The 57,671-nt window shown below is 67.6% G+C and carries 49 protein-coding genes (1 of these 49 running past the window's edge); 27 read left to right on the top strand and 22 right to left on the bottom strand.

The annotated features are described in order from the left end of the window. Positions 1–1,096: the 5' portion of a metalloprotease PmbA gene (gene pmbA, locus HV783_RS12965; protein WP_054514721.1), read on the bottom strand. Its footprint begins 272 nt before the window's first position; only the first 1,096 of its 1,368 coding nucleotides appear in the window; the start codon lies at positions 1,094–1,096; the stop codon falls past the left edge of the window. A 58-nt stretch (positions 1,097–1,154) separates the two neighbouring features. Here pmbA and yjgA point away from each other — a divergent pair, with 58 nt between their 5' ends. The 6 genes from yjgA (at position 1,155) to HV783_RS12935 (ending at position 6,074) form a co-directional block, all read left to right on the top strand. Then, positions 1,155–1,703 carry a ribosome biogenesis factor YjgA gene (yjgA, locus tag HV783_RS12960; protein ID WP_020925259.1) on the top strand — a complete coding sequence of 183 codons (549 nt, stop codon included), beginning with the start codon at positions 1,155–1,157 and terminating at the stop codon, positions 1,701–1,703. A gap of 15 nt (positions 1,704–1,718) precedes the next feature. Then, positions 1,719–2,396 (top strand): alpha/beta hydrolase, encoded by a 678-nt coding sequence (locus HV783_RS12955; RefSeq protein WP_175189270.1) that lies wholly within the window; start codon positions 1,719–1,721, stop codon positions 2,394–2,396. Between the two features lie 316 nt (positions 2,397–2,712). Continuing rightward, on the top strand, positions 2,713–3,720 hold the full coding sequence (locus HV783_RS12950) for an ABC transporter substrate-binding protein (protein WP_175189269.1): 1,008 nt from the start codon (positions 2,713–2,715) through the stop codon (positions 3,718–3,720). Further along, complete coding sequence (locus tag HV783_RS12945) at positions 3,720–4,532, top strand: ABC transporter ATP-binding protein (protein WP_006388630.1); 813 nt, start codon at positions 3,720–3,722, stop codon at positions 4,530–4,532. Before HV783_RS12950 ends, HV783_RS12945 begins: the two co-directional genes overlap by 1 nt. A 3-nt stretch (positions 4,533–4,535) precedes the next feature. After that, complete coding sequence (locus HV783_RS12940; protein ID WP_064526257.1) at positions 4,536–5,372, top strand: ABC transporter permease; 837 nt, start codon at positions 4,536–4,538, stop codon at positions 5,370–5,372. A gap of 9 nt (positions 5,373–5,381) precedes the next feature. After that, on the top strand, positions 5,382–6,074 hold the full coding sequence (locus tag HV783_RS12935; protein ID WP_049071161.1) for a cysteine hydrolase family protein: 693 nt from the start codon (positions 5,382–5,384) through the stop codon (positions 6,072–6,074). Between the two features lie 47 nt (positions 6,075–6,121). Here the strand turns inward: HV783_RS12935 and HV783_RS12930 are convergent, their stop codons facing one another. Then, on the bottom strand, positions 6,122–8,563 hold the full coding sequence (locus HV783_RS12930; protein WP_175189268.1) for a bifunctional acetate--CoA ligase family protein/GNAT family N-acetyltransferase: 2,442 nt from the start codon (positions 8,561–8,563) through the stop codon (positions 6,122–6,124). A 120-nt stretch (positions 8,564–8,683) separates the two neighbouring features. Between HV783_RS12930 and gltX the strand changes: the two genes are divergently transcribed. Beyond that, the gene (gene gltX, locus HV783_RS12925) at positions 8,684–10,090 is read left to right on the top strand and encodes a glutamate--tRNA ligase (protein WP_054503429.1); all 1,407 of its coding nucleotides are present in this window, start codon (positions 8,684–8,686) and stop codon (positions 10,088–10,090) included. 103 nt (positions 10,091–10,193) lie between these two features. Here gltX and HV783_RS12920 read toward each other — a convergent pair whose 3' ends face one another. From HV783_RS12920 to HV783_RS12910, 3 genes are all read right to left on the bottom strand, one after another. Then, positions 10,194–11,387, bottom strand: coding sequence for an MFS transporter (locus HV783_RS12920; protein ID WP_175189267.1), 1,194 nt, complete (start codon positions 11,385–11,387; stop codon positions 10,194–10,196). Between the two features lie 123 nt (positions 11,388–11,510). Beyond that, a complete protein-coding gene (locus HV783_RS12915; RefSeq protein WP_049071152.1) occupies positions 11,511–12,017 on the bottom strand; it encodes a hypothetical protein in 507 nt (168 codons plus the stop codon). Positions 12,018–12,206: 189 nt separating this feature from the next. Further along, a complete protein-coding gene (locus tag HV783_RS12910) occupies positions 12,207–13,106 on the bottom strand; it encodes a LysR family transcriptional regulator (RefSeq protein WP_175189266.1) in 900 nt (299 codons plus the stop codon). 83 nt (positions 13,107–13,189) lie between these two features. Here HV783_RS12910 and HV783_RS12905 point away from each other — a divergent pair, with 83 nt between their 5' ends. Continuing rightward, the gene (locus tag HV783_RS12905) at positions 13,190–14,032 is read left to right on the top strand and encodes an alpha/beta hydrolase (protein ID WP_254603894.1); all 843 of its coding nucleotides are present in this window, start codon (positions 13,190–13,192) and stop codon (positions 14,030–14,032) included. Between the two features lie 151 nt (positions 14,033–14,183). Continuing rightward, entirely contained in the window at positions 14,184–15,164 is a 981-nt protein-coding gene (locus HV783_RS12900) for a Bug family tripartite tricarboxylate transporter substrate binding protein (protein WP_175189265.1), read from the top strand. A gap of 561 nt (positions 15,165–15,725) precedes the next feature. Here the strand turns inward: HV783_RS12900 and HV783_RS12895 are convergent. Next, on the bottom strand, positions 15,726–16,175 hold the full coding sequence (locus HV783_RS12895) for an Lrp/AsnC family transcriptional regulator (RefSeq protein WP_006388620.1): 450 nt from the start codon (positions 16,173–16,175) through the stop codon (positions 15,726–15,728). Positions 16,176–16,313: 138 nt separating this feature from the next. On the opposite strand from HV783_RS12895, the gene HV783_RS12890 reads away from it, so the two are divergent. The 5 genes from HV783_RS12890 (at position 16,314) to HV783_RS12870 (ending at position 25,981) form a co-directional block, all read left to right on the top strand. After that, the gene (locus tag HV783_RS12890; protein ID WP_144657088.1) at positions 16,314–19,820 is read left to right on the top strand and encodes an indolepyruvate ferredoxin oxidoreductase family protein; all 3,507 of its coding nucleotides are present in this window, start codon (positions 16,314–16,316) and stop codon (positions 19,818–19,820) included. A 304-nt stretch (positions 19,821–20,124) separates the two neighbouring features. Then, positions 20,125–23,055, top strand: coding sequence for a ribonucleoside-diphosphate reductase subunit alpha (locus tag HV783_RS12885; protein WP_054503425.1), 2,931 nt, complete (start codon positions 20,125–20,127; stop codon positions 23,053–23,055). 20 nt (positions 23,056–23,075) lie between these two features. Then, entirely contained in the window at positions 23,076–24,275 is a 1,200-nt protein-coding gene (locus HV783_RS12880) for a ribonucleotide-diphosphate reductase subunit beta (protein WP_054416260.1), read from the top strand. Positions 24,276–24,620: 345 nt separating this feature from the next. Next, positions 24,621–25,253 (top strand): histone H1-like DNA-binding protein, encoded by a 633-nt coding sequence (locus HV783_RS12875; RefSeq protein WP_175189264.1) that lies wholly within the window; start codon positions 24,621–24,623, stop codon positions 25,251–25,253. 167 nt (positions 25,254–25,420) lie between these two features. Beyond that, the gene (locus tag HV783_RS12870; RefSeq protein ID WP_054503424.1) at positions 25,421–25,981 is read left to right on the top strand and encodes a YggT family protein; all 561 of its coding nucleotides are present in this window, start codon (positions 25,421–25,423) and stop codon (positions 25,979–25,981) included. Between the two features lie 60 nt (positions 25,982–26,041). Here the strand turns inward: HV783_RS12870 and HV783_RS12865 are convergent, their stop codons facing one another. The 13 genes from HV783_RS12865 to HV783_RS12805 form a co-directional block, all read right to left on the bottom strand. Then, a complete protein-coding gene (locus tag HV783_RS12865; RefSeq protein WP_175189263.1) occupies positions 26,042–27,490 on the bottom strand; it encodes a D-alanine--poly(phosphoribitol) ligase in 1,449 nt (482 codons plus the stop codon). A 16-nt stretch (positions 27,491–27,506) separates the two neighbouring features. Further along, positions 27,507–28,634 carry an MBOAT family O-acyltransferase gene (locus HV783_RS12860; protein ID WP_054503422.1) on the bottom strand — a complete coding sequence of 376 codons (1,128 nt, stop codon included), beginning with the start codon at positions 28,632–28,634 and terminating at the stop codon, positions 27,507–27,509. Between the two features lie 7 nt (positions 28,635–28,641). Beyond that, a complete protein-coding gene (locus HV783_RS12855; RefSeq protein WP_162876685.1) occupies positions 28,642–28,848 on the bottom strand; it encodes a hypothetical protein in 207 nt (68 codons plus the stop codon). After that, positions 28,845–30,023, bottom strand: coding sequence for a D-alanyl-lipoteichoic acid biosynthesis protein DltD (locus HV783_RS12850; RefSeq protein WP_054503420.1), 1,179 nt, complete (start codon positions 30,021–30,023; stop codon positions 28,845–28,847). Before HV783_RS12850 ends, HV783_RS12855 begins: the two co-directional genes overlap by 4 nt. Then, positions 30,004–30,240, bottom strand: a complete 237-nt coding sequence (locus HV783_RS12845; protein ID WP_006392761.1) for an acyl carrier protein — start codon at positions 30,238–30,240, stop codon at positions 30,004–30,006. Before HV783_RS12845 ends, HV783_RS12850 begins: the two co-directional genes overlap by 20 nt. Before the next feature lie 399 nt (positions 30,241–30,639). After that, positions 30,640–31,143, bottom strand: coding sequence for an outer membrane lipoprotein (locus HV783_RS12840; protein WP_054503419.1), 504 nt, complete (start codon positions 31,141–31,143; stop codon positions 30,640–30,642). A 219-nt stretch (positions 31,144–31,362) separates the two neighbouring features. Further along, a complete protein-coding gene (locus HV783_RS12835; protein ID WP_054503418.1) occupies positions 31,363–32,304 on the bottom strand; it encodes a carbohydrate kinase family protein in 942 nt (313 codons plus the stop codon). A 12-nt stretch (positions 32,305–32,316) separates the two neighbouring features. Then, complete coding sequence (locus HV783_RS12830) at positions 32,317–33,726, bottom strand: DUF3426 domain-containing protein (protein ID WP_175189262.1); 1,410 nt, start codon at positions 33,724–33,726, stop codon at positions 32,317–32,319. A gap of 23 nt (positions 33,727–33,749) precedes the next feature. After that, on the bottom strand, positions 33,750–34,676 hold the full coding sequence (gene prmA, locus HV783_RS12825) for a 50S ribosomal protein L11 methyltransferase (protein WP_049071128.1): 927 nt from the start codon (positions 34,674–34,676) through the stop codon (positions 33,750–33,752). A 100-nt stretch (positions 34,677–34,776) separates the two neighbouring features. Next, positions 34,777–36,123, bottom strand: a complete 1,347-nt coding sequence (gene accC, locus HV783_RS12820) for an acetyl-CoA carboxylase biotin carboxylase subunit (RefSeq protein WP_054503416.1) — start codon at positions 36,121–36,123, stop codon at positions 34,777–34,779. 9 nt (positions 36,124–36,132) lie between these two features. Continuing rightward, positions 36,133–36,591 carry an acetyl-CoA carboxylase biotin carboxyl carrier protein gene (gene accB, locus HV783_RS12815; RefSeq protein ID WP_054503415.1) on the bottom strand — a complete coding sequence of 153 codons (459 nt, stop codon included), beginning with the start codon at positions 36,589–36,591 and terminating at the stop codon, positions 36,133–36,135. A gap of 88 nt (positions 36,592–36,679) precedes the next feature. Then, positions 36,680–37,114, bottom strand: a complete 435-nt coding sequence (aroQ, locus tag HV783_RS12810; RefSeq protein ID WP_064523178.1) for a type II 3-dehydroquinate dehydratase — start codon at positions 37,112–37,114, stop codon at positions 36,680–36,682. A gap of 89 nt (positions 37,115–37,203) precedes the next feature. Further along, on the bottom strand, positions 37,204–37,740 hold the full coding sequence (locus tag HV783_RS12805; RefSeq protein ID WP_175189286.1) for a TlpA family protein disulfide reductase: 537 nt from the start codon (positions 37,738–37,740) through the stop codon (positions 37,204–37,206). A gap of 98 nt (positions 37,741–37,838) precedes the next feature. On the opposite strand from HV783_RS12805, the gene mpl reads away from it, so the two are divergent. The 13 genes from mpl to HV783_RS12740 all read left to right on the top strand — a co-directional run bounded on the left by mpl (position 37,839) and on the right by HV783_RS12740 (position 54,900). Further along, positions 37,839–39,209: a UDP-N-acetylmuramate:L-alanyl-gamma-D-glutamyl-meso-diaminopimelate ligase gene (gene mpl / locus HV783_RS12800; RefSeq protein WP_054503413.1), complete on the top strand. Its 1,371-nt coding sequence runs from the start codon at positions 37,839–37,841 to the stop codon at positions 39,207–39,209. A gap of 47 nt (positions 39,210–39,256) precedes the next feature. Further along, the gene (locus HV783_RS12795) at positions 39,257–39,859 is read left to right on the top strand and encodes a YqiA/YcfP family alpha/beta fold hydrolase (RefSeq protein WP_054503412.1); all 603 of its coding nucleotides are present in this window, start codon (positions 39,257–39,259) and stop codon (positions 39,857–39,859) included. A gap of 66 nt (positions 39,860–39,925) precedes the next feature. Continuing rightward, positions 39,926–41,833 carry a ribonuclease catalytic domain-containing protein gene (locus tag HV783_RS12790; protein WP_175168029.1) on the top strand — a complete coding sequence of 636 codons (1,908 nt, stop codon included), beginning with the start codon at positions 39,926–39,928 and terminating at the stop codon, positions 41,831–41,833. A gap of 1,039 nt (positions 41,834–42,872) precedes the next feature. Continuing rightward, a complete protein-coding gene (locus HV783_RS12785) occupies positions 42,873–43,544 on the top strand; it encodes a response regulator transcription factor (protein WP_054503410.1) in 672 nt (223 codons plus the stop codon). Beyond that, positions 43,531–46,017 carry a sensor histidine kinase gene (locus HV783_RS12780; RefSeq protein ID WP_175189261.1) on the top strand — a complete coding sequence of 829 codons (2,487 nt, stop codon included), beginning with the start codon at positions 43,531–43,533 and terminating at the stop codon, positions 46,015–46,017. Before HV783_RS12785 ends, HV783_RS12780 begins: the two co-directional genes overlap by 14 nt. A 140-nt stretch (positions 46,018–46,157) precedes the next feature. Then, complete coding sequence (locus tag HV783_RS12775) at positions 46,158–47,255, top strand: ABC transporter substrate-binding protein (RefSeq protein WP_054503409.1); 1,098 nt, start codon at positions 46,158–46,160, stop codon at positions 47,253–47,255. 149 nt (positions 47,256–47,404) lie between these two features. After that, a complete protein-coding gene (locus HV783_RS12770) occupies positions 47,405–49,183 on the top strand; it encodes an ABC transporter permease (protein WP_049071111.1) in 1,779 nt (592 codons plus the stop codon). Beyond that, entirely contained in the window at positions 49,176–50,264 is a 1,089-nt protein-coding gene (locus HV783_RS12765) for an ABC transporter ATP-binding protein (protein WP_049071108.1), read from the top strand. Before HV783_RS12770 ends, HV783_RS12765 begins: the two co-directional genes overlap by 8 nt. Before the next feature lie 38 nt (positions 50,265–50,302). Further along, positions 50,303–51,202, top strand: a complete 900-nt coding sequence (locus HV783_RS12760) for a TonB family protein (RefSeq protein WP_081273639.1) — start codon at positions 50,303–50,305, stop codon at positions 51,200–51,202. Beyond that, positions 51,199–52,062 (top strand): shikimate dehydrogenase, encoded by an 864-nt coding sequence (aroE, locus tag HV783_RS12755; RefSeq protein ID WP_054503408.1) that lies wholly within the window; start codon positions 51,199–51,201, stop codon positions 52,060–52,062. The genes HV783_RS12760 and aroE overlap by 4 nt, the downstream gene beginning before the upstream one ends. Before the next feature lie 4 nt (positions 52,063–52,066). Beyond that, positions 52,067–52,801, top strand: coding sequence for a monofunctional biosynthetic peptidoglycan transglycosylase (mtgA, locus tag HV783_RS12750; protein WP_054478367.1), 735 nt, complete (start codon positions 52,067–52,069; stop codon positions 52,799–52,801). A 90-nt stretch (positions 52,802–52,891) separates the two neighbouring features. Then, entirely contained in the window at positions 52,892–54,070 is a 1,179-nt protein-coding gene (lptG, locus tag HV783_RS12745; RefSeq protein ID WP_175189260.1) for an LPS export ABC transporter permease LptG, read from the top strand. Continuing rightward, a complete protein-coding gene (locus HV783_RS12740; RefSeq protein ID WP_054503406.1) occupies positions 54,067–54,900 on the top strand; it encodes a symmetrical bis(5'-nucleosyl)-tetraphosphatase in 834 nt (277 codons plus the stop codon). The genes lptG and HV783_RS12740 overlap by 4 nt, the downstream gene beginning before the upstream one ends. 84 nt (positions 54,901–54,984) lie before the next feature. On the opposite strand, the gene HV783_RS12735 is transcribed toward HV783_RS12740, so the two are convergent. The 3 genes from HV783_RS12735 to HV783_RS12725 form a co-directional block, all read right to left on the bottom strand. Beyond that, positions 54,985–55,725 carry a lysophospholipid acyltransferase family protein gene (locus HV783_RS12735; RefSeq protein WP_054503405.1) on the bottom strand — a complete coding sequence of 247 codons (741 nt, stop codon included), beginning with the start codon at positions 55,723–55,725 and terminating at the stop codon, positions 54,985–54,987. Next, positions 55,722–57,026, bottom strand: coding sequence for a dihydroorotase (locus HV783_RS12730; RefSeq protein ID WP_175189259.1), 1,305 nt, complete (start codon positions 57,024–57,026; stop codon positions 55,722–55,724). The genes HV783_RS12735 and HV783_RS12730 overlap by 4 nt, the downstream gene beginning before the upstream one ends. Then, positions 57,023–57,671, bottom strand: a 649-nt coding sequence (locus HV783_RS12725) for an aspartate carbamoyltransferase (protein ID WP_175189258.1), incomplete at its 5' end; no start/stop codon positions are given. The genes HV783_RS12725 and HV783_RS12730, both read right to left, overlap by 4 nt.

The raw sequence follows: 57,671 nt of genomic DNA, 5'->3' as shown, positions 1-57,671 counted from the left end.
CGAAGTCGTCGCCCCGGCGCGTCAGCGTGGAACTGAATACCAGGTTGTGCGAACCGCCCGCGTTGCCGGTGGTCTGCATGCCGAGCTTGCGCGCGGTGTAGGAGGACAGGAAGTAGCCTTCCAGCACGCCGGCCGACACCACGTTGCGCTTGCGGGTGCGCACGCCTTCGTCGTCAAACGGCGAGCTGCCCATGGCGCCGCGGATGTGCGGGTCTTCGGTCAGGTTGATGTGTTCCGGGAAGATCGGCTTGCCCAGGGCGTCGAGCAGGAAGCTGGCCTTGCGGTACAGCGCGCCGCCATTGGCGGCCTGTGTCAGGGCGCCGACCAGGCCGAGCGCCAGCGGCGCCTCGAACAGGACCGGGAACTTGCCGGTGCGGATGCGGCGCGCCGACAGGCGCGACAGCGTGCGCTCGGCGGCATAGCGGCCGACGGCCTCGGGCGTGGCCAGCTTGGCGGGGTCGCGCTCGGAGGTGTACCAGTAGTCGCGCTGCATGCCGTTGCCGCGCCCGGCGATGGGCGCCACCGACAGGCTGTGGCGCGAATACGGATAGCCGCCCAGGAAGCCACGGGTGTTGCCCATGACGAACTGGCCTTCGTAAGTGCCGACCGTGGCGCCGTCGGTATTGGTGATGCGGGCATCGACCTCGCGCGCGGCGCGCTCGGCGCGCAGGGCCAGTTCGGCGGCTTCCTCGGTGGAGACCGTCCAGGCGCGATGCAGGTCGAGGTCGGGGAATTCGGTGGCCAACTGGTCGGCGTCGGGCAGGCCGGCGGCCGGATCGGCGGCGGTGTGGCGGGCGATGTGCCAGGCGGCTTCGACCGTCTGGCGCAGCGCGGCTTCGGAAAAGTCGGAGGTCGAGGCGGAGCCGCGGCTCTGGCCGGCGTAGACCGTCAGGTCGAGCGAGCGGTCACGGGTCTGTTCGACGGTCTCGATGTCGTTCTTGCGCACCGACACCGACAGGCCCAGGCTTTCGGAGACTTCGGCCGCGGCATCCGAGGCGCCGATCTGTCGCGCGTAGGCCAGGGTTTGCTCGACGAGTTCGGAAAAACGCGCGTGATTGGCCGCCAGCGGCAAGGAGGAGGAGGAGGATTTGACCATTGCTGTCCAATTTGCAGAGACGGTTATCATAGCCAAGTCTGTCATTGCGCAGTTTTCCATGAATTCCCACATCGAAGAAGAATCCTCCGACGGCTACGACGAGAACGGCTACGATCGTCCCAGCAAGTCCCAGGTCAAGCGTGAAATGCACGCGCTGCTGGACCTGGGCAAGCAACTGATCGAACTGTCCCCCGAACGCCTCAAGCAGTTGCCCCTGGCCGAACGCCTCTACGAAGCGATCCGCGAGGCGCAGCGCACCACCAGCCGCGAAGGCCGGCGCCGCCAGACCCACTTCGTGGGCAAGCTGATGCGCGACGCCCCCGCCGACGAGATCCGCGCCCAGCTCGATGTCTGGGAAAACGGCTCGCGCGAGGAAACCGCGGCCATGCACCGCCTGGAAACCCTGCGCGACCGGCTGCTCGACGACGACGACGCCCTGACCAAGCTGCTGAACGACAATCCGCAGGCGGATGTGCAGCAGCTACGCGCGGTGATCCGCGCCGCCCGCAAGGAGAAGGCAGCCAACGCCGTGCTGCTGCAAGGCCAGGAGCCGCAGAAGAAGCACTATCGCGCCCTGTTCCAGGCCCTCAAGACCCTCACCCACTGATTGCGCCCGCCGTCCATGAACGCCCCCACCGACCTGCTCGATTGCATCGAGATCGAAACCGCCTCCAATCCCACGCACGCCGTGATCTGGCTGCACGGCCTGGGCGCCGACGGCAACGACTTCGCGCCCATCGTGCCGGAGCTGGACCTGCCGGTCGGCCTGGGCGTGCGCTTCGTCTTCCCCAATGCGCCGGTGCAGCGCGTCACCATCAACAACGGCATGGCGATGCGCTCCTGGTACGACATCCTGGTGATGGACCTGGTGCGGGTGGAAGACGCCAAGGGCATCCGCGCCTCGGAAGCCGCGATCCACAAGCTGATCGCGCGCGAGAACGCCCGCGGCATCCCGACCTCGAACATCGTGCTGGCGGGCTTCTCGCAGGGCTGCGCCATGACGCTGCACACGGGCCTGCGGCTGCAGGACAAGCTGGCCGGCATGATGGGCCTGTCGGGCTACCTGCCGCTGCTGGACAGCGCCGAGGCCGAGCGCGCCCCGGCCAACCAGCGCACCCCGATCTTCCTGGCCCACGGCTTGTATGACCCGGTGGTATCGCTGCCGCGCGCGGAGGCCTCGCGGGCCGAGCTGGAGCGCCTGGGCTACGACGTGCGCTGGCACACCTACCCCATGCCGCACTCGGTCTGCGCCGAGGAAGTGGCGGACATCTCGCGCTTTCTGAACCAGGTGCTGGTGTAACGCGGGCGGCGCGCGCCGCGCCGCCGCCTTCCCCCGGGGCCCGGATTCGCCGGGCCGTTCGCACGGGGATTCCCTGCTTTGTATACCAAGTGGTATTCCAGCCCTGAATTTTCCGGGGTGCGACTTCGCTCGTCCATAGAGAAAAACGCCAATACCAAAACCCTTGTCGCTCGCGATTGTTGAATATAGTATTCAATCCAAGCCGTATTGGCCCGATCGCAATCGCCTCGGGCTTCCCTGTTGTTGCAGTCGATCCATCCCATTGGCCGTGCCGCGCCGGGTTTCGGTGAGGCATATAGACGCAGGAGAAAGTCCCGTGAAGCCCTTGCCATTGCCTCGCCTGGCGGCGGCGGCGCTGCTTGCCGCCGTCCTCGCCCCTTTCGCCAGCCACGGCGAAGCCCTCAATCCCCCGGTAAAGGTACGCTACGAAGAGGTGGTCCGCTCCATCCTCTACGTGCCCAAGTACGTCGCCCTGTCGCAGGGCTATTTCAAGGACGCCGGGCTGGACGTGTCCATGAAGACCTCGCAGGGCACCGACAAGGGCATGACCGCCCTGCTCTCGGGCAGCGCCGACATCGTGCTGATCGGCCCCGAAGCCTCGATCTACGTGCAGAACAGCGAATCGCCGGTCAAGCCGAAGATCTTCGCCGGCCTGACCGCCACCGACGGCTTCTTCCTGCTGGCGCGCAAGCCGGTCGATAAATTCGACTGGAGCATGCTAAAGGGCAAGGAGGTGATCGGCTTCCGGCCCGGGTCGAACCCCATCGTGTTCCTGGAGACCGCGCTGCGCAAGCACGGCCTCGACCCGCAGAAAGACGTCAAGCTGCTCAACAACATCGGCATCCCGGCGCGCGCCGGCGCCTGGATGGCGGGCCAGGGCGAATACGGCATCTTCCTGGAGCCCGAGGCCGGCGAACTGGTGCGCAACGGCAAGGGCTACATCGTGGCCTCGGTCGGCCATGAGGTCGGCCAGGTGGACTACACGGTCTTCACCGCCACCGACAAGTACATCCGCGACAACCCCAAGGTGATACAGGCCTGGACCAACGTGGTGGCGCGCGCCGAGAAATACGTCAAGGACACGCCGGCGGCCACGCTGGCGCCGCAGATCATGACCTACTTCCCCGGCATGGACGCGGCCGCGGTGACCGACGCGATCGAGCGCTACAAGCAGTACCAGATCTGGAAGACCACGCCGCTGGTGACGGCCGAGGCCATGAGCCGGTTGCAGGACATGCTGATCGCCAGCGCGGTGATGAAGGAAGGCGCCCGCGTCAAATATGAAGACGTGGTGGTGGCGGACTTCGCCAGGAAGGTGCCGTGATGAGCGCCGTCGTCCACAACCTCAAGCCGGACCCGGCCACCGCCAAGATCGAACTGCGCGATGTCTGCCTGAGCTATTTCACGCCGGAGGGCGAGACCGAAGCGCTGTCGCAGGTGTCGTTCGCGCTGGCGCCGGGCGAATTCGTCAGCCTGATCGGCCAGAGCGGCTGTGGCAAGAGCACGCTGCTGTCGCTGATCGCCGGCCTGCACGCGCCGACCTCGGGCACCGTGATGATCGACGGCCAGGCGGTCACCGAACCCAATCCGCGCATCGGCTACATGCTGCAGCAGGACTACCTTTTCGAGTGGCGCACCATTCTCGACAACGTCATGCTGGGCGCCGAGATCCAGGGCCGGCGCGATGCGCGCAGCGAAGCCCGGGCCGTGCACCTGCTGGAAAAGTGCGGGCTGGGCGCGTTCCTGTCGCATACGCCGCGCCAGTTGTCGGGCGGCATGCGCCAGCGCGCGGCGCTGGCGCGCACGCTGGTGACCGAGCCCGACGTGATCCTGCTGGACGAACCGTTCTCGGCGCTCGATTCGCAGACCCGGCTGGCGATCTCCGACGAGGTCGTCGACATCCTGCGGCGCGAAGGCAAGACGGTGGTGCTGGTGACCCACGACATCGGCGAGGCCATCGCCATGACCGACCGCGTCATCGTGCTGTCGCGCCGGCCCGGACGGCTCAAGAGCCAGTACCGCATCCATTATGGCGACGGCGCGCGGCCGACGCCGTTCCAGGCCCGTTCCCGGCCGGAATTCAATGCCTACTTCAAGCAGCTCTGGGACGAGCTGGACGTCCATGTGGAGGGTTGAGCCGTGAACGCCCCGATCGCCAACACCGTGCCGCTGCGCGCCGTGCCCGCGCCCAGCCAGAAGTACCTGGACTACCTGCGGCGCGACCGCGCCCGCCGCCGCAACATCCGCATCGCCCAGGCGCTGCTGCTGGTGGTGTTCCTGTGCGCCTGGGAGATCCTGCCGCGCATGCACATCCTGAACCCGCTCCTGACCAGCTATCCGAGCGCGCTGTGGCCGACCTTCCTGGAGCTGTGGCGCCAGGGCAACCTGGCGCACCACATCGCCACCACGCTGTCGGCCACGCTGGTGGGCTTCACGCTCAGCATGGTGATCGGCATCATCGTGGCCGCCGCGCTGTGGTGGTCGGACTTCCTGTACAAGGTGCTCGATCCGTTCCTGGTGGTGGCCAACGCCATGCCCAAGATCGCCTTCGTGCCGATCTTCTACCTGTGGCTGGGGTCGGACTACGCGGTCTACGGCATGGCCGTGGCGATCGCGGTGTTCGTGACCATCATGGTGGTGTATGCGGGCTTTCGCGCCATCGACCTGAACAAGGTCAAGCTGGCCCGCACCTTCGGCGCCAGCCGCTGGCAGGTGCTGACCAAGGTGGTGCTGCCCGGCAGCGTGCCGACCCTGATCGCCGCGGTGAAGATGAACATCGGCCTGGCGCTGGTGGGCGTCATCGTGGGCGAATTCCAGTCGGCCGACTCGGGCCTGGGCTTTCTCATCATGAACGGCAGCCAGGTCTTCAAGCTGAACATCGTCATGACCGCCATCGCCATGCTGGCGCTGATCTCCAGCGTCATGTACCTGGTTGTGTACCGCATCGAAGCCGCCGTGGCGCGGCGCTACGGATAAGGAACCGCCATGCAGATTCCGCAATGGGTGCAGGACCGCGTCATCGCCCGCCAGGGCTGCCTGCATCCCTACGACAGCCTGCCCGGCGCCCGCACCGCGGTGGTGGTGATCGACATGCAGCAGTACTTCACGCTGCCCGGCTACCAGGGCGAATGCGCCGCGGCGCGCGACATCATCGCGCCGGTCAACCGCCTGTGCGACGCGGTGCGCGCGGCCGGCGGCACGGTGGTCTGGGTGCAGACCGCGTCCGACAACGCCGACGCCTTCTGGTCGCACCACCATGGCGTGATGCTGACGCCCGAGCGCAGCGCGCGGCGCCTGGAAACCCTGCGCCGCGATGCGCCGGGTTTCGCGCTGCATCCGGACCTGCGGCCGGCCGACAGCGACCTGCGCGTGACCAAGCGCTTCTACAGCGCCATGGCCACGGGCTCGTCGGAACTGGAGCCGCTGCTGCGCGGACGCGGCGTGGACACGCTGCTGATCGCCGGCACGGTCACCAACGTCTGTTGCGAATCGACGGCGCGCGACGCGATGATGCGCGACTTCCGCACCATCATGGTGGACGACGCGCTGGCCGCGGTGACGCCGGCCGAACACGAAAACGCCCTGCATGGCTGGCTGCTGTTCTTCGGCGACGTGCTGTCGGTGGATGAAGTGGCGACGAGGCTGCGGCCGGCGCAGGCCGCGCGCAAGACGGCCTGAAGCCGGCATGGCTGCGGCCGGGCGCGGGCACGCGCCGGCCGCGGCGCTCAGCGCAGGTTGAGCCAGACCCGCCGCATGGTCGGGTCTTCCGGATCCGGATCGTTGGTGAAGCCCAGGCTGGTCATCAGCGCCAGCATCGGCCGGTTGGTCGACAGCACCAGGCCGTCGATGTATTCCAGCCCCTGCTCGCGCGCCGCGTCGATCAGCGCGGTCATCAACTGGCGGCCCAGGCCGCGCCGCTGCCAGTCGTCGCCGATCACCAGCGCGTATTCCGCGCCGCGCCCGTCGGGGTTGCGCAGGTAGTGCGCAAACCCCACCAGCACTTCGTGCGGATGGCCGCGGTTGGCCGGGTTGGGCACCTGGGTGGCGGCCACCAGCGCCAGCTCGCGGTGGTAGTCCACCTGGGTGTAGCGCGACACCATGCGCGGCGTCAGCTCGCGCATCATCGACACGAAGCGCATGTAGCGCGAGCGTTCCGACAGGCCACGGATGAAATCCTGCAGCGGCTGGCCGTCCTCGGGGCGGATGGGCCGCAGCACCCACGGGATGCCATCGGCGAAACGGCGCACCTGCACCAGGCGCGCCGGGTACGGGTGAATCGCCATGTGCGGATAGCCGGCGGTCTGCGGCGTCTCGCAACCCGGCTTCTCGGCCAGCGTCATGCGCAGGCCTCCCGCGCGCAGATGGGTCTCGCCGGCATACAGCGGATCGATGTCGAGCGTTTCGATGTCCGGCAGCTCCGACACCATCTCCGAGACCAGCACCAGCGCCTGCTGCAAGGCCTCGGCGGCCAGGTGGCCGACGCGCGGCGCCAGCACCCGGCGCCACAGCCGGCTGCGCTCGATCATCTGGCGCGCCAGGAAGCCGTTGAGCGGCGGCAGGTCGATGCCGCGATCCGATTGCGACAGCACCGCGTCCGGGCCGCCGGCGCCGAAGCGGATGACCGGCCCGAACTGCGGATCGCGCCGCACCCGGATGGCCATGGGGCGGGATTCGGGCTCGGCCGCCGCCACGTCCAGCGGCATGTCGCGCAGCGGCACGTAGAACAGGGACAGCAGCGCGCGGACCTCGGACGTATTCAACTCGCGCCGGCAATCGGCCCGCACCCGCGCCAGGATTTCGCGCGCAGCGGCCAGGTCGGGCACGTGGGTGGCCGGCTCGGGCGGCTGGGTCTGCAGCAGCAACTGCTGGTTGTAATGATGCGTGGCCAGCACGCCGAAGGCGTCGGCGGCGGACTCGGGCGTACGGAACGCCGAGGTGCCGGCGTCGTCCAGCATGCGCCGCAACGGCCGCATGCCGGCGTCGCCCATGAAGCAGGTGACCACCGGTTTCTTGGCCTTGGGCGCGATCTGCGCCAGCTCGCGCGCCACCGCCGGCATGTCGGCCAGCGCGTCGGGCGCCAACAGCACCAGCACGCCGTCCACGCCCGCGTCATCCAGCACCACGTCGAGGATGGCGCGGATGCGTTCCGGCGTCAGCGGCACGTAGGTGATGATGGGATTGGCGCTGGCCGCGTCCGGCTCCAGCATCGCCGCCAGCGCGCGCTGCGTGGCCGGCGCCAGGTCGGCCCGCAGCACCGCGGCGTCGGGGCCGATCAGGTCCATGGCCAGTTGGGGCGGTCCGCTGCCGTTGGAGATCAGCGCCACGCGCCGGCCCTTGGGACGGCGCGTGTAGCCCAGCACCTTGACCGCCGAGAACAGTTGCACGAAGTAGCGCACCCGCACCGCGCCGGCGCGCCGCAGCGCGGCGTCGAAGATGGCGTCGGGGCTGTCGGTGTCGGCGCGGCCGGCCTTGAGCACGATGACCGGCTTGACGCTGGCCGCGGCCCGCAGCGTGCTCATGAATTCGCGCGCCGGGCCCACGTCTTCCAGGTACAGCACGATGCTGTCGGTGCGAGGATCGCTGGCCAGGTAGTCCAGCACCTTGGACAGGCCCACCACCGCCTCGTCGCCCAGCGACACGGCGGTGGAAAAACCGATATGCACGTCCTCGGCCCAGTCCATGACGGCGGCCATGATGGAGCGCGACTGCGCCAGCAGCGCCACGCGGCCGGCGCGCGCCAGCACCGGATGCTGGCTCAGGTTCAGGCCGGCATGCGGGCGCTGCGCGCCGAACGAGCGCGGCCCCAGCAATTCGCAGCGGTTTTCCTCGGCCCAGGCGCGGCACAACGCCAGCGTGCCGCGCGGGTACGGGTCGGGCAGCTCGTGCGGCAACAGGATGACCGAGCGCGGGGCCAGCGGGGACAGCCGGCGCAGGGTCTCGGGCAGCACGGCGGGCGAAACGCAAACCAGGGCCAGATCGGGCCGCTCGCCAGCGGCCAGCCCCTGAAGCGTCTCCGGCAGGTCGGGCGCGGCGCCGGGGTCGCAGGCCACCACCGTGGTTTTCGCCTTGAGCGCGGGTGGCAGCGACGTCGCCGCCGGCAGCGGCCGATCGGCGACGATCACCAGCGAACCGGGTTCGAACATCGGGGCAAGAGCGTGTCGCAGCATGGCGGGAACAGGCACTAATCTAAAATAGCGTTCATCGTAACAAGACAACCCCCACGTCCGCTTGATCCAGGCCCGGTCCGCCGCCGCTTCGTGGCGCCGCAGCCGCTATCATTGCCACCTATGACCTCCAACGCCTCCTCCCCCATCCGCACCCGCTTCGCGCCTTCGCCCACCGGCTTCCTGCACCTGGGCGGCGCCCGCACCGCGCTGTTCTCCTGGGCCTTCGCGCGCCACCACAAGGGCACCTTCGTGCTGCGCATCGAAGACACGGACGTCGAACGCTCCACGCCGGAAGCGGTGCAGGCCATCCTGGACAGCATGGACTGGCTCGGCATGCAGCCGGACGAAGGCCCGTTCTACCAGATGCAGCGCATGGACCGCTACCGTGAAGTGGTCGCGCAGATGCTGGCCGCCGGCACCGCCTACCACTGCTACAGCTCGCCCGAGGAAGTCGAGGCCATGCGCGAGGCCGCCCGCGCCCGCGGCGACAAGCCGCGCTACGACGGCACCTGGCGCCCCGAGCCCGGCAAGACCCTGCCGCCGGTGCCCGCAGGCCGCAAGCCGGTGGTGCGCTTCAAGAACCCCCAGGACGGCGCCACCGCCTGGAACGACATGGTCAAGGGCCCCATCAGCTTCGACAACACCGAGCTGGACGACCTGATCATCGCGCGCCCGGACGGCACCCCCACCTACAACTTCTGCGTGGTGGTGGACGACTGGGACATGGGCATCACCCACGTGCTGCGCGGCGATGACCACGTCAACAACACTCCGCGCCAGATCAACATCCTGCGCGCGCTGGGCGCCACCCTGCCCGAATACGGCCACGTGCCCATGATCCTCGGCCCGGACGGCGAAAAGCTGTCCAAGCGCCACGGCGCGGTCAACGTCATGGAGTACGACAACGAGGGCTACCTGCCCGAGGCCATGATCAACTACCTGGCGCGCCTGGGCTGGAGCCACGGCGACGACGAACTCTTCAGCCGCGACCAACTGGTGGAATGGTTCGACACCCGCCACCTGTCCAAGTCGGCCTCGCAGTGGGACCCGAAGAAGCTGAACTGGGTCAACGCCCACTACATCAAGCAGATGGACAACGCCGAACTGGCCGAACGCGTGGCGCCGCGCGTCGCCCATCGCGGCGGCTATCCGGAAAAGATCGACCTGCCGGGCGTGATGGGCCTGCTCAAGGACCGCGCCGAGACCCTGGAACAACTGGCCGACGGCGCCATGCTGTTCTGCGGCGAGTTCAAGCCGGCCGCGCCGGAACTGGTCGAGCAGCACCTGACCGCCGCCGCGCGCGAGGCGCTGGCCGATTTCGCCCAGCGCGCCCAGGGCGCCGACTGGACCCGCGAGGCCATCTCGGCGCTGATCAAGGCCGTGCTGGCCGAGCGCGGCCTGAAGATGCCGCAACTGGCGATCCCGCTGCGCGTGGCCGTCACCGGCCAGACCCAGACGCCCGCGGTGGACGCGGTGCTGGCCCTGCTGGGCAAGGACACCGTGCTCAAGCGCCTGGCCGCCATCTGATCGGACTTCCCTCCGCGAAAAAGCCCCGCCGGCCTGGCCGTTCGGGGCTTTTTTTCGCCTCATGGGCCGGTTGCCGTCCCGGCGCCGCACGGCGGCGGGCATCCTAGACGGCCTGGGGTCGCGCCTTCAAGGCCCAAGAGAAGAATGCGCCCAGCAGCGGCAGCAGCACGGCCGAACCGCCGAACAGCACCGCCGCGCCGGCCTCGTCCACCACCGAGCCGGCCAGCGCCACGCCCGCCGCCTGGCCCATGAACAGGCAGGAGGCGAACCAGGCCACCGCCGTGCCGCGCGCCGACGGCACCATCTGGGTGGCGTTGGTCTGCAAGGTCGCGTGCAGCAGGTAATAGCCGAAGCCCGCCAGCACGCTGGCCAGCAGACTCCACAACCACACCGGCCCCAGCAGGTACGACAGGAAGGCCGCGCCCAGCACCAGCCCGCCCGCCACCGCCAGGCCGCGTTCGCCCAGGCGCTTGAGGATGCGGCCCGCCACCACCGTATAGAGCAGCCCGCCCACCGCGTACACCGCCACCAGCGCGCCGGCCGCCGTCAGCGAGATGTCGAAGCGCTCATGCAGGTAGGACGGCGCGAACGCCAGGGCGCCGAACACCAGCAGGCCCTCGATGAACACCGTGGCCAGCACCACGCGCGCCCATGGCGTGCCCAGCACCAGCCGCGCCTGTGCCACGAAGCCCTGGCGCGGCGCGTTCGGATCGACCACGCCCAGTCCCAGCGCGCGCTGGCGCCGCACTTCCCGATACAGCAGCGTGCCCACCACCAGGTAGCCGCCCACCAGCGCCGCGAAGGCCCAGCGCCAACCGAGGGTATCGGCGAACAGGCCGCCGGCCAACTGCCCGGCCGCCATGCCCAGGATGGTGCCGGTCAGAAAGCGCGCCAGCGTCGCCTGGCGACGCTCATAGGGAACGGTGTCGCCGATCCAGGCCATCGACAGCGGCACGATGCCGGCGCCCGCCGCCCCCGACAGGGCGCGGCAGAACACCAGCACGTCCAGCGTCTCGGCCAGGAAAGCGCCGGCGCTGCCCAGTGCGCAGGCGAACGTCGCCACGCTGACGACGCGGTATTTGCCGTAGCGGTCGCCGACCGGTCCGAAGAACATCTGCAGCACGCCGTAGGCCACCGCGAAGGCGGTGACGGCGCGCGCGGCCTGGCCGGTGCTGGCGCCGAATTCGGCCGCCAGTTGGGGCAGCATGGGATCACAGATACGGAAGGCGCTGGCGCTGACGAAGGCGGCCAGGGCAAGCAGCGCGATGGCGCGCGCTTCGGATGACAGGGCGGGCATGGAGGGCCGGCGGCGCAATGGAGGACGAAGTCCGCACCTTACCGCAGCCGCGCCCGCTTGGCGACGCCGGCGCCCGGATTCCGTCCGCGCAACGGAACGCGGAATCGCCGGCCACCCCAGGGATCAATACGGCAGGCGATAGCCCTGCGGCATGCGGCGCGCGGTCACGATCTGGCCGCCGCTCTTGAGCTCGCGCAGCGTCAGCTTGGCCTGCTCGACCTTCTCGACACGGTAGCGGTTGATGTAAATCGGATCGGCGGCGTCGACGATCTCGCCGTTCGATTGCGTGGTCTGCATCGTGTAGACGCCGTCCACCACGCTCCAGCAACCGGTCTCGCGCAGCGCCGGACGCGTCTTGCGGCCGATCTTCAACTGGGTTTCATAGGCCATGCGGCCATCGGCATACAGCACCGTCAGGGCCTGGAAATCGCCGCTGACGCCTTTCGGCTTGGAATTCGAATACCACGTGCCGACCATGGGATCGCCGCTCTTGGCGGGCACGCATGCCACCGGCTTGGGCGCCGCTTCCGGCTGGGCCTCGGTAATGGAGGCGGGTTTCCTGGCGGCGCAGCCGGCCAGGATCAGGAGGGCGCAGGCCACGCCCGCCGAACGCAAATACACACTGCTCATGAATTCCTCAACACGTCTGTCGACGCGCCGCGCCGCTCAAACCGGCACGCCCCTCGCGCAGCAAACATCACGCACTCTAAAGATGCGCAGGTGAAGAATCAACGACGATCGGCGGCGTGTGCAATTGCGCAACAGTCCTTGCCGGAAACCCCGTGTTTTAAGGGCTCAACGCGCAAAAATGCGTTGGTTTCAAGCGACACTGCGGGCGCCGCGCGCGGCCTTGGCGCGCAGCATTTCCTCCATGCGCGCCGCGGCCGGCGACAGGCTGCGGCCGGCCAACCGCGTGATGCCCAGTTCGCGCTCGATGCGCGGCCGCGCCAGCGGCACGAAAACCAGACCGGGAGAATCCGGCGGCACCCCCAGCCGCGCCAGCACCGTCACGCCCACGCCGCGCTCCAGCATCGCCAGCAGCGACATCATGTTGGACACGAACACCTGACGCTCCATCATGAAGGCGGCCTGCGGATAGTCCGCCAATTGCCGGTGCGCCACCGTGCCCACCAGCGGCAGCCCCGCGATCTCGCGCCAGGTCACGGACTTGCGCCCCGCCAGGGGATGGCCGCGATGGCAGACCAGTCCGAAGGCATCGCGCAGCAGCGGCTCGAACGCCAGCCGCCGGTCGCGCAGCACCGGGCTGCACACCCCCAGCTCGACCCCGCCCGCCAGCACCATGCGCTCAACGCCTTCGGAGTTGTCGTCGAACAGGCGCAGCGCCACCGCCGGGTAGCGCTCGCGGTAGGTCGCCACCAGTTCGGGCAGCCAATGGGTCGCAACCGTCGCCACCGAGGCCATGGTCAGGGTGCCTGCCTCGTTGCTGGCCAGCCCCGCCAGCGTCCCGGCCACGCGGTCGTGGTGCTCGACCAGTTCGCGCGCCAGCGGCAGGCAGTCCTGGCCGAACCGAGTCAGCGCGTTGCCATTGCCGCGCTCGAACAGCGGCTGGCCCAGGCGCTGCTCCATTTCGCGGATCGACAGCGACAGCGCCGGCTGCGAGCGGAACGCGCGCGCGGCGGCGGCGCGGAAGCTGCGCAATTCGGCCACCAGCAGGAAGTGGCGGTAGTGCGCAATGGAAAGTTCGGGCAAGGCGGGCATCGGGACACCTGATTTGATGAACTTATCAAATCATAGGAAAAATAAAGTTTTCTCATCATAGGGCGGCACTTAACATGGCCGCAATGACTACCGCGACTCTCTCCCCCGCCCGCGCCCAGGCCGTCGATCCGCTCGACTTCAGCCTCGCCGACCGGCTGCCCGCCCGCGCTGCCGGCCAGGGCCGGCTGCTGACCGCCGCCGCGCCCAACGGCAGGCCCGGCCTGCTGCTCGTGCCCGGCGCCTATCACGGCGCCTGGTGCTACGCGCACTACCTGGACTATTTCGCCCGAGCCGGCCTGGCCTGCGCAGCCATCGACCTGCGCGGCCACGGCCCCTTGCCGCAGCCGCCCGGCTTCGTCGACACGGGCATCGCCGACCTGGCCGCCGACGTCGTCAGCGCGCTCGACCTGCTGGACGCGCCCATCGTCGTGGTGGGCCACAGCATGGGCGCCCTGCCCGCGCTGCTGGCCGCCAGCCAGCGCGCCGTCGCCGGCGTGGTGCTGATGGCGCCCTCGCCGCCCGCCAACCTGCCCGGCGCGCTGGGCCTGCCGCCGGTGCCCGCCGACGCCGTGCGCGCCGCGCCCGCCGCCAGCGAGATCCGCGCCCGCTTCCTGGCCACCTCGCCGACGCGCGACGTCAGCGCCGTCACCCAACGCCTGAATCCCGAAAGCCCGCGCGTGCTCAACGACCGCTACCTGCTGCGCGTGCCCGTCGATCCCGCCGCCATAACCGCCCCCGGCCTGTGCCTGGAGGCCGGCCTGGATACCCACGACCGCCATCCGCCCGGCCAGGACCGCGCCATCGCGCGACTGTTCGGCTTTTCCCATGCCGTCCTCGCCGGACAGCCCCATTGCATGATGTACGGCGACGCATGGCAGGCCAGCGCGGACGCGATCCTCGGCTGGTATCGCCAACAGTTCGGCTGACCCGCGACGCCCCTGACGCCCGATACATCCTCAACCATCGACATCCGCCTACGACCGCCAGACAGATCCACCCGGCCCGCGTCCAGCGAGCCATGAAGCACACCGCAAGCCATAGAACATGACGGCGCCAGCGCCGCCCCAGGAGACAAGCATGACCCTCACCGCCTTCGCGCCCCGCGCCTTCCTGCGCCCTGCGCTCGCCGCCGCCAGCCTGCTGCTGGCCGCCACCACGCACGCCGCCGGCTGGCCCGAGAAACCCATCACGCTGATCGTGCCATCCGCCGCCGGCGGCGCCGCCGACCTCACCGCCCGCACCTTCGCCCAGTTCCTGGGCAAGCAGACCGGCCAGACCGTCATCGTCGAGGACCGCCCCGGCGCCGGCGGCATCGTCGGCACCAATGCCGCCAAGAACGCCGCCGGCGACGGCTACACCTTCCTCTTGTCCACCAACTCCACCCACGCCGCCAACCAGTTCCTCTACAAGCGCCTGCCCTACGACGCGCAAAAGGACTTCGTGCAGATCGGCATGCTCGGCACCTTCGGCACCGTCGGCATCGTCGCCCCCGACAGCCCCTATCGCACCGTGCCCGAGCTGGTCGACTACGCCAAGAAGCATCCCGGCGAAGTCTTCTTCGGCTACTACAGCTCGTCCTCGCAAGTGCCGTCCGAACTGTTCAAGCAACGCGCCGGCATCAACATCGGCGCCGCCGGCTACAAGAACATCACCCAGATCATCACCGACCTGCGCGGCAAGCAGATCGGCTTCGCCTTCGTCGACTACCTGACCGCCATGGGCCAGATCGACGGCAAGGGCCTCACCCCCCTGGCCGTCACCGCCGCCCAGCGCCACCCCGCCTGGCCCGACGTCCCCACCATGTCGACCTACTACCCCGACTTCGTCGTCGCCGGCTGGCTCGGCATCTCCGCCCCCGCCGGCACCCCGCCCGACATCGTCGCCAGGATGAACGCCGCCACCCAGGCCGCCGTCAACGATCCCGCCACCGCCGACAAACTCCGCGCCCTCGGCCTGACCCCCGAAGCCATGGACACCGCCCGCTTCGACACCTTCGTCAAGGAAGACACCGCCCGCTGGAAGGAATGGATCAAGATCTCCGGCATCCAGCCGCAGTAACCGCCCACAGCAAATAAAGAAACGCCCTCTATATATAGAGGGCGTCGCAATATAGAGACCATCAAAAGATTGCACCCATCGAATCAAGCGCGATGACGCAGGATTCACCAGCCCCTCCCATCACGATCGCGCCGCGCCATTGCCCCCCCGAGCAACGCCTCTCTCCAGCAGCGCGCAGCGTCCGCCGCCTCGACACAAGACACCCAAATGCCAAAAAGCGGCCGCCCGCGCGGCCGCTTTTTGGCGACCCCGCAAGACCCTCCCTCCCCCCAGATTGACGGCAAAAACGCCAAGCACACAACCCGCCCCAAAGCCCGGCCGTTAAGTCTCATCAAAAGCGGGAGCCGGGGCAGGCGGGGGATGGCGGGGCGTGTAGATGCGCCCGACGGAATCTGAAGGAACAGCCGAAGGCTGTGACGAAGATGAGGAAGGGGGGGGCCGCCGAGGCAAGTCCGGAGCGAAGGCTCCGGACCGCAATCGTAGCCCCGCCATCCCCCGCCTGCCCCGGCTCCCGCGACTAAAGAACCCAACCCGCCACAAGAGCCCACATAGAAGCCCCCCCTACAAAGGCAACTTCAACTCATGCTTGATCTCCCGCAACGCCACAATCGTCCGCGTCTGCCGAATCCCAGGCATATTGAACAAGAACCGATGCAAGAACCGGTCATAAGCCTCCGGACTCTCCACAAGAATCTTGAGCAGAAAATCCGAATCCCCCGTCACCGCATAGCATTCGAGAATCTCCGGCGCATCCCGCACCGACCGCTCGAAGTTCTCCACCGTATTCGCCGAATGCCGCTCCAGGCTGATCTGCGCAAACATGCAACCCAGCCCCACCTTGCTGCGATCCACCTGCGCGCTGTAACCCTGGATCACGCCGCTGGCCTCCAGCGCCTTCACCCGCCGCCACACCGGCGCCGCCGATAGCCCCACCTTGTCCGACAGCTGCTGTGCCGAGGCCCGGCCATCCTCCTGCAGGGCCTTGAGGATGCCGATATCGGTCTTGTCCATCGTTTTGTCTCCTGTTTGGGTCGAAATTCCGCAAATACGAAATATTCATTGCGAATTATAGGGATAGCACGATCCGAAAACGCAATAAACCCGATGCCTCGCGAACCTATCATGGTGCCGACTACAGGAGCATTCATGATGGACGGCACCCCCGCCCCCGAGCCCACGCTGGACCTCGACTACCAGCTCGCCGACAACCTCACCCGCGAGACCGGCCGCATCTTCCTGACCGGCACCCAGGCCCTGGTGCGCATCATGCTGACCCAGCGCCGCATCGACCGCGAGCGCGGCCTGAACACCGCCGGCTTCGTCTCCGGCTATCGCGGCTCGCCCCTGGGCGGCGTCGACATGGCGATGTGGAAGGCGCAGAAGGCGCTGGACGCCAACCAGATCTCGTTCCTGCCCGGCATCAACGAAGACATGGCCGCCACCGCCGTCATGGGCACCCAGCAGGCCGGCATGCGCGCCGACCGCAACGTCGATGGCGTCTTCGCCATGTGGTACGGCAAGGGCCCCGGCGTGGACCGCGCCGGCGACGCCCTGCACCACGGCAATGCCGCCGGCGCCTCGCGCCATGGCGGCGTGCTGGTGGTGGTGGGCGACGACCACACCGCCGTCTCCTCCTCGATCCCGCACGCCAGCGAAGCCTCGCTGATCGGCTGGCAGATGCCCATCGTGCACCCGGCCTCGATCGACGAATACGAGACCTTCGCGCTGTGGGGCTGGGCCCTGTCGCGCCACTCCGGCGCCTGGGTCGCCTTCAAGGCCGTGTCCGAGACCATCGAAAGCGGTCACTCGTTCACCCCCGCGCCGGTGCGCCACTACGACATGCCGGCCGATCCCGACCTGCCGCCGGAAGCGCTGGAATACTCCGCCCGCGACTTCCTGTCGCTGGCGGTCGAAACCCGCATGAACCTGCGCATGAAGGCGGTCGCCGCCTTCGCCCGCCGCCACAGCATCGACCGCCTCACCTGTCCGGCGCCCAAGGCCACCGTCGGCATCGTCACCGTCGGCAAGGCCCACCTGGACGCCATGGAAGCGCTGACGCGCCTGGGCGTGGACACCGTCACCGCCAACGCGCCGGTGCGCATCTACAAGCCGGGCCTGACCTGGCCGCTGGACGCCGAACGCATGCTCGAGTTCGCGCGCGGCCTCTCGCACATCCTCGTGATCGAGGAAAAAGGCGCCGTGGTCGAGACCCAGCTCAAGGACCTGCTGTTCAACCTGCCCGAGCGCGCCACCGTGGTCGGCAAGAAGGGTTTCGACGGCGAGACGCTGGTGCCGTCCGCCGGCCAGTTGCGCCCGTCGCTGCTGGCGCGGCCGCTGGCCCAATGGCTGTCGCGCAGCGCCGGCCTGCAGCCCGGCGTCGACCTGGCCACCTTCGACTGCCAGGACATGCTGTCCAACGACGCCGACGGCATGCGCCGCCGCCCCTATTTCTGTTCCGGCTGTCCGCACAGCACCTCGACCAAGGTGCCGGAAGGCAGCCAGGCGCTGTCGGGCGTGGGCTGCCACTACATGGCCGCCTGGATGGACCGCGACACCGGCGGCCTGACCCAGATGGGCGGCGAAGGGGTCGACTGGATCGGCCTGTCGCGCTACACCAGGATGCCGCATATCTTCCAGAACATGGGGGAAGGCACCTACTACCACTCCGGCTACCTGGCGATCCGCCAGGCCGTGGCCGCCAAGGCCAACATCACCTACAAGATCCTGTTCAACGACGCCGTCGCCATGACCGGCGGCCAGCCGGTGGATGGCCCGATCTCGGTGCCGCAGATCTGCCAGCAACTGCGCGGCGAGAACGTCGCCCGCATCGTCGTCACCAGCGATGAGCCCGAGAAATACCGGGGCGTGGACCTGGGCGCCGGCATCAAGGTGCATCACCGCCGCGAGCTCGACGCCCTGCAGCGCGAGCTGCGCGAGATTCCCGGCGTCACCGTGCTGATCCACGACCAGACCTGTGCCGCCGAAAAGCGCCGCCGCAGGAAGAAGAACCAGTTCCCCGATCCGGCCCGCCGCATGCTGATCAACAGCGCCGTGTGCGAAGGCTGCGGCGACTGCGGCGTGAAATCGAACTGCCTGTCGGTGGTGCCGCTGGAAACGCCCTACGGCCGCAAGCGCGCCATCGACCAGTCAAGCTGCAACAAGGACTACTCCTGCGCCGAAGGCTTCTGCCCCAGCTTCGTCTCGGTCATGGGCGGCAAGCCCAGAAAGAGCGCCGCGCCCAAGGCCGACCAGGAGCGCCTGCAACGCCTGATCCAGCAACTGCCGCTGCCGCAACCGCCGGCGCTGGAGCGTCCCTACCGCCTGCTGGTGGCGGGCATGGGCGGCACCGGCGTCATCACCATCGGCGCCATCGTCTCGATGGCCGCGCACCTGGAAGGCCTGTCGGCCGCGGTGCTGGACCTGACCGGCCTGGCGCAGAAGGGCGGCACGGTCGTCAGCCACATCCGCCTGGCGCCCGCGGGCGCGGCCGCCGGCCCGGTGCGCCTGGACTGGCAGCAGGCCGACGCCGCCATCCTGTGCGATCCGGTCGCCGCCGTGGCGCCCGACTCGCTCGGCGCGCTGCGCCGCGGCCACACCCAGGTCACCGTCAACACCTATGTCGCGCCGGTGTCCGATTTCACCCGCAACCCGGACGCCGCCATGCGGCCGGAAGCGCTGCTGGCCAAGATCCGCCACGCGGCGGGCGAGGACCACACCGCCGCCATCGACGCGCACGAGGCCGCGCTGGCCCTGTTCGGCGACAGCATCCTGTCGAACATGTTCATGCTGGGCTACGCCTGGCAGCGCGGCGGCGTGCCGCTGTCGCAGGCCGCCATCAATCGCGCCATCGAACTGAACGGCGTCGCCGTGGCCGCCAACCGCGCGGCGTTCGACAGCGGCCGCCTGGCCGCGCACCAGCCCGACGCGCTGGACGGCGCGCTGCGCCCGCGCGCCCAGGTGGTGCAACTGCATGTGCCGGAAACGTTCGAGCGCGCCGTGGCGCGCCGCGTCGAGGACCTGACCGCTTACCAGGACGCCGCCTACGCGCAGGCCTATCGCGACGTGGTCGAACGCGTCGCCGCGCGCGAACGCGAGCTGGCGCCCGACGCCAGGACACCGCGCCTGGCCATGGCGGTGGCGCGCGGCCTGTTCAAGCTGATGGCCTACAAGGACGAATACGAAGTCGCCCGCCTCTATACCGGCGAAGCCTTCCAGGCCCAGCTCAAGGGCCAGTTCGAAGGCGACTACAGCCTGCGCTTCCACATGGCGCCGCCGATCTTCGCGCGCAAGGACCCGCGCACCGGCGTGCCGCGCAAGCTGACGCTCGGCCCGCGCACCATGACCGCGCTCAAGCTGCTGACCCGCTTCAAGCGCCTGCGCGGCACCTGGTTCGATCCGTTCGGCCACACGGCCGAGCGCAAGATGGAGCGGGCCCTGGTGGTCGAATACCGCCAGACCATAGACCAGTTGCTCGCAGGGTTGAATCGCGACAACCTGGCGCAAGCGGCTACAATCGCCGCCCTTGCAGAAACCATCCGCGGCTTCGGCCACGTGAAGGCTGCGAACGTCGAGAAGTACAGGACGGAGCTGGCCCGCTTGATGCAAAGCTATACGGCGCCTGCCCCGCGCGATGTACCCCTGCGGAAAACCGCATAAACACTCGCGCTGAGCGGCATTCTCCTGGGCGCGCCTTGCTAGGCGCGCCCAGTGCATTTAGTAACAATGTTTTGGGAACCTGATCCTATCTTCTTCTTGTAGCTGTCGTACTCGATCACTAGAATTAGTGTCCAACGAGGGGTGCTACACTATATGTTGTGGTCGCCTAACCGCTGATACTCGTCGGCCACGCCATGCGGATTCGTCCGTCCAAGCGTTGCGACCCCCTCAATAAGATCCAAATTTCGTACCTGACATGACGTCGTCATGTCGCTATCTACGCGCTTTTCGCACAGGAGCTTCCATGCAGACTACGATCGCCTCTGTGACCCGGCCTTCGGCCGTGCCGCCCTCTCAAACCGATTCCCCGGCCGACGCCAACGGCGGGCAATGGGCCAGCTACAACATCATCCGCCGCAATGGCTCGGTGGTCGGGTTCGAACCCGGCAAGATCGCCATCGCCATGACCAAGGCCTTCCTGGCCGTCAACGGTGGCCAGGGCGCAGCCTCGGCCCGCGTGCGCGAGCTGGTTGAACAACTGACGACCCAGGCCGTCAACGCGCTGGTGCGCAACCGCCCGGGCGGCGGCACCTTCCACATCGAAGACATCCAGGACCAGGTCGAACTGGCGCTGATGCGTTCGGGCCAGCATGACGTCGCCCGCGCCTATGTGCTCTATCGCGAAAAGCGCACCCAGGAACGCGCCGCCGCCGCGGCCGCCGAAGGCCAGCAGAAAGCCGACGCCGTGCCCCAGGAAAACGTGCTGCATGTCACGGACGCGGGTGTCCGCCGTCCGCTGGACATCGCCGAACTGCGCGCCACCATCGTCGCCGCCGGTGAAGGCCTGGCCGAATTCATCGACTCCGAAGCCATCCTGAAGGAAACGGTCAAGAACCTGTACGACGGCATCCCCGTCGACGAAGTGTTCAAGTCCGCCATCCTGTCGGCGCGCGCGCTGGTCGAGAAGGACCCGGCCTACAGCCAGGTCACCGCCCGCCTGCTGCTGCACACGATCCGCAAGGAAGTGCTGGGCGAGGAAGTCTCGCAGGACGGCATGGCCGCCCGCTACGCCGAATACTTCCCCACCTTCATCGCCCGCGGCATCGAAGGCGGCCTGCTGTCGCCCGACCTGGCCAGCTATGACCTGACCAAGCTGGGCAAGGCCCTGAACGCCAAGCGCGACCTGCAGTTCGGCTACCTCGGCCTGCAGACCCTGTACGACCGCTACTTCCTGCACATCCGCGGCACCCGCATCGAACTGCCGCAGGTGTTCTTCATGCGCGTGGCCATGGGCCTGGCGCTGCGCGAGACCGATCGCGAAGCCCGCGCCATCGAGTTCTACGAGATCCTGTCGTCATTCGACTTCATGAGCTCGACCCCGACGCTGTTCAACTCGGGCACTCTGCACTCGCAACTGTCGTCGTGCTACCTGACCACCGTCTCCGACGACCTGGAAGGCATCTACGACGCCATCAAGGAAAACGCCCTGCTGGCCAAGTACGCCGGCGGCCTGGGCAACGACTGGACCCCGGTGCGCGCGCTGCGCAGCCACATCAAGGGCACCAACGGCGAAAGCCAGGGCGTGGTCCCGTTCCTGAAGGTCGTCAACGACACCGCCGTGGCGGTGAACCAGGGCGGCAAGCGCAAGGGCGCGGTCTGCACCTACCTGGAATCGTGGCACCTGGACATCGAGGAATTCCTCGAACTGCGCAAGAACACCGGCGACGAGCGCCGTCGCACCCACGACATGAACACGGCGAACTGGATTCCCGACCTGTTCATGAAGCGCGTCATGGAAGGCGGCGAATGGACCCTGTTCTCGCCGTCCGACTGCCCCGACCTGCACGACAAGTACGGCAAGGCCTTCGAAGAAGCCTACGTCGGCTATGAAGCGCGCGTTGCCAGCGGCGACCTGAAGCTGTTCAAGAAGATGCCGGCGCTGACCCTGTGGCGCAAGATGCTGTCGATGCTGTTCGAAACCGGCCACCCGTGGATCACGTTCAAGGATCCGTGCAACATCCGTTCGCCGCAGCAGCACGTCGGTGTGGTCCACAGCTCGAACCTGTGCACCGAGATCACGCTGAACACCAACGAATCCGAAATCGCGGTTTGCAACCTGGGTTCGGTGAACCTGGTCGCGCACATGAAGCCGGCCGCTGGCGGCGGTTTCGAACTCGACCACGAGAAGATCAAGCGCACCGTCAGCATCGCCATGCGCATGCTCGACAACGTCATCGACATCAACTATTACGCCGTCGACAAGGCCCGCAACTCCAACGCGCGCCATCGTCCGGTGGGCATGGGCATCATGGGTTTCCAGGACTGCCTGCAGATGATGCGCGTGCCGTACGCATCGCAAGCCGCCGTCGAATTCGCCGATCGTTCGATGGAAGCGGTGTGCTATCACGCCTACTGGGCCTCGAGCCTGCTGGCCGAAGAACGTGGCCGCTATCAATCGTACGAAGGCTCGCTGTGGTCGCGTGGCATCCTGCCGCAAGACACGTTGAAGATGCTGCGTGACGAACGCGGCGGTCATGTCGAGGTCGATGAATCGAGCACGCTCGATTGGGATGCGTTGCGCGCGCGCATCAAACAACATGGCATGCGCAACTCCAATTGCATCGCAATCGCCCCAACCGCGACTATTTCCAATATCATTGGTGTATCTGCGTGCATCGAACCCACTTTCCAGAACTTGTACGTCAAATCGAATCTCTCCGGCGAGTTCACGGTCGTTAACGATTACCTCGTGCGTGACCTGAAGAAACTCGGTCTCTGGGACGAAGTCATGGTCGCCGACCTCAAGTACTTCGACGGCAGCCTGTCCCGCATCGATCGCGTACCTTCCGAACTCCGCGAACTCTACGCCACCGCGTTCGAAGTCGAACCGAGCTGGCTGGTGGAATGCGCCTCGCGTCGCCAGAAGTGGATCGACCAAGCCCAGTCGCTGAACATCTACATGGCCGGCGCTTCCGGCAAGAAGCTGGACGACACCTACAAGCTGGCCTGGAAGCGTGGCCTGAAGACGACCTATTACCTGCGTACCCTTGGCGCCACCAGCGCCGAGAAGTCGACGGGACGCGGCGGCGAACTGAACGCCGTCAGCGCCGGTGGCCAGTCCACCGCGGCTCCCGTGTCCGCTGCACCTGTTTTGCCGGAACCCGAAGTTCTCGGGGCGGTTTGCACCATGCGGCCGGGCGACCCCGGCTTCGAAGAGTGCGAAGCCTGCCAATAACCGCCTCCGGAGAATGAATCATGATTAATTGGGAAGACGACACCCTCGCCACGCAACCTGCACAAGCCCCCGCGCCCGCGGCGGGCGGGCAGGCTGCGCCCGAAGTCCGGGCGGCGACCGGCGTGTTCGGCGACACCGCCATGCCGACCCCGGCCGCGCCGCAGCATGCGGCCGGCCTGGCGGCCAGCGGCAGCGCCACCTCGCAACGCGTGAAGGTCGCCGACAAGCGCATCATCAACGGCCAGACCGACGTCAACCAGTTGGTGCCGTTCAAGTACAAGTGGGCATGGGAGAAATACCTGGCCACGTGCGCGAACCACTGGATGCCGCAAGAAATCAACATGTCGCGCGACATCGCCCTCTGGAAGAACCCGAACGGGCTCACCGAGGACGAACGCCGCATCGTCAAGCGCAACCTGGGTTTCTTCGTCACGGCCGACTCGCTGGCCGCGAACAACATCGTGCTGGGCACCTACCGCCACATCACGGCGCCCGAATGCCGCCAGTTCCTGCTGCGCCAGGCATTCGAGGAAGCCATCCACACGCACGCCTATCAATACATCGTCGAAAGCCTGGACCTGGACGAAGCGGAGATCTTCAACGCTTACAACGAAGTGCCGTCCATCCGCGCCAAGGACGAGTTCCTGATTCCGTTCATCGACGCGATCGCGGACCCCAACTTCAAGACGGGCACGCCCGAAGCCGACCAGACGCTGCTGAAGTCGCTGATCGTCTTCGCTTGCCTGATGGAAGGCCTGTTCTTCTACGTTGGCTTCACGCAGATCCTGGCGCTGGGTCGCCAGAACAAGATGACCGGCGCGGCCGAGCAGTACATGTACATCCTGCGCGATGAATCCATGCACTGCAATTTCGGCATCGACCTGATCAACACCGTCAAACTGGAAAATCCGCATCTGTGGACGCCGGAATTCCGCGAAGAAATTCGAGAACTCTTCCGCAAAGCGGTCGAACTCGAATACGCTTACGCCGAAGACACGATGCCGCGTGGCGTGTTGGGCTTGAACGCTCCCATGTTCAAATCCTACCTGCGCTTCATCGCCAACCGTCGTTGCCAGCAAATCGGTATCGAACCGCTGTACCCGCAGGAAGAAAATCCCTTCCCGTGGATGGCGGAAATGATCGATCTTAAGAAGGAACGCAACTTTTTTGAAACTCGCGTGATCGAATACCAAACCGGTGGCACGCTGAGCTGGGAGTAACGCAGTTCGCCTTCGGGCCCGGCGCGGGCACGCTCTTGCAAGAGCGTTGCGTTCGCGCCAGGCCTTGAGGGCGATCTCCCAGGTCAGGGTGTTTTCGAACACGTAGAACAAGCGGTAGGCGGTCTGTGATCAGACTGCCCACCGGCGCCATTTGAAATGGCTCGCGCCAAAGGAGCGGGGGCCATATCAAATGGCTGTGCCGAATTCATTAGCGCAAACCGTAGTAGCTGTTGCTCGCACAGAACAGCGGCATGCGCCGATGAATAGCCCGGGCACGGTTCGCCTTGTTGGCGGATCGGGGCACGGGTTTAAGTTCTGGGACCCCTGAACCTAAGGAGCATGACCATGGCAACAGCCAAGAAAGCCGTAAAGAAAGCGGTGAAGAAGCCCGCCGCCAAGAAGGCAGTAGCGAAGAAGGCCGCCCCGGCCAAGAAAGCTGCCGTCAAGAAGGTAGCCGTCAAGAAGGTCGCCGCCAAGAAGCCGGCGGTGAAGAAGGTTGCCGCCAAGAAGCCGGCCGCCAAGAAGGTCGCGAAGAAAGCGGTAGCCAAGAAGGCCGTCGCCAAGAAAGTCGCGGCCAAGAAGCCGGTAGCCAAGAAGGCAGCGGCCAAGAAGGTCGTCGCCAAGAAGGCGGTTGCCAAGAAGGCCGTCGCCAAGAAAGCGGTTGCCAAGAAGGCCCCCGCCAAGAAAGCGGTAGCCAAGAAGGCCGTCGCCAAGAAGGCGGTTGCCAAGAAGGCGGTTGCCAAGAAGGCCCCCGCCAAGAAGGCGGTTGCCAAGAAAGTCGTAGCCAAGAAGGCTCCGGCTGCCAAGAAGCCTGCTGCCAAGCCTGCCGCGAAGCCCGCCGCTGCCAAGAAGCCCGCTGCGAAGAAAGCCGCTCCGAAGAAGCCCGCCACGCCGCCGTCCACGGCCGCTGCCCCGGGCGCGAAGACCGCGCTGAACCCCGCCGCGTCGTGGCCGTTCCCGACGGGTGGCCGTCCGTAATCGGACCGGTCACAACGGTAGCAGTACCTCAAACCGCCTGGCTTCGGCCAGGCGGTTTTTATTCGCCCCCACCCCAAGAAAGAAAACGTATTCGCACGGCTCGGGCGCCACCGTTGCCGCATTGCCGTGAGACAATAAAAGCCGTCATCATTAGGTAGATCGCGCCCATGCTCGGTGAAATTCTTCGCTTCCTGCTCGAAATCGCGTTCACGCTGTTCGGCGCCGCGCTCATCGCCCGCGCCTGGATGCATGCGATTCGGCTGCATCCCTTCAATCCGCTGGCGCGCGTCATCTACCAGGCCACCAACTGGCTGGTGCTGCCGCTGCGCAAGATCATTCCGGCGGGCAACAAGATCGACTGGACCAGCCTGGTGGCCACCTGGCTGGCCGCGCTGGTGTACCTGGTGCTGATCTGGCTGGTCGCCATCGGCGCCCTGATTCCCGCGGTGCTGCTGCCCTCGGCCATGCTGTCGGCGCTGCTGATGGCGCTCAAGTGGGCGCTGAACCTGGTGGTGTGGCTGACCCTGATCCAGGCGGTGCTGTCGTGGGTCAACCCGATGGCGCCCATGATGCCGATGCTGCAGGCGCTGACCGCTCCGATGCTGGATCCCATCCGGCGGCTGCTGCCGCGCACCTCGATCGACTTCTCGCCGCTGGTGCTGCTGATCGTGGCGCAGGTCCTGCTGATGGTGCTGGCGCGGCTGAGCTACAGCATGATGGGCGTGTGAAACGACAACGGCCCGGCGAACTGACCGGGCCGTCCCTGGCGCACGCCGCGCGGCGGCGCCTTACGCCGGAATCGCGGCGTAGATATCGATCAGCTTTTTGCGATCGATCTTGTGATTGTTCGACATCGGCAGCGCCGCGCACGCCACCAGCTCGGACGGCACCATATAGGGCGGCAGGCGCTGCCCCAGCTTGTCCTTCCACCCTGTCAATGCGTCCTGCGCCAGCAGGCTGGCTTCGGCCTGCTCGGCGGCCACGCCGGCAACGAAGCCGATCAGGCGCACCGCGGTGCCGTCCGGCCGCCGCAGCACCGCGCAAGCGCCGCCTTCCACGCCCGGCAGGCCATGCAGGGCCTCGTCGATCTCGGCCAGTTCGATGCGATAGCCGTTCAGCTTGATCTGGTCGTCCATGCGGCCGCGGCAGAACAGCAGGCCGTCCGCGTCCAGTTGCCCCAGGTCGCCCGTGCGGAAACCACGGCGACCGCCCTCGGCCACGAACAGCTTGACCTCGTTCAGGTCCTGGCGGTTCAGGTAACCGCGCATGACGTGGTCGCCGATGATGCAGATCTCGCCATCCTCGATGCGCAGTTCGCAATCGGGCTTGGCATGGCCGACGGGCAGCGGATCATGCGCCGCCAGCACCGCGTCGGTGATGGCGATCCAGGTGGTGGCCACGGTGGCCTCGGTCGGCCCGTAGGTGTTCAGGATCACGGCGTCCGGAAAACGCTGGCGCAGCTTCTTCGCGAGCGCCGCCGGCAACGGTTCGCCGCAGAACAGGAAGGTACCCAGCGTCGGCAGCGTGACCGGCGAGAAATCGCGGTTGGCCAGTTGCTGGTGGGCGAAGGACGGGGTCGAGACCCAGGTTGTCACGCCTTGCTGCGCCAGCCGGCTCATCCAGGTCGCGGCCGCGCCAATCTGCTCGCGCGAATTCAGCACGCAGGTGCCGCCGGCGGCCAACGTGGCGAACACCTCGTACATCGACAGGTCGAAGCTGAACGGCGCCTGGTTCATGAACACCGGCGCATCGCCCAGGCCGAAGCTGCCCAGCATCCAGTCGCCCAGCAGGCCCACGCTCTCGCGGCCGATCTGCACGCCCTTAGGGTCGCCGGTGCTGCCGGACGTGAACATGACGTAGGCCAGGCCGCGCTCGGCCAGCTCGGCGCCCTCTCCCGGCTCGAAGCCGCGCGCGGCCGCATCGTACACGGCCGCGGCGCGCACGATCTCGACAATGCGGCGCAGGCGCTCCGGCGGATAGATGGTGTCGACGGGCACAAACGGCGCGCCGATCAGCAGCGCGCCCACCATGGCAACGAAGAACGAGGCTTCCTTGTGGCCGTAGATGGCCACCGGCACATCCGGCGCCGCGCCATGCGCGCGCGCCTCGTCGGCCCAGGCCGTAGCTTCGTCGCGCAATTGCGCCCAGGTCAGGCTGCGGTCGGCGCCGACCACCGCGAGCGCGTCGGGCGCGCGCGCGGAGTCAACGAACTGGAAGGTCTTCAGGTCGAAACGCATGCCGAAACTCCGGGCATCAGATGGGGCTGCGACCGCTGAACACGTAGAGCGCCAGGGCAGCCAGGATCAGGGTGAGCACGCGTCCGAGGAAACGCATGACGGGCCGCGCCAGCGCGGCCTGCAGGGCCGGACGGGTACGCGCCGCGTTGATCAGCAGGTTGTGGCCCACCGAGTACGCGCCGAACATCAGGCCGCTGACGATGTAGTGCAGCGACAGGCCGTTCCATACGCCCATCGCCAGCAGCGTGGCAAAGATACCGATGTTCTGCGCCGCCATCCGGTGGCGCGAAAAGAACGAGGTCTTGCTCAGCGCCTTGTAGATCGGCATGAACACCACGTCGCGCAGCCACTCGGACAGGCTGATGTGCCAACGGCGCCAGAAGTCCTGCGGGTTGAGCGTCGCCAGCGGGTTGCGGAAGTTGATCGGCAGGGTGAAGCCGAACAGCATGCCGATACCGATGGCCATGGTGGAATAGCCGGCAAAATCGAAGAACAGGTAGGCGCTGTAGAGCGAGGCGTTCAGCGCCACGCCGGTGAACGAGTAGTCGTGCGCGTCCAGGGTCGACAGGCCGTAGCGCCAGATCAGTTCGGCCAGGCCGAACTTCTGGATCACGCCCAGCATGATCAATTCCAGGCCCGCCAGCCAGGTGTTCAGGTTCACGCCTTCGTAGCCGCGCTTGAGGTCGGCCTGGAAGGAGCGCCAGCGGTACATCGGACCGGCCAGCAGCGTCAGCGGGAAGAACAGGTAGATGAAGTAGTCCAGCGGCGACACGCGCTCGTTGCGCGGCGCGAACAGCAGCACGTCGATGGCGCGGAAGGTGGCGAACGACAGGCCCAGCATCGCGCCCAGGTGCGAGACGCCGGTCTTGACCAGCAGCAGCGGCGTCATGGTGATGATGACAGCCAGCCAGGTCGGGATGTAGTTGCGCCGCATGGCCCACAGCGCGCTGCCCGAAATGGCCAGCAGCGCGATCGGCTGGTAGGGACGCGCCCAGAACACCGCCATCCATACGCCCAGGCAGATCACGCCGATGACGTGCCGATAGCCGATGCGCAGCGGCATGCCGAACGAACGATACGCCAACAGACCCAGCCCGCCGAACAGGGCGCCGCCGAAGAAGCTCAAGCTTGCGAACAATTCCATGCTGCGGTCAGAACTGTTGATATTGGAATTCGACCTTGATAGGTCCACCGCTACCCGTGGTGGGCTGCGCCTGCAGCACGAACACCAGGATCACCCCGACATACAGGCAGAGATGCCAGAAGAAGCGGCGCCCCCAGGCCTTGGCCGCCTTGCGGGCGTCCGGCCCCTGGGCGGCGCCGTCCGGCGTCGCATCGGTTTTCTGTTGGGGGGTCATCGGGAAAAGTACTCCGCTATGCCTTGGTCCGCCATCGCCCAACCGAGCTCGGCCAGATGCATGTCATCACGCACCATGCCCGGTTCGAAGGGAATGCTGTACATATCGAGGCAACCCATCTGGTAGCGTTGGCACATGCCGGTGATGGCGGCCACCACCGGGTCGAAACGCTCGACGTCCAGGATGAGTTTGGGATTGAACGGCTGGATCACGAAGTACGCCTTGACCTTGCGCCGTTGCAGCAAGGCCATGACACGCGACAGGTCGCCCAGCTCGGTGCGGGTGAGCGGATCGACGTTGGCGAACTCGTTGCGCGCCGGCGAATACAGCGGCGCCAGGTACTGCTTGTAGTAATCGTCGCGCACGTCGTAGGGATTGTTGCCGCCCAGTTGGTGCTCGACTTCGCGCGCCTCGTGCGTCAGGCGCGACCATTGGCCGGCATTGAGCCTGGCCGACGAGGGCCACGATACGAAACGATGCGCGGGCACCGACAGCTTGCTGCGCGGACGGTCGGGCGCCGGCTCCTTGCGCGCGTTCCACCACAGCGACAGCTTGTCCTTGAGCTCGGCGACCTGGCCATTGGCGATCAACCACAAGAGCCCCCAATTGGCGTTGTCGCTGATCCAGGTCTGCATTTGTTCGCGCGTGCTGGGCTTGTCCCAGAGGCGATCCCAGACCGGTCCGGTGACGTGTTCGGCGAACGCGCTGCGCGGCAACTGGCCGCCCGAGGCGAACCAGGCCGGCGACACCATGATCACGAGCCGCGTGTTCGGCGTCAGCGAATCGGCCACCGACTCCAGCACGCTGACGATGCCATACGACTGGAACATGGCGTGGCCGTAGGCCAGCGTCGGCACCTTCAGTTCTTCGGGGAAGAAACGGTAAGGCACAAAGCGCAGGTCATGGCTGGACAACTCGGACGAGCCGAGCACCACCAGCGTGCCGTCGCTGAGCGCGTTGCCCAGGCGGGTCAGGTTGACGTGCTGCGTGCCCCAATCCGGCCCCAGATTGGGCAGGTAGTTGCTCTTGGACGCCGCCACCGTCGAAACCGGATGGACGATGTTGGACAAGACGTCATCCGCGCCACAGAAAGCCCCATACGCCAGCGCCACCGCCGTGGTGGCCGCTGCGACGTGGGACAACAGGCGGGTATTGCTAAATATTGGCAGCGACATAGCCGGCGAGCGTGCGGACCGACTGCAGATGCTCCGCGATCTCGGGAGCCGGGATGCTGCAGCCGTACTCCGCCTCGACCGCCAGCGTGATATCCACGGCGGCGAGCGAGTCGACCAGGCCAGTGGCAATCAGTTGCGTATCGGGAGTGACTTTCTTCATGACGATCGACTCGACGATGGAGCCGATCTTGGTGTGGAGTTCTTGCTCGGTATGCATAGAGAGTGCGGCGTTACATTGCCTCGTCGGCAAAATATTCCCCGCCCCGAGATACAGGACGGCGAGTATACAAAAAATCGCTGAAAATCGACTGACATTTACAGCATCCTGGAGGGTCGCGCCGATGCACTTGGTTACATCAAAATCAGGCGGCGAGATCGCTCACGGATGCAATCATGGCATTACAAGCGTCGAATCGCCATGAAACTTACAGACCAAATCGCTATAAAAAGCGCGTAAACGTAACGCTTGCGGGTAAACACCGGGTGCTGCGTTGCAGCGGAACGACAGATTTCCGCGCGCCACCCGTCCCCTACCTCGTTGACCGCGCCGCAACGACCGCCCAAAACGGAAAAGCCCGCTTTCGCGGGCTTTTCTTCTGGCTGGGGACCCAACCTTTTACATCGGCGTGACGCGCGTGGGGCCGGCGCCGCTGATGACCTGCACCCGCTGGCCGACGCTGATCGGCACGTCGGCTTCCTGGGCCACGACTCGGGTTTCGCCGTTATCCAGACGAACCGTGATTTCGTAGCCGGAATTCTTGCCGACCTGGTTTTCCACCGCATTGCCCGCCAGGGCGCCCAGGATGGCGCCGCCAACGGTAGCGATGGTGCGGCCCGTGCCGCCGCCGACGGCGTTACCCGCCACGCCGCCCAGCGCGCCGCCAGCCAGCATGCCGACGCCGCTGGATTTGTCGTTCTGGATGACGATCGGGCGCACGCCCGTTACGGTGCCCGTGCGAACGATCTGCTCGCGCTGGGCTTGATCATAGCTATACACACCGCTGGACGCGCTGCGATTGGCGCAACCGCCCAGGACAGCCATCGAGGTCACGACGGCAGCCACGGCCAACCACCGGCCAGTACGCGGCGTCAACAAGGAAAAGGTTTTGCTTTGGTTCATTTGGACTCCTCGATCGGGCACTGCCGACGATCCGATCATACCCTGCCCAGACAGGACGGCAGCCTAACGTGCAACACACTGAAACTCACCGCCACGGGCGGAAAACGGATTTGCAAACCGGCCGCGGCATTCTCACGCCGCGGCCGGTCTCTCGTCTGCAATTCGACCATCCCGGCCGCTTCAGGTTCCCGCAGCGGCCCCGGGCGGGCGACGGGGAGTTCAGGCCGGCAGATGGATGCCGTAGGTGGCGTGCAGCAGAGCGTCGATCTCGGCCCGCGTGGGCGCGTGGTTCTGCGGACCGCGCGAGGCGATCTTGATGGCGCCCATGACGTTGCCCAGCCGGCAACTGTCTTCCCAGCTCCAACCGCTGGTCAGGCCGTAGAGCAGGCCGCCGCGCTGCGCGTCGCCGCAACCGGTGGGGTCGACCACCTGGGCCGCGCGCACCGGGGAGATCTGGATGGTCTTGCCGTCGGTCAGCAGCGTGGCGCCCTCGGCGCCGCGGGTCACCACCACCGCCTGCAGCTTGGCGGCGATGTCGGCCATGCTGCGGCCGGTGCGTTGCTCGACCACGCCGGCCTCGTAATCGTTCACCGTCAGGGCCTGCGCCAGGTCGAGCATGCGCTCCAGGTCGGCGCCGTCGAACAGCGGCATGGCCTGGCCCAAGTCGAAGATGAACGGGATGCCCTGCTTATGCAGGCGCTCGGCGTGGGCGAACATGCCTTCCTTGGCGTCCGGGGCGACGATGCCCCAGGCGGCCTTGGCGCCGCTCAGGTCGTTGCTGGCGGAGAAGGACATGGCGCCGGGGTGGAACGCGGTGATCTGGTTGTCGTCCAGGTCGGTGGTGATGAAGCACTGCGCGGTGAAGGTGCCGGGCACGACCTTGACGCGGCTGGTGTCGATGCCGAGGCCGTCCAGGCGCTCGAGGTATTCACCGGCGTCTTCGCCCACGGTGGCCACCGGCACGGGCTTGCCGCCCAGCAGGTTCATGTTGTAGGCGATGTTGCCGGAGCAGCCGCCGTATTCCTTGCGCATGCTGGGAACCAGGAACGACACGCTCAGGGACTGGATGCGGTCGGCCAGGATGTGTTCCTTGAAGCGGCCTTCAAACACCGCGATGGTGTCGAACGCCATCGAGCCGCAGACCAGAACAGGGGTTGCCATGAATGTCATCCTTCAGGGAAAGAACTTGTCGAGTTGGTAGCCGTTGACTTGAACGCCGGTCACTTCAATCGGCACGGAAATCTTCAGTTCGCCCGCCGGTCCGAAGGGACCGCGCAACTGCTCGGGCGTCAGGTAATTCTCGGGCATCAGCACCCGGCGCACCACCACGGTGTCCGATAAATCAGTCAGGTCCAGCACCAGCGCGGGCCAGTGCTGCGGCTTGTCGTAGCGGTTGCGCAGAACCAGGTTCAACACCAGGCGGGTGCGGCCGTCGTCGATGGCGGCGGCGCCCGTGGGAGGCTGCAGCGACGACGAGGAAATGGCAATCCGCTCGAGGCGGCGCGCGTAGCCGACCGTGCATCCGAGCGGCTTGCAGACGGTCTCGAGCGCCGGCCGCAGGACGGGCACGGAGTTGGCGATATCGATGCGGTACACGTACAGCAGTTGCAGCCCCAGCGCGATCAGGCCGAGCAGGCAGGCATAGCCCCACAGCTTGCGCAGCAGGCCGCGGCGCTCCTGGCGGTCCTGGTCGAGGAATTCGGGCGGCGCGCGGCCGACGTCGGTGGCGCTGGAGTAGCGGGTGCGCGTGTCGCCGAGGATCGGTTCCGGCGAGTCCTCGCCGCGCCCGTCATCGACGTCGTCGTGGTCTCTGTCGAAATCGTCGTCGCGATCCCCGTCGCGGCCATCCTCGTCATCGTCATGGCGCGAATCGGTAGCCTCGTCACGCACCACGAAGACCGGCTCGGCCGGCCGGGCAGCGTGCGGCGCATCCCAACGCGCGCTGTCGCGCACCGCCACGATGGGCTCGTCGCGCGGCGCGGCGGGTTCCTGCCAGCGCGGCTGCCGGGCCAGGCCCGGCTCATCGTCGTAGCGATCGAGGTCTTCGTTCTCGTCTTCGTCGTCATCGCCCTCTTGCGCCAGCGCGGCATCGGGTTCGATGCGGCGGCGGATATCGTCGCGGCCTCGCAGCACCGCGGGCGGTACTGCGGGCGGCACAGCGGGCGGCGGCGTGACGGGCCGGATCGCCGTTTCGCGCGGCGTCGCCAGGAAAGGTTCGTCAGGCAGGTCGTCCCAGGGGGCAACGGGGGGTTGCTCGGCGGACGGCCGCCGCACCAGAGGCGGGGGTTCATCGGCCGGTTGGGCGGGTGGCGCCAGGACCGGCGCGGCGCTCACCGGCAAGACAATGGGCGCGGCGGGCGGGATCGCGGCGGGCGGCGGAACCGCAGCCGGTACGGCCGATGCCGGCATGCCCGATGCCGGTACGCCCGATGCCGGTATGCCCGCCTCAGGCAGCAGGCAGGCGCGGCCGTCGAACACGGTGGCGCAGGCGCCGCAACGCACCAGGCCGTTGCGGACCCGGAGTTGGTCGGGCACCACCTTGAATGACGTGCCGCATTGCGGGCAGCGGGTGGTCAGGGCCATGGCGCGATCCGGCGGAAACGGACTCAGGCCTTCTGGCCGTGCAGGCAGACCCAGCCGTCGCGGGCGCGCCAGACCGACATGGCGATCCAGGGCGCGTACGCGGCGGCGACTTCCTCGGCCTGCCGTTCCAGCACGCCGGACAGCACCAGGTGACCGCCCGCGGCGACGCGCCCGGCCAGCATGGGCGCCAGCACCTTGAGCGGGTTGGACAGGATGTTGGCCACCACCACTTCGAACGTGCCGTCGGCCAGGCCGTCGGGCAACATGGCCTGCAGTTCGACGTGGTTGACCTCGGCGTTGAAGACCGTGCTCTGCACCGCCTGGGCGTCGATGTCGACGGCCTGGGTCGGGCCGGCGCCCAGCTTGCGCGCGGCGATGGCAAGGATGCCCGAGCCGCAGCCGTAGTCCAGCAGCGTCGCGCCCTTGGGCAGCTCGGCTTCGAGCCACGCCAGGCACAGGTGCGTGGTCGGATGGCTGCCGGTGCCGAAGGCCAGGCCCGGATCGAGTTCGATATGGATGGCGCCATCCTCGGCCGCGGCCGCTTCCAGGCCCGGCACGTCCGGGCTGTCGCGGTGCCAACTGGGCACGATCCAGAGACGTTCGGCGATGTGGATGGGGCCGAACTGCGATTGCGTCAGGCGCACCCAGTCGGCGTCCGGCACGTCGCGCAGGCTCCAGCCGGCGAACAGCGCCGGGTCGAGCTCGCCCGCGGCGGCGGCTTCTTCCATGATCTGCGCGGGGTCGGCTCCGTCCGGCAGCAAGGCCACGACGCGATTGCGCTCCCAGGCCTGCACGTCGGGCTCGGTGCCCGGCTCGCCGAACAGCGGACGCTCGTCGTCGGTGCCCAGGTCGGCGTCCTCGACGGACACCGACAGCACGCCCGCTTCCAGCAGGGCGTCGGACAGGGCCTCGGCTTGCGCCTCCTGGCAATGGAGCACGAGTTCACGCATGATGATTCTTCCATCTGGCCAACGGGCCGCGGCATGCGCCGCGGCCCGGTCAGCCCGGTTAAGGCAGTAAAAAAGGGGCCACGGGCCCCTATTGTGCTGGTCAGGGGCGCTGGGCCAGCTTGTTTTCCAGATAGTGGATGCTGGTGCCGCCTTCGATGAAGCGGGCGTCCTGCAGCAGTTCACGGTGCAGCGGGATGTTGGTGGAAATGCCTTCCACCACCATTTCCGACAGCGCGGTGCGCATGCGTGCCAGGGCCTGGTCGCGCGTGTCGCCGTAGGTGATGACCTTGGCGATCATCGAATCATAGTTCGGCGGCACGAAATAGCCGTTGAACGCGTGCGAATCGATACGCACGCCCGGGCCGCCCGGCGTGTGCCAGTTGGTGATGCGGCCAGGGCTGGGCACGAAGCGGAACGGATCCTCGGCGTTGATGCGGCACTCGATCGCGTGGCCCTTGAAGGTGATGTCGCGCTGGCGCAGCGTGAACTTCTCGCCGGCGGCGATCAGGATCTGCTGCTGCACCAGGTCGACGCCGGTGATCAGCTCGGTGACCGGGTGTTCGACCTGGATGCGGGTGTTCATTTCGATGAAATAGAACTCGCCGTTCTCATACAGGAATTCGAACGTGCCGGCGCCGCGGTAGCCCATCTTGCGGCAGGCGTCGGCGCAGCGGTCGCCGATGCGCTCGATCAGGCGGCGCGCGATGCCGGGGGCCGGCGCTTCCTCGATGACCTTCTGGTGGCGGCGCTGCATGGAGCAATCGCGCTCGCCCAGCCACACGGCGTTGCGACCGCCGTCGGCCAGCACCTGGATTTCCACATGGCGCGGGTTCTCGAGGAACTTCTCCATATAGACTTCCGGGTTGTTGAACGCGGCGCCCGCTTCCGAACGCGTCATGGTGACGGCGTTCAGCAGCGCGGCCTCGGTGTACACCACTCGCATGCCGCGGCCACCGCCGCCGCCCGCGGCCTTGATGATGACCGGATAGCCGACTTCGCGGGCAACGCGGATGATTTCCTGCGGATCGTCGGGCAACGCGCCTTCGGAACCCGGCACCACCGGCACGCCGGCTTCGATCATGGCGCGCTTGGCGCTGACCTTGTCGCCCATCAGGCGAATGGTGTCGGGGCGCGGACCGATGAACACGAAGCCGCTCTTTTCGACGCGATCGGCGAAGTCGGCATTTTCGGACAAGAACCCGTAACCCGGGTGGATTGCCTCGGAATCCGTGACTTCGGCCGCCGAAATGATGGCCGGCATGTTGAGGTAGCTTTCACGCGACGGCGCAGGCCCGATGCACACGGATTCATCGGCCAGGCGCACGTACTTGGCTTCGCGGTCCGCTTCGGAGTGCACCACCACGGTCTTGATGCCCAGCTCGCGGCAGGCGCGCTGAATGCGCAGGGCGATTTCGCCCCGGTTGGCGATCAGGATTTTTTCGAACATTTTCAGCTATCAGCCAATGACGAACAGGGGTTGACCGTACTCGACGGGCTCGCCGTTTTCGACCAGGATTTCTTTGATGACGCCGGACTTGTCGGCTTCGATTTCATTGAGCAGCTTCATGGCTTCAATGATGCACAGCGGGTCGCCTTCCTTGACCGTGGCGCCCACGTCGATGAACGGCGCGGCGCCCGGGTTCGGCGAACGGTAGAAGGTGCCGACCATCGGCGCCTTGACCACGTGGCCCTGGACCACCGGGGCGGCTTCGGCCGCGGCGGGAGCGGGAGCGGGCGCGGCGGCGGCCACGGGCGCGGCGGCGACGCCAGCTTCCGGCTGGTGGTAGGCCACCGGCTGCAGGGTCTGCGAGAACTTGACGATGCGAACCTTGCCTTCGCCTTCGGTGATTTCCAGTTCGGCGATGCCCGATTCAGCCACCAAGTCGATCAGGGTTTTGAGTTTTCGAAGGTCCATAAAAGCTGCTTCCCGAGATAGTGTCGGCAACGTCCCGATCGTCGGGTCCGCGCCATATAAGATGTAAAAGCTGAGAGTTGGTGCGAGATCAGTGCCGCACTGCGTAACGCAGCGCCGCTTCGTAGCCGTCCGCGCCCAGGCCGCTGATGAGGCCTACCGCCAAGTCGGACAGATATGAGTGATGCCTGAAGGGCTCTCGCTTATACAGGTTGGACAAATGTACTTCAATAAATGGGATCGCGACCCCGGCCAGCGCATCGCGGATCGCGACGCTGGTGTGCGTATATGCCGCCGCGTTGATGATGATGAAATCGGTGCCGTCTTGCCGGGCCGCCTGGATGCGGTCAACCAGCGCGCCTTCGTGATTGCCTTGCCACGCGGTCAGCGTGGCGCCCAATTCACCGGCCAGCCGCTCCAGGCCCTCGTTGATCTGGGGCAGCGTGAGGCTGCCGTAGATATGGGGTTCCCGGGTGCCAAGCAGGTTCAGATTCGGGCCATGCAATACCAGTATGTTTTGCGCCATGCGCTTGCCAGAGAGTGGATTGCCAATTGTTGGCAAAACAGCCGATAAACCAGCTTTTTACGCCAATTCCTACTATTTGTCCAACAGACTTACGCCTTCAAACCAGAGAGCGTTTGATTCAGGTCGTCGGGCTGGATTTCACCCAATATCTTCCGGTTAATGCTGCCATCTGCATTGAAAACAATGGTAAATGGCAGGCCACCGCTAGGATTTCCCAGCTTGCGCAGGGTATCGATGGCACCAGCGCCAATGACCCGCAACGGGTATGAAACCTGTACTTTCTCGACAAATTTTTGCATGTTGGCGGCAGAATCCACGCCGATACCGACAAACTTGATTTGCGGGTATTTTTTCTGCAACGCGTCGAGTTCGGGCATCTCCTTGACGCACGGCGCGCACCAGGTGGCCCAGAAATTCACCACGATGGGCTGGCCTTTCCAGGCGGCCAGCGACTGCGTCGCGCCGTTCAGGTCGGGCAACTGCAACTGCATGAGCGCGGCGACAGGATCCTCGGCGGCGGGCGCCGCGGGTGCCTGCCGGGACTTGTTGCGCCCCAGCAGGGTGTAGCCGCCCGCGACCGTGGCGGCCACGGCCACGGCGGCGGAAAGGAGTAGGCGTCGATTCATGGCGCGATCATAACCGCTGCGGCCGGTTTTCGCCGCATCGCCCGCCGTGCCGGCTTGACCTGCGCCTATATATACAATGCAGGACAGGAGAGTTTTCAATGCACCTGCACATTCTTGGCATCTGCGGTACGTTCATGGGCGGCCTGGCGCTGATCGCGCGCGCCGCCGGCCACAAGGTCACCGGTTGCGACGCGGGCGTCTATCCGCCCATGAGCACCCAGCTATCCGAACAGGGAATCGAGCTGATCGAGGGTTTCGGCCCCGAACAGATGGCCCTCAAGCCGGACCTGTACGTGATCGGCAACGTCGTCAGCCGCGGCAATCCCCTGATGGAAGCCATTCTGGAATCCGGCGCCCGCTATGTGTCCGGCCCGCAATGGCTGGGCGACAACATCCTGCCGGGCGCCCACGTGCTGGCGGTGGCCGGCACCCACGGCAAGACCACCACCAGCTCGATGCTGGCCTGGATCCTGGAAGCCGCCGGCCTGGCACCCAATTTCCTGATCGGCGGCGTGGCCCAGGATCTGCATGTGTCCGCGCGCTATGATCCGGCGCGGCGCCCGTTCGTGATCGAAGCGGACGAATACGACACGGCGTTCTTCGACAAGCGTTCCAAGTTCGTGCACTATCGCCCGCGCACCGCGGTGCTGAACAACCTGGAATACGATCACGCCGACATTTTTCCCGATCTGGCGGCCATCGAGACCCAATTCCATCACCTGGTCCGCACCATTCCGGCGTCCGGCCGCATCATCCGCCCGGCGCGCTCCGAAGCGCTGGACCGCGTGATTGCGCGCGGATGCTGGTCCGAAATCGTCACGTTCGGCGCCGATGGCGCCTGGCAGGCGGGCGCGCCCGACGACAGCGGCGCCTTCGAGGTGCGGCGCGACGGCGCCAGCATGGGCAGCGTGCGCTGGACCCTGGGCGGCGAACACAACCGCATGAACGCGCTGGCCGCGCTGGCGGCCGCCGAGCACGCCGGCGTGCCGGCCGCCGAGGGCGTCGAGGCCCTGAGCCGGTTCGGCGGGGTCAAGCGCCGCATGGAACTGCGCGGCACGGTCAACGGCGTCAAGGTCTACGACGATTTCGCCCATCACCCCACCGCCATCGCCACCACCCTGGAAGGCCTGCGCCGCCAGGTCGGGCCGGCGCGCATCCTGGCCGTGCTGGAGCCCCGCTCCAACACCATGAAGCTGGGCGCCATGGCGGCGCGCCTGCCCGACTCCCTGCGCGACGCGGACCTGGTGTTCTGCTTCGGCGCCCGCGAGGGCAAGCACGCCCTGGGCTGGAATCCGGCGCAGGTGCTGGCGCCCCTGGGCGAACGCGCTTCCAGTTACGATGATATCGACGCCCTGGTGGCCGCCGTGACGCGCGCCGCGCAACCCGGCGACCAGGTGCTGGTGATGAGCAACGGCGGCTTCGGCGGCATCCACGGCAAGCTGCTGGCCGCCCTGGAGGCGCGCGGCTGAGGCCGGGTGCCTCCATCCGCGCCCCCGCCCCACCGGAAAGGCACCCAATGATTCTTTACCTGCACGGTTTCCGGTCCTCGCCGATCTCCTTCAAGGCCCGCCTGATGGCCGACGCCATGGCCGCCCGCGGGCTGGCCGGCGCGTGGGCCTGCCCGCAACTGCCGGCCAGCCCGCGCGAGGCTGCCGAGCTGGCGCTGGGCATCGCCCGCGAGCAATTGACAGGCGCCCCCGACCCGCTCGCGCTGACCGTGATCGGTTCGTCCCTGGGCGGTTTCTATGCCACCTGGCTGGCCGAGACGCTGGGCTGCAAGGCGGTGCTGCTCAACCCCGCCGTCGAGGCCGCGCGGGACCTGGCGACCCAGGTAGGCGAGCACCGCATGTATCATTCCGACGCGCCGTTCATGTTCCTGCCGGAATATGTGGAGGAACTGGCCGCCCTGCACGTCGGCCGGATCACCCGGCCAGAGCGGTATTTCCTGGTGGCGGCGACGGGCGACGAGGTGCTGGACTGGCGTGAGATGCGTGATCGCTACGCCGGCTGCCGCCAGCGCATCGTGCAAGGCGGCGACCATGGCCTGTCCGGTTTCGCCGACTGGATGCCCGAGGTGCTCGAATTCGCCCTAGGCTCCACGCCGAATGGCCCCAAATAACACTGACATCAACGATAGATAGCTGCGCAAGGCGGCGCGTGCGCGCCGCCCAGGACGACCCTCACCATGTATGTGTTTTACGAAGACGACGGCAGCTTCAAGGCCGGCCATATCCTGTCCGAAACCGACGCCAGCCTGCAGGTGGAGTCGGAGTCGGGCAAGCGCAGCAAGATCAAGCGCGCCAACACGCTGTTCAATTTCGCCGCGCCCGAACCGGCCGCGCTGATGGCCCAGGCGGCGGCGCTGGCCGAAACCCTGGATCTGCAATTCCTCTGGGAATGCGCGCCCCAGGAAGAATTCGACTCGCCCGCGCTGGCGGCCGATTACTTCGGCCACGCCCCCACCCCGGTGGAACAGGCCGCGCTGCTGATGCGCCTGCACGGCGCGCCCGCCTATTTCCACCGCCGCGGCAAGGGCAGCTACCGCCCCGCCCCGCCCGACATCCTGGCCGCCGCCCTGGCCGCGCTCGAAAAGAAACAGCGCCAGGCCGAGCAGCAGCAGGAATGGGTCGACGAGATGGCCGCCGGCCGCCTGCCCGAGCCCATCGCCCAGGCGGCCGAATCACTGCTGATCCGGCCCGACAAGAATTCGCAGCAATGGAAGGCGCTGGACGCCGCCTGCGCCAAGCTCGGCAAGAGCCCCGACCGCCTGCTGCTGGAACTGGGCGCCTGGCCGCACGCGCTGGCCCTGCACAAGCGCCGCTTCCTGGCGGTGAACTTCCCGCGCGGCCTGGCCTTCCCCGAGCTGGAACTGCCGCCGATCGACCGTGACCTGCCGCTGTCGGATGCCGAGATCTACTCGGTCGACGACGTCACCACCACCGAAATCGACGACGCGCTGTCGGTCTCCACCCTGCCCGACGGCAATCTGCGCGTCGGCATCCACGTGGCCGCGCCCGGCCTGACCGTGACACGCGACAGCGAGTTCGACAAGCTGGCGCGCGCGCGCCTGTCGACCGTCTACATGCCGGGCGACAAGATCCCCATGCAGCCCGACAATGTCATCAAGGCGTTCTCGCTGGACGCCGGCCGCGAGGTGCCGGTGCTGTCGCTGTACGTGACGGCCAACCCGGAAACCGGCGAGATCATCGAGTCGGACACGCGCCTGGAGCGCGTGGTGGTGCGTGAGAACCTGCGCCACAACATGCTCGACGCCCAGGTCACCGAAGAAAGCCTGAACGACGCCTCCACCGACCTGCCCTACGGCCACTGGCTGCGCCCGCTGTGGAAGCTGGCGCAGGCGCTGTCGGCGCAGCGCGAAAACGTGCGCGGCAAGCCCGAGAACAATTCGCGGGTGGAATACAGCTTCTACCTGGACGGCGACCCCGACGATCCCGACACCCCGGTGCGCCTGGTGCCGCGCCAGCGCAACGCGCCGCTGGACCGGATGGTGGCCGAGTACATGATCCTGGCCAACAATCTGTGGGGCGGCCTGCTGAACCAGCACGGCGTGCCCGGCATCTACCGCTCGCAACAGGCCGGCCGCGTGCGCATGAGCACGCAGGCGCTGCCGCACGAAGCCATTGGCGTGCCGCAATACGCCTGGAGCACGTCGCCGCTGCGCCGCTACGTCGACCTGGTGAACCAGTGGCAGTTGATCGCCGCGGTCGAGCACGGCGTCTCGGCGCGCCTGGTGGCCCCCTTCAAGCCGCGCGACGCGGACCTGTTCGCGATCATCGGCGCGTTCGACGCGCAATACGCGGCCTGGGCCGAGTTCCAGAGCGCGATGGAGCGCTACTGGTGCCTGCGCTGGCTCAAGCAGCACAACATCACCCGCACCGTGGCGCACGTGCTGCGCGAAGACCTGGTGCGCTTCGCCAACTGCCCGCTCGTGACCCGCATCGGGGGGATGCCCGAGCTGGAGCGCGGGACGGCGGTGGAGGTGGAGATCCTGGGGATGGATGAGTTGTCGCTGGAGCTGGATTGCCGGTATGTGGGGCAGGTGGGGCCGGCGGCTGAAGAGGCTGCTGCCTAGGGCGGTATTTGGCTTGTCGCTGGGTTGTTTCTGCTGGCGGCGGGGGGCTTTCTTAGGCCGCCCGTCTGGCAGGCGGCCCGGGCGGCGGGCGCCCACGATTGCGGTCCGGAGCGTTCGCTCCGGACTTCCCCTTCCTCATCCTCGTTGCCGCCTGCCGGCGGCTGCCTTCGGATTCCGTCGGGCGCATCGAGGTTGCCCGCCGCCCGGGCCGCCTGCCAGACGAGCTACGTTTTTCTTGGCCTGTGGCGCTGCAAGAGCGAGGACACTTCACGAGATTGCTGATGCCCGTTGCGGGTGCCCGCGCGGGCGGCCGCCCGCAACTTACGCGGTGTCTTGGCTTGGCTTGATGACGCTGTGCGCGGGTGGCGGGTGGCTTGCTTGGGGGGCCGTCCAGTCGGGAGGGGGAGAGAGTGGCGGCGCGCGATGGAGGGTGGCTTGCGCGTGACGGGCTTGGCGCGCGCCTGATACTGGGGAAGAACGGCTGATAGGGAAGAGGTCTGGCGATGCATCGCGGATCCTTCCACGGGAAGAACGCCCGATGCATCGCGGATCCTTTCCACGGAAGACAACGCCCGATGCGTCCCGGACTCATCCAAACGTAGAACCGCCGGCATTGCCTCTCCGATTCCTCCGCATCTCGCCCGACCTCTCCCCAAATGCCAAAGAAGGCCGCCCGCGCGGCCGGTTTTGGCGGCCCCGCCAAATCTTCCGTCCCGACCCGGTCTGCCGCCAGAACGCCAAGCACACGATTCGCCCCCGCGCCGGTGAAGTGATCACGCCGTAGCCCGTGGCGTCGGCGGCCGGTGGGGTGCGGGGCGTGTAGATGCGCCCGAGGGAAACCGTAGGGAGCCGAAGGCGTACGAGGTTGACAACGGGGAAGTCCGGAGCGAAGGCTCCGGACCGCAATCGTAGCCCCGCGCCCCACCGGCCGCCGACGCCACGGGCGGCCAAAAGAACACCACAGCCTCCCCGACAGCGACAGCACCAAAGCCTCCCGTTAAACTCCCGAAAAAATCACAATCGATATCGGAGGACGGACATGCGCATTCTGCTGGTCGAGGACAACCTCGACCTGGGCGATGCCGTGGAGAGCAAGCTGCGCTCGGCGGGCCATAGCGTGCAATGGGTGCATGATGGCGTCGCCGCGCTGCGCTGGGGGCTGGACGAGACCTGGGATGCGCTGGTGCTGGACATCAACCTGCCCGGCAAGGACGGCTTCAGCGTGATCCGCGAACTGCGCGCGGCCGGGCTCGAAGCGCCTGTGCTCGTCGTCACCGCGCGTTCCGAAATCGAAGACAAGATCGACATGCTCGACCTGGGCGCCGACGACTACCTCGTCAAACCCTTCGACCTGCGCGAACTCGAAGCCCGGCTGCGCGCCCTGCTGCGACGCCCCGCCGGACAGACCAGCAGCGTGACCGCCTACGGCAACCTGAGCCTGGACCTGGCCAATCGCCACGTCACGCTGGCCGGCGCGCCGCTGGAGCTGGGCCGGCGCGAGTTCCGGCTGCTGGAGATCCTGCTGGGCAAGCTGGGGCAGACCGTCGCCAAGGAACGGCTGATGAACCAACTGTTCGACCTGGATGATGGATCTTTGAACGCGCTGGAACTGCTGATCTCGCGCCTGCGCAAGAAACTGGCCGGCGCCTCCGTCGATATCGTCACCGTGCGCGGCGTCGGCTACCAGGCCCGCAGCCATGAGCCTGCCTGAAAGCGCCTCCATCCGCCGCCGTGTCTTCACTCTGGGCGCGGTGCTGCTGGCCTGCGCGCTGATCGGGCTGGTGTTCTTCCTGCGCGACTACGCCCAGCGCGCCGCCGAGCAGGCCTTCGACCGGCTGCTGGCGGCGTCGGCGTTGACGATTGCCGGCTCCGTGCAGATCGAGGACAACGGCGTCACCGTCGAGCCGCCGGTATCGTCGCTGGCCATGCTGTCGGGCAGCGAACGGGTGTTCTACGAAGCCCGCGCGTCCAACGGCCGGCTCATCACGGGCTATGCCGACCTGGCGCCCGGCCTGCCGCTGGCGCAGTCGGCCACCCCGGTCTTCACTTACCTCAGCTACCACGACGAGCCGGTGCGCGTGGCCACGGTGGGACGGCTGGTGTCGGCCAGCCAGCATGCCGGCTGGGTCACCGTGCGGGTGGCCGAGACGCTGGGGTCGCGCGAGGAGCTGGCCGACGAAATCCTGGGCCGCAGCGTGCTGCCGCTGGTCGTGGTGTCGCTGGTGGCGCTGGGCCTGCTGTGGTTCGGCGTGCAGCGCGCCTTCGCGCCGCTGGCGGTGATCGAACGCGAACTGCGGCAACGGGCACCGGACGACCTGGCGCCGCTGGTCACGCCGGTGCCGACCGAGGTGCGGCGGCTGGTCGAGGCCCTGAACGCCTTCATGCAGCGCCTGTCAGGGATCATGGACACCCTCAACACCCTGGTCGCCGACGCCGCGCACCAGGTGCGCACGCCGCTGGCCTCGCTGCGCGCCCAGGCCGAGGTGGCGCTGGATGAAACCGATCCCAAGCGCCTGCGCGAACGGCTGGGCCGCATCCACCTGAACGCCACCCACGCCAGCCAGTTGATCAATCAATTGCTGATGGACGCCACCATCACGCACCGGCTCGGCAAGGGCGCGCGCGCGCCAGTGGGCGTGGCCGAGACCATCAACGAAACGCGCCGCCGCATCGGGCCGCTGGAGGCGCAGCGCCTGCGCATCGAAATCGCGCCGCAGGTGCGGCGCGCCCGCATCGCCGGCGACCGCGTGGCGCTGCGGGAAATGCTGCGCAACCTGGTCGACAACGCGCTGCGTTATGCGCCCGAGGGCGCCGTCGATATCCAGGCGACGCCGGTGGCGGGCTACCGCGTGGCGCTCACCGTGTCCGACCGCGGCCCGGGCATCGCCGATGACGAAAAGGACGCCGTGCAGCAACGCTTCACGCGCGGCCGCGCCGGCGGATCGCAGCCGGGCTCGGGCCTGGGCCTGGCCATCGTGCGCTCGGTGGCCATGGCGCACGGCGGCTCGCTGTGGCTGCAGGACCGCCCCGGCGGCGGCCTGTCCGCGCGCGTCATCCTGCCGCTGGCGCGGCAGCGCGCGGGCCGCGCCGTGGCCGGGTTGCTCGGGGCCATCGGCACAACGCTGTTGCTGCTGGCCGCCGCGCCCGCGGACGTGCGCGCCGCCGAAATTCCCGAGATCGTCACCCGCTATCCCGCGCCGCAGCCGTCTTCGCGCGTGCTGACCATCGCCGGGCCCACCGACACGCCGGTGGTGGCGCCGCTGATCCTTGGCTTCCAGGCGCAACGGCCCGACGTCACGGTGGTTTACCGCGAGATGGGCAGCCGCGAGCTGTACGAGGCCGCCATCGAGGACCGGCTCAAGGACGTGGACGTGCTGATGAGCTCCGCCTCGGACCTGCAGATCCGCCTGGCCAACGACGGCTATGCCCAGCGCTACGCCTCGCCCTACGCCGCCAAGCTGCCGTCGTGGGCGGTATGGCGCAACGAGGTCTACGGCTTCACCTTCGAGCCGGCCGTGATCGTCTACAACCCCAAGCGCTACACCGAGGCCACGGTGCCGCGCTCGCGCCAGGACCTGCTGCGCACGCTGGAGCACGACCGCGCTCGGCTGCATGGCCGCGTCGGCACCTACGACATCTCGCGCAGCAGCGTGGGCTACCTGATGGCCGAGCAGGACGAGCTGGTGTCGTCGAACTTCTGGGGCCTGGCCAACGCCTTCGGCCAGGTTGGCGTGCGGCTGTCGGCCACCAGCGCCGAACTGCTCGATGCCATCGAGACCGACGAGATGGACCTGGGCTACAACATCCTCGGCTCCTACGCCCTGTCGCGCCAGGCGGCGGGCAGCAAGATCGGCGTGGTGTTCCCGCAGGACTACGTGCTGGTGCTGGCGCGCTCGGTGTTGATCACGCGGCGCGCGCCCAACCCGGACCTGGGCCGCGCGCTGGTCGACTGGCTGTTGTCGCCGGCCGGCCAGCAGGTGGCCTCCAGCCACGCGGCGCTGGGGTCGATCATGGAAGACACCCCCGGCCGCTGGACCTCGGAAGCGGTGCTGGCGCGCTCGCAGGGCATCGTGCAGCCGGTGGTGCTGTCGCCCGCGCTGCTGGTGGGGCTGGACCAGCGGCGCCATTCGCGCTTCGTGCAGAACTGGATCCGGCTGATCACCGACACACCTGAGCGGCCCTAGGCCAGGGCGGCCGCGGACACCGGGATTACCCTTATCCCGGCTGTCGTCCCATGACAGGACGACGACAGACGCCGAAACCTAAGATGGACGCCAAGCAGGCCCTTGCGCCTGTCGATACCAAATCCAAACGGAGACAAGACATGCTTGCCAAGTCCAGACTGGCGGCCGCCTGCGCCGCTGCATTCGCCATCGCCGCCGGCAGCGCCTACGCCCAAACGGTTCCCGCGGGCTACCCGGCCGATTATCAGAAGATCCTCGACGGCGCCAAGAAGGAAGGCAAGGTCGTGATCTACTCGACCACCGACACCAAGGCCGCCGGCCCCATCATCAAGGGCTTCGAAGCGCTGTATCCGGGCATCAAGGTCGAATACAACGACATGAACAGCACCGAGCTGTACAACCGCTACATCAGCGAGCAGGCGGCGGGCGGCAGCAGCGGCGACATCGTCTGGAGCTCGTCGATGGACTCGGCCCTCAAGCTGGCCACCGACTACGCGCTGCAGTACAAGTCGCCCGAAATCGGCAAGCTGCCGGCCTGGGCGGTGTGGAAGGATTCGGCCTACGGCACCACCTACGAACCGGCGGTGTTCATCTACAACAAGCGCCTGATCCCGGCCAACGAAGTGCCGACCACGCACGGCGCCCTGGCCAAGCTGATCGCCAGCCAGCCGGACAAGTTCAAGAACAAGGTCACCACCTACGACATCGAGAAGTCGGCCGTGGGCTTCATGCTGGCCGTGCAGGACAAGGCCAACGATCCCAAGTACTTCGAAACGCTCAAGGACATCGCCAAGGGCGGCCTGATCGTGCAGTCGTCCACCGGCACCATGATGGAACGCGTGTCGTCGGGCGAGAACCTGATCGGCTACAACATCCTGGGTTCGTACGCCGAGACCCGCGCCAAGACCGACCCGTCGCTGGGCGTGGCCTACCCGACCGACTACGCGCTGGTGCTGTCGCGCGTGGCGTTCATCAGCAAGAAGGCCAAGAACCGCAACGCCGCCAAGCTGTGGATGGACTACCTGCTGTCGCAGAAGGGCCAGGAAATCATGGCCAACCAGGCCGACCTGGCCTCGGTCCGCGACGACATCGAAGGCGACAACGACGTCGACGGCATGACCAAGAAGCTGGGCGCCTCGCTCAAGCCGATCCCGGTCAACGAGACGCTGCTGGACTACCTGGAGCAGAACAAGCGCCTGCAGTTCATCAAGGACTGGCGCGCCGCCGCCGGCAAGTAAGGCTGTCGCCGGTACCGCCGGGGGCCGCGCGCCCCCGGCCGCAAGCACGCGGGAGGGCGTAGCACCGCCGCCCGCCAGGCCGCCCGTGGCCCGGGTGTTCATGGCCAGTGGGCGCGACCCGCGTCTATCGAGATAACAGGATTTTCCCCATGCAGTCATTGCGCAGAAAATGGCAGTCCCTGCCACGCGGCGTGGTGGTGCTGATCACAGCCTTGGCCATCTACGTGCCGCTGTCGTTCATCATCATCCAGAGCTTTCTATCCGCGCCCTTCTTTTCGCCGTCCAAGGTCTTCAGCCTGGATGCGTTCCGCTTCATCTTCGCGGACCCCGATTTCTACAAGGCGCTGAAAAGCGGCTTCATCCTGGCGTTCGGGCTGGCCATCATCGCCATCCCGCTGGGCGGCATGCTGGCGTTCCTGATGATCCGCACCGACCTGCCGGGCCGGCGCTGGATCGAACCGCTGATCCTGGTGCCGATCTTCGTGTCGCCGATGGTGCTGGGCTTCGGCTACGTGGTGGCGGCGGGCCCGGTCGGCTTCTTCTCGACCTGGGCGCAGAACATCCTGGGTTTCGTGCCCTGGAATGTGTATTCGCTGACCAGCATCGTCATCATCGCCGGCCTGACGCACGTGCCGCACGCCTACCTGTACATCTCGTCGGCGCTGCGCAGCATGGGCTCGGACGTCGAGGAAGCGGCCCGCGTCAGCGGCGCCTCGCCGCTGCGCGTGATGGTGTCCGTGAGCCTGCCGATGGTGCGCCCGGCCATGCTGTACGCCACGGTGCTGCTGTTCTTCCTGGGCCTGGAAGTGTTCGGCCTGGTGCTGGTGCTGGGTGACCCCGAAGGCAACCTGGTGCTGGCCACCTACCTGTACAAGCTGACCAACAAGCTCGGCATCCCGTCGTACCACCTGATGGCCGCGGTGGCCGTGGTGCTGATCTGCATGACGATCCCGCTGGTCATGCTGCAGCGCCGCCTGATGCGCACCGCCAACCGCTTCGTCACCGTCAAGGGCAAGGCCTCGCGCGCCCGTCCGCTGCCGCTGGGCAAGTGGCGCTGGGTGGCCGGCGGCGTGGTGGCGTTCTGGCTGCTGGTCACCATCGTGGTGCCGCTGCTGGGCGTGCTGCTGCGCGCCTTCGTGTCCAACTGGGGCATGGGCGTGTCGCTGTTCGACGTGCTGTCGCTGGACGCGTTCCGCACCGTGTTCTCGCAACCCAACCTGATGCGCGCGATCGTCAACTCGGTGGCCATCGGCGTGTTCGGCGGCGCGCTGGCGGTGATCTGCTACACCTTCGTCGGCCTGGCCATGCATCGCAAGCCGGACAACGTCACGCGCTTCATGGACTACAGCGTGCTGGTGCCGCGCGCCGTGCCCGGCCTGCTGGCGGGCCTGGCGTTCCTGTGGGTGTTCCTGTTCGTGCCGATGTGGCTGGACAACGCGCTCGACGCCGACCTGGGCGGCTGGCTGTCGGGCCTGCCGTTCGCCGAGTGGGCGCGCGAGAACTTCGTCGAATGGCTGCGTTCCATGCGCAGCACCATCTTCAGCGTGTGGCTGGCCTACACGGTGGTATGGATGGCCTACGGGCTGCGGCTGATCTCGTCGACGCTGTTGCAGGTCGGCCCCGAACTGGAGGAAGCCGCCCGCAGCGCCGGCGCCCGCCGCGGCCAGGTCACGCGCCACGTCACCGTGCCGCTGGCCAAGTACGGCCTGATCGGTTCGTGGCTGCTGATGTTCCTGATTTTCGAGCGCGAATACTCCACCGGCGTCTATCTGCTGTCGCCCGGCACCGAGACCATCGGCTCCATGCTGGTGTCGCTCTGGGCCTCGGGCGCCATCGACATCGTGGCCGCGCTTTCCTTCATCAATATCGTTCTGGTCGTGATCGGCCTGGGCATCGCCCTGCGATTCGGAGTCAAACTTCATGATTGAGCTTTCTGTAGAAGACCTGCACCTGGATTACGGCGACAACCCGGTGCTCAAGGGCGTGTCGATGCAACTGCGCCAGGGCGAAGTGGTGTCGCTGCTGGGCCCCTCGGGCAGCGGCAAGACCACCCTGCTGCGCGCCGTGGCCGGCCTGGAAGGCCCCAAGCGCGGCCGCATCACCATCGGCGATCGCACCGTCTACGACGGCGCCGCGCGCCAGGAGATCCCGGCCGAAGAGCGCAACCTCGGCCTGGTGTTCCAGTCGTATGCCCTGTGGCCGCACAAGACCGTGTTCGACAACGTCGCCTACCCGCTCAAGCTGCGCAAGGTGCCGTCGGGCGAAGTGCGCGAACGCGTACAGGCGGTGCTGGACCAGCTCGGCCTGGGCAAGCTCGGCCAGCGCCATCCGCACGCGCTGTCCGGCGGCCAGCAGCAGCGCGTGGCCATCGGCCGCGCCCTGGTGTACAGCCCGCCCGTGATCCTGCTGGACGAGCCGCTGTCCAACCTGGACGCCAAGCTGCGCGAGGAGGCCCGCGCCTTCCTGCGCGAGCTGATCATCCGCCTGGGCCTGTCGGCATTGATGGTGACGCATGACCAGAGCGAAGCCATGGCCATTTCCGACCGCATCCTGCTGTTGAACAACGGCAAGATCGAGCAACAGGGCACGCCGCAGGAGATGTACGGCGCGCCGTCGACGCTGTTCACCGCCGAATTCATGGGCAGCAACAACCGCCTGGACGGCAAGGTCACCGAAGTGCGCGATGGCCGCGCCCGCATCGAGGGCCGCGGCTGGGCGCTGTGGGGCAAGGCCGGGGAAGGCGTGGCCGCGGGCCAGGACGCCACCGCCGTGATCCGGGTCGAACAGGTCCGCCTGGCGGACGACCCCGACGGTAACCACATCGACATGCCGCTGCTGACCAGCATGTACCTGGGCGACCGCTGGGAATACCTGTTCCGCACCCCCGACGCGGATCCGGCCAACACGCTGGCGCTGCGCGCCTACGGTCCCGAGGGCCGCGAGCCCGGCCCTTGCCGCCTGGCCCTGCCGGCGGACAAGGTCTGGGTGTTCCCGCGCCCGGCCAAGTAAGGTGACGGCGGCGGGCGGAGTGGCTCTACAATGCGTGCGTGCAACACGTCGCTGACTCCCCTCCCCCGCTGAGCCGTCCGCTGCGGTGGCTGGGCGCGCCCGCCCAGCATTACCTGCGCATCGGCCTCGCGATTTCGCTGTTGGTGCACGCCGGCGCCCTGGCGTGGCGCTTCGGCGCGCCCGCCTTGTCGCGGCCCCCGGCGACCAGCCTGGAGGTGGTGCTGCTGAACGCGCGCAGCGAGACGCCGCCCGATACCCCCCGCGCCCAGGCGCAGAACCAGATGAGTGGCGGCGGCAACGCCGAGCGCGGCCTGTCCACCACCCCGCTGCCCCAGACCGGCGCCTCGGCCGAAACCATCGTGCTCGAGGCCATGCGGCGCCGCCAGGTGCAGCTCGAGGCCGAACAGGCCCGCCTGATGACCCAACTGCGCGCGGCCGACAAGGCCGGCGCCGAGCGCCAGGCCGTCAATCCCTGGCCCGACGGCAACGAACGCGGCAAGGACGCCGAGGACCAGGCCAGCGTCATCCAGAACGCCCAGGTCGCCGCGCTGGCGGCAAAGGTGCAGCAGTACAGCGCCGAGCCGCGCAAGCAGTTCGTGGCGCCCTCGGCCGAAGCCTCGCGCTACGCCGCCTACCTGGACGCCTGGCGCGCCCGCATCGAAACGGTCGGCACCCAGCATTACCCGGAAGAGGCGCGTGGCCGTATCTACGGCTCGCTGCGCATCACCGTGTCGGTGCGCGCCGACGGCAGCATCGCCGACGTCGAGATCGACCAGCCGTCGCCGCACGCGGTGCTGAATCAGGCCGCCCGCCGCATCGTGCAACTGGCGGCGCCATTCCCGCCGTTCCCGCCCGAGATCGCGCGCGACACCGACGTGCTGGTCATCACCCGCACCTGGCATTTCGTCAACGACACCCTGGAAACCCAAGCCCCATGACCGAGGCGTCCCCTCTTGCCCGCTATGCCGTGATCGGCAACCCTATCGCGCACAGCCGCTCGCCGCAGATCCACGCCCTGTTTTCCCGCCAGACCGGCAAGCCGCTCAGCTATGAACGCCTGCTAGCGCCGGTGGACGGCTTCACGGCGGCCGTGGCCGCCTTTGCCGCCGAGGGCGGCCTGGGCCTGAACGTGACGGTGCCGTTCAAGCAGGATGCCTATACGCTGGCCGCGGGCCGCCTATCCAGCCGCGCCCGGCTGGCCGGCGCGGTCAACACCCTGTCCTGGCGCGACGGCGCCTGGCATGGCTGCAACACCGACGGCGTGGGCCTGGTTTCCGATCTGCTGCGCCTGGGCGTGCGCCTGACCGGCGCCTCGGTGCTGCTGGTGGGCGCCGGCGGCGCCGCCCGCGGCGTGCTGCAACCCTTGGCACAGGCCGGTTGCGCCCGCATCCATATCGTCAACCGCACCGCCGCCCGCGCGCTGGAGCTGGCCGAGGGCTGGCGCGAGACCGGCGCCGAGCCGCAGACCCGGGTCACCGCCGGCGGGCTGGCCGACGCCGCCCAGCCCGGCGGCTGGAACCTGGTGGTCAATGCCACCGCCAGCGGGCTGCAGGACGCCGCTCCCGACCTGCCCGCCGGCCTGTACGCCGAGGGCGCGGCCGCCTACGACATGATGTACGGCGCCCAGCCGACGGCGTTCATGCGCCAGGCCCGTGAGGACGGCGCCGCCCTCACGGCCGACGGCCTGGGCATGCTGGTGGGCCAGGCGGCCGAGAGCTTCTTCATCTGGCACGGCGTGCGGCCCGACCCCGCCCCGGTGCTGGCCGCGCTGCGCGAGGCGCTCATGGCCGGAAACTGAGCCGATGGCCGCCCGCGGCAAGAGCGGCAAGCGCCGCTCCTGGTTCCGGATCATCACCGGCGCGCTGATGGCGCTGGTGTGCGCGGTGCTGCTGTACCAGTTCTGGCTGTTCGGCCTGGTGGTCTGGTACAACTACCAGAACCCGGGCAGCAGCGCCGTGATGCGCGAGGAACTGTCCCGGCTGCAGGATGGAAACCCCGATTTCCGCTTGAAATACGAGTGGGTGCCCTATGACAAGATCAACCGCAGCCTGAAGCTGGCGGTGGTGGCGTCCGAGGATTCCAACTTCACCGAGCATGACGGCGTCGAGTGGGACGCCATCCGCAAGGCCTGGGAATACAACCAGAAGCAGGAAGCGGCCGGACGCAGCAAGATGCGCGGCGGCTCCACCATCACGCAACAATTGGCCAAGAACCTGTTCCTGTCCAGTTCCCGCAGCTACCTGCGCAAGGGCCAGGAACTGGTGCTGACCTACATGATCGAACACGTCATGAGCAAGGAGCGCATCCTGGAGCTGTACCTGAATGTGGCGGAATGGGGCGTCGGCGTGTTCGGCGCCCAGGCGGCGGCCAAGCATTATTTCAACGTGCCGGCGGCCAGCCTGGGGGCCGCCCAGTCGGCCCGGCTGGCGGCCATGCTGCCGAATCCGCGCTTCTACGACAGCCACCGCAACTCGAACTACCTGAACTCCCGCGTCTACACGCTGACCCGGCGCATGCAGATGGTTGACATTCCCTGACACGGAAACCGGCGGCTTCGACAGCCCGGGCCCACCCGGGGCGGCCGGATTTGTTAAGCTTTCACGTTTAGCGCTACTTCGCCCTTTTTCATGCGTACCGCACGTCGCTACCTGGCCCGCGAGATCTATCGCTCTTGTGCAGTGGTCCTCATGGCCCTGCTGGGCCTTTTCACGTTCTTCGCGCTGGTGGACGACCTGGACAACGTGGGCGAAAAGTTCTCCATGATGGCCCTGCTGTACATGCAGGCGCTGGCCATCCCCACCCGGCTGTACGACCTTTTGCCCATCGGCCTGCTGATCGGCGCCATCCTGGCGCTGGCGGGGCTGGCCCAGCGCAATGAGCTGGTGATCCTGCGGGTCTCCGGCGTCAGCGGCATGCGTCTGCTGCGCATGCTCTGGATCGTCACCATTCCGTTGATGATCGGCGCCGCCCTGCTGTCCGAGTACGTCACCCCCTGGGCCGAGATGAAGTCGGGCGAGGCCAACCTGGTGTTCCGCGGCAAGGCCGGCGGCGACCGCCTGAACAGCGGCTACTGGTTCAAGGAGCCCATGGCCAACGGCGGCACCCGCATCATCAACATCGCTGAGCTCAAGGGCGACGGCCAGGTCACCGGCATCACCCTGTATGAATTCAAGAAGAACCTGACGCTGTCGGTGCTGTCCACCGCCCCGAGCGGCCTCTTTGCCCATGGCGACCTGGTGCTGAAAGACGTCGCCGAGACCCGCCTGGACGACAACGCGGCCGAGACGCTGGCCGATGCCCGGCCGCCGAAGAATCCTCCCGCGGTGGTGGTGAAGGTGCCCGAGCGCACCGTCGACACCACCCTGAGCGCCGAACGCCTGCTGGCCCGGATCCTGCCCCCTGAGCGGATGTCGATCGCGACGCTGCTCGACTATGTGGATTATTTGCGCAACAACCAACTGCAATATGGTCGACAGGTGGTCGCCTTGTGGCGCAAACTGGCATATCCGTTCACGCTGCTGGTGATGATCACCATCGCCGCCCCCATCGGCCTGATGCAGACGCGCCGCGGCGGCGTGGGCGCCAAGGTGTTCATCGGCATCCTGCTGGGCGTGGGCTTCTTCATGCTCAACCAGTTGGCGCTGAACGTCGGCATGCTGGGCAAATGGCCGCCCTGGCTCACCGCCCTGGGGCCGAACATCGGCGCCATGGCCCTGGCGCTGGGCGCCATGAGCTACATGGAATACCGCCACACCATCACCCGAATCGTCCAACAACGTTGGCCCTGGAGCAAGAGTCCCGCATGAACGGCAGTATCTGGATGATCGGCGACGTGCAAGGTTGCTGCTCGCCGCTGGATCGCTTGCTGTCCCATCCCGATCTGGTCGGCGACCCGCAATCGCGCTTCTGGTTCGCCGGGGATCTGGTCAACCGCGGCCCGCAGTCGCTGGCGACGCTGCGTCGCATCATCGACCTGGGCGATCGCGCCACGGTGGTGCTGGGCAACCACGACCTGCACCTGCTGGCCGCCGCCGCGGGCGTGCGCAAGCCGTCCAAGTCCGACACGCTGGACGACATCCTGCGCGCGCCGGATTCGGCCGACCTGATCGACTGGCTGCGCTCGCGCCCGCTGGCGCATTTCGAGCAAAATCACCTGATGGTGCATGCGGGCACGCTGGCCAAATGGGACGTGGCCAAGACGCTGTCGCTGGCGGCCGAGGTGCAGGACGCGCTGCGCGGCCCGAACTGGCAGAAGGCGCTGCAGAAGATGTACGGCAACGAACCGTCGACGTGGAAGGAAGACCACAAGGGCGGCAAGCGGATGCGGGTGATCATCAATGCGCTGACGCGTATCCGCCTGTGCACGCCGAACGGCCACATGGAGTTCGCGACCAAAGTGACGCCGGGCGCCTGGCCGGCTGGCCTGGTGCCCTGGTTCGACGTGCCGAACCGCGCCACGCGCGACGTGACGACGGTATTCGGCCACTGGTCGACGCTGGGACTGATGCAGCGGCCGGACGTGATCTGCCTGGATACGGGATGCGTGTGGGGCGGGGCGTTGACGGCGTTGCGGCTGCAGGATCGGAAGCTGGTGCAGGTGAAGTGCTCGCAGTTCCAGGATCCGTTGTCCGAGTGACGATCGTCCTATTGCGACCGACGGCGGTGACCGCGGCTGCTCAGCATCTGCCCGTCGCGCGTTTCTGCCGCTGAGGCAGCCCCCTCAAAGCACCGCCTGGATCGCGTCCCGGGCCTGATGCGACAGTTCCAACCGCGTCGGCGCCGTCCCGTCCGCGTGTTGCGTTGCCAGCACCGGCAAGAACACCACTTCGACCGCCAGCCCCGTCGTTCCCAGCACCCGCCAGAGATTCGCCACCAGCGTTTCCTCGCCCACGAAGGCCGCGAAGCCGCTGCGTTCGCCGTGTTGCAGGAAGCGCAGGGCCACCGGCTGGATTTCGACCGCGGCCGTGCGGGCCGGCTCGAACAGGCTCGCATGGAACGGACGCAGCGTGAAACCCTCGCTCGTCGTGCCTTCCGGGAACAGGCCGACCGCGTCGCCCTGCTTGAAGCGCGCCTGCATCGACTCGCCCATCGCGTGCACCGCGTGGCGTTGGCCGCGTTCGATGAACAGCGTGCCCGCCCCCGCCACCAGCCAGCCGATCACAGGCCAGGCGCGGATCTCGCTCTTGGCCACGAACGAGGTCGCGCGCGCCGAATTCAGCACGAAGATGTCGATCCACGACACATGGTTCGCCACCAGCAGCACCGGGCCCGTCATGCGCGGCTGGCCCTTGAAGACGACTCGCAGGCCGCAGGCCGCCATCAGGCAGCGCGACCAGGTGCGGTTGAGCCAGGCCCGCGACTTTGGGCGCAGCAGCGGATACACCAGCCCCACGCACAGCAGGCCCAGAACGATCAACGGCACCACCAGCATCAGGCGAAGAACAAAGCGCAGCAGCTTCAAACAGGCGTCTCCCAGGCCGGACGGCCACCCACCAGGGTGGCGCGGACACGACCGGGCAGCATCATACCCGCGAACGGCGTATGACGGCTGTGGCTTTGCAGGGCGCCCGGCGCCACCAGCCATTCGGCCTCCAGGTCCGCAAGGCACAGATCAGCGGGCGCGCCCACGCCCAGTTCACCCAGGCCGGACAGCGCCGGAGACAACCCGCGCAGCACCGCCGCGGGTCCCGACGTCACCCGGGCCAGCGCCTGCGGCAGCGGCAGGCGGGCGTCGCGGGCCCATTTCAGCGTCAGCGACAGCAGCAATTCCAGGCCGGTCGCGCCGGGCTGCGAGTGCGGGAACGGAACGGACTTGCCGTCATCGTCCACCACCGCATGATCCGAACATAGCGCGTCCACCAACCCCTCGCGCAGCGCCGCCTGGATCGCGTCGCGGTCGCGCTGGCCGCGCAGCGGCGGGCGCAGGTGGAAAGCCGTATTGAAATAGCCGATGTCCACATCGGTCAGGTGCAGGCTGTTGGCCGAGACGTCGGCGCTGACCGGCAGTCCTTCGCGGCGGGCGGCGCGCAGCAGGTCCAGGCCGCGGGCGGTGGAAAGGCGCGACAGGTGCACGCGGGCGCCGGTGGCGCGTTGCAACTCGAAAATCGTCTGCAGGGCCAGCGCCTCGGCTTGAGGCGGCTGGCCTTCCAGGCCCAGGCGGTCGGCGTAGGCGCCGGCGGCGACCACCGCCCCCTGCGCCAGCCAGGGGTCCTGCGGCCGCAGCCACAGCGCCAGGCCCTGCCCGGCCGCATAGCGCATGGCGCCCCACAGCACCCGGGTGTCGACGATGCCGGACTCGCCCGGCGAGAAGGCCACACAGCCGGCCTGCGCCAGCAGGCCCATTTCGGCCAGGGTCTCGCCGCGCAGGCCGACCGTGAGCGCGCCAAGCGGCAGCACCCGGCCGTGCCCGGCGGGCGCCTCGCGCAGCAGCGCCTCGACCTTGGCCGGTTCGTCCAGCGGCGTGGCGACATCCGGCGGCAGGGCCAGCGTGGTCACGCCGCCCGCCAGCGCGGCGCGCAGCTCGGCGGAGGAAAAGCGGGCCTGCGCCGCCGCGCCGGCGTCCTGGCACAGCACGCGCGCCGACAGGTCCACCAGGCCCGGCAGCACGGCCAGGCCGGCGGCGTCGATGCGGAGGTCGGCATGGAAACCGTCGGGGGCCTGGCCGACCGCCGCCACTCGGCCATCGGCGATGAACAGGTCCTGGATGCCGTCGCGGTCGTGGGCCGGGTCGATCAGGCGGCCATTGGCGATGTGCAGCCTCATGCGGCGACTCCAGCCAGCACGCTCAAGGCGGCCAGGCGCAAATGACATTCAGAGCGGGCCAAACCGGCGTCAATGTCGCCCAGGCCGGCGGCGACATCGCCATCGACCTCGATGCCCGGCGTCAGCGCGGCGGCGGGCAGCAGCAGGGCATCGGGCCGGGCCAGCGCCAGGCGGTCCCGCGTCAGGCCATGACTGGCGGCGTATTCGCGCGCCGACGGCAGCAGCGCGCCGCTCATGCGCTCGGCGCGCAGGGGCAACACCATCACCACATCGGCGTCGGCCAGGCATTCGTGCAGCGTGGCGCAAGCCCGCACGCCCAGTTGCGGCAGGCCGTCGGGCAACAGGGTGCGTGGCGCGGCGGCGCGCACTTCGGGCACGCCCAGCGTGGTCATGGCATGGATCAGGCCGCGGGCCACGGCGCTGTGGCGGATGTCGCCCACCAGCGCCACGGCCAGGTTGGTCAGATCGTGCCTGGCCTGCAGCATCGCCTGCACGCGGGCCAATGCCGGCAGCGGATCGGCGTGCGCGCCGTCGCCCGCGTTGAGAATGCGCAGGCCCGGCGCGCAGGCGCCGGCGGCGCTGACGGCGGCGCCGCTGGCCGGATGCCGCAGCACCAGGATGCCGGCCGGCAGGCCGGCGGCGACC

It is taken from the genome of Achromobacter dolens (genome assembly GCF_902859745.1).
Lineage (GTDB): Bacteria > Pseudomonadota > Gammaproteobacteria > Burkholderiales > Burkholderiaceae_B > Achromobacter > Achromobacter dolens.
The sequence above is the reverse complement of the archived record's forward strand: the minus strand, read 5'-3'. Positions and strand labels throughout refer to the sequence as shown.

Excerpts from the sequence above, each read along its gene's own strand:
- yjgA (WP_020925259.1), top strand. The coding sequence starts at position 1,155 with ATGAATTCCCACATCGAAGAAGAATCCTCCGACGGCTACGACGAGAAC.
- HV783_RS12955 (WP_175189270.1), top strand. The coding sequence starts at position 1,719 with ATGAACGCCCCCACCGACCTGCTCGATTGCATCGAGATCGAAACCGCC.
- HV783_RS12945 (WP_006388630.1), top strand. The coding sequence starts at position 3,720 with ATGAGCGCCGTCGTCCACAACCTCAAGCCGGACCCGGCCACCGCCAAG.
- HV783_RS12935 (WP_049071161.1), top strand. The coding sequence starts at position 5,382 with ATGCAGATTCCGCAATGGGTGCAGGACCGCGTCATCGCCCGCCAGGGC.
- HV783_RS12930 (WP_175189268.1), bottom strand. The coding sequence starts at position 8,563 with ATGCTGCGACACGCTCTTGCCCCGATGTTCGAACCCGGTTCGCTGGTG.
- gltX (WP_054503429.1), top strand. The coding sequence starts at position 8,684 with ATGACCTCCAACGCCTCCTCCCCCATCCGCACCCGCTTCGCGCCTTCG.
- HV783_RS12920 (WP_175189267.1), bottom strand. The coding sequence starts at position 11,387 with ATGCCCGCCCTGTCATCCGAAGCGCGCGCCATCGCGCTGCTTGCCCTG.
- HV783_RS12915 (WP_049071152.1), bottom strand. The coding sequence starts at position 12,017 with ATGAGCAGTGTGTATTTGCGTTCGGCGGGCGTGGCCTGCGCCCTCCTG.
- HV783_RS12910 (WP_175189266.1), bottom strand. The coding sequence starts at position 13,106 with ATGCCCGCCTTGCCCGAACTTTCCATTGCGCACTACCGCCACTTCCTG.
- HV783_RS12905 (WP_254603894.1), top strand. The coding sequence starts at position 13,190 with ATGACTACCGCGACTCTCTCCCCCGCCCGCGCCCAGGCCGTCGATCCG.
- HV783_RS12900 (WP_175189265.1), top strand. The coding sequence starts at position 14,184 with ATGACCCTCACCGCCTTCGCGCCCCGCGCCTTCCTGCGCCCTGCGCTC.
- HV783_RS12895 (WP_006388620.1), bottom strand. The coding sequence starts at position 16,175 with ATGGACAAGACCGATATCGGCATCCTCAAGGCCCTGCAGGAGGATGGC.
- HV783_RS12890 (WP_144657088.1), top strand. The coding sequence starts at position 16,314 with ATGGACGGCACCCCCGCCCCCGAGCCCACGCTGGACCTCGACTACCAG.
- HV783_RS12885 (WP_054503425.1), top strand. The coding sequence starts at position 20,125 with ATGCAGACTACGATCGCCTCTGTGACCCGGCCTTCGGCCGTGCCGCCC.
- HV783_RS12880 (WP_054416260.1), top strand. The coding sequence starts at position 23,076 with ATGATTAATTGGGAAGACGACACCCTCGCCACGCAACCTGCACAAGCC.
- HV783_RS12875 (WP_175189264.1), top strand. The coding sequence starts at position 24,621 with ATGGCAACAGCCAAGAAAGCCGTAAAGAAAGCGGTGAAGAAGCCCGCC.
- HV783_RS12870 (WP_054503424.1), top strand. The coding sequence starts at position 25,421 with ATGCTCGGTGAAATTCTTCGCTTCCTGCTCGAAATCGCGTTCACGCTG.
- HV783_RS12865 (WP_175189263.1), bottom strand. The coding sequence starts at position 27,490 with ATGCGTTTCGACCTGAAGACCTTCCAGTTCGTTGACTCCGCGCGCGCG.
- HV783_RS12860 (WP_054503422.1), bottom strand. The coding sequence starts at position 28,634 with ATGGAATTGTTCGCAAGCTTGAGCTTCTTCGGCGGCGCCCTGTTCGGC.
- HV783_RS12855 (WP_162876685.1), bottom strand. The coding sequence starts at position 28,848 with ATGACCCCCCAACAGAAAACCGATGCGACGCCGGACGGCGCCGCCCAG.
- HV783_RS12850 (WP_054503420.1), bottom strand. The coding sequence starts at position 30,023 with ATGTCGCTGCCAATATTTAGCAATACCCGCCTGTTGTCCCACGTCGCA.
- HV783_RS12845 (WP_006392761.1), bottom strand. The coding sequence starts at position 30,240 with ATGCATACCGAGCAAGAACTCCACACCAAGATCGGCTCCATCGTCGAG.
- HV783_RS12840 (WP_054503419.1), bottom strand. The coding sequence starts at position 31,143 with ATGAACCAAAGCAAAACCTTTTCCTTGTTGACGCCGCGTACTGGCCGG.
- HV783_RS12835 (WP_054503418.1), bottom strand. The coding sequence starts at position 32,304 with ATGGCAACCCCTGTTCTGGTCTGCGGCTCGATGGCGTTCGACACCATC.
- HV783_RS12830 (WP_175189262.1), bottom strand. The coding sequence starts at position 33,726 with ATGGCCCTGACCACCCGCTGCCCGCAATGCGGCACGTCATTCAAGGTG.
- prmA (WP_049071128.1), bottom strand. The coding sequence starts at position 34,676 with ATGCGTGAACTCGTGCTCCATTGCCAGGAGGCGCAAGCCGAGGCCCTG.
- accC (WP_054503416.1), bottom strand. The coding sequence starts at position 36,123 with ATGTTCGAAAAAATCCTGATCGCCAACCGGGGCGAAATCGCCCTGCGC.
- accB (WP_054503415.1), bottom strand. The coding sequence starts at position 36,591 with ATGGACCTTCGAAAACTCAAAACCCTGATCGACTTGGTGGCTGAATCG.
- aroQ (WP_064523178.1), bottom strand. The coding sequence starts at position 37,114 with ATGGCGCAAAACATACTGGTATTGCATGGCCCGAATCTGAACCTGCTT.
- HV783_RS12805 (WP_175189286.1), bottom strand. The coding sequence starts at position 37,740 with ATGAATCGACGCCTACTCCTTTCCGCCGCCGTGGCCGTGGCCGCCACG.
- mpl (WP_054503413.1), top strand. The coding sequence starts at position 37,839 with ATGCACCTGCACATTCTTGGCATCTGCGGTACGTTCATGGGCGGCCTG.
- HV783_RS12795 (WP_054503412.1), top strand. The coding sequence starts at position 39,257 with ATGATTCTTTACCTGCACGGTTTCCGGTCCTCGCCGATCTCCTTCAAG.
- HV783_RS12790 (WP_175168029.1), top strand. The coding sequence starts at position 39,926 with ATGTATGTGTTTTACGAAGACGACGGCAGCTTCAAGGCCGGCCATATC.
- HV783_RS12785 (WP_054503410.1), top strand. The coding sequence starts at position 42,873 with ATGCGCATTCTGCTGGTCGAGGACAACCTCGACCTGGGCGATGCCGTG.
- HV783_RS12780 (WP_175189261.1), top strand. The coding sequence starts at position 43,531 with ATGAGCCTGCCTGAAAGCGCCTCCATCCGCCGCCGTGTCTTCACTCTG.
- HV783_RS12775 (WP_054503409.1), top strand. The coding sequence starts at position 46,158 with ATGCTTGCCAAGTCCAGACTGGCGGCCGCCTGCGCCGCTGCATTCGCC.
- HV783_RS12770 (WP_049071111.1), top strand. The coding sequence starts at position 47,405 with ATGCAGTCATTGCGCAGAAAATGGCAGTCCCTGCCACGCGGCGTGGTG.
- HV783_RS12765 (WP_049071108.1), top strand. The coding sequence starts at position 49,176 with ATGATTGAGCTTTCTGTAGAAGACCTGCACCTGGATTACGGCGACAAC.
- aroE (WP_054503408.1), top strand. The coding sequence starts at position 51,199 with ATGACCGAGGCGTCCCCTCTTGCCCGCTATGCCGTGATCGGCAACCCT.
- mtgA (WP_054478367.1), top strand. The coding sequence starts at position 52,067 with ATGGCCGCCCGCGGCAAGAGCGGCAAGCGCCGCTCCTGGTTCCGGATC.
- lptG (WP_175189260.1), top strand. The coding sequence starts at position 52,892 with ATGCGTACCGCACGTCGCTACCTGGCCCGCGAGATCTATCGCTCTTGT.
- HV783_RS12740 (WP_054503406.1), top strand. The coding sequence starts at position 54,067 with ATGAACGGCAGTATCTGGATGATCGGCGACGTGCAAGGTTGCTGCTCG.
- HV783_RS12730 (WP_175189259.1), bottom strand. The coding sequence starts at position 57,026 with ATGAGGCTGCACATCGCCAATGGCCGCCTGATCGACCCGGCCCACGAC.